The following is a 57,671-nucleotide window of genomic DNA, read 5'->3' as shown; positions in this document are numbered from 1 at the left end:
TCGATCCCGCTCTGCGGCTGGGCGAGGAGGGGCTCCAGCACGGGCAGGTGCTGGAGCTGGGCGGCCTGGAGCTGCGCATTGTGGGCACGCCTGGACACACCTCCGACTCGCTGTGCTTCCAGCTGCCCGCCGACGGGGCCGTGCTGACCGGTGACACGGTGCTGGGTCGCGGCACGACGGTGGTGGCGCACCCGGACGGGCGGCTCGGCGACTACCTGGACTCGCTGCGGCGGCTGCGTTCCCTCGCGGCGGAGCACGGGGTGCGGACGGTGCTGCCGGGACACGGTCCGGTGCTGGCCGACGCGCTGGACACGGTCGAGTTCTACCTGGCCCACCGGGCGTCCAGGCTGGCGCAGGTGGAGACCGCGGTCGAGGCCGGCTGCCGGACGCCCGAGCAGGTGGTCGCCCGGGTGTACGCGGACGTCGACCGGGCGCTGTGGCCTGCGGCGGAGTGGTCGGTGCGGGCGCAGCTGGAGTACCTGCGCGAACACGGGTTGATCTGACAGTAGGACGAGGTCGCACGAACGGGTGAGGGGGTACGGCCGGACGGCCGTACCCCCTCACCGGTTGATCAGGCGAGTCGACTGGTCGACTCGTCGACGCTCTGACCAGGTCGGGTCAGCGCGAGCGGCGTGCCAGCCGCTCGACGTCCAGCAGGATCACGGCGCGAGCCTCCAGACGCAGCCAGCCGCGTCCGGCGAAGTCGGCCAGTGCCTTGTTGACCGTCTCCCGCGAGGCGCCGACGAGCTGCGCCAGTTCCTCCTGGGTGAGGTCGTGGACGACGTGGATGCCCTCGTCGGACTGCACGCCGAAGCGGCGCGACAGGTCGAGCAGCGCCTTGGCGACACGGCCGGGGACGTCCGAGAAGACCAGGTCCGACATGACGTCGTTGGTACGACGCAGGCGGCGGGCGATGGCCCGGAGCAGCGAGATGGCGACCTCGGGGCGGGTCGTCAGCCAGGGCTGCAGGTCGCCGTGGCCCAGCCCGAGCAGCTTGACCTCGGTCAGCGCCGAGGCGGTGGCGGTGCGCGGGCCCGGGTCGAACAGCGACAGCTCGCCGATCATCTCGCTCGGGCCGACCACGGCCAGCATGTTCTCGCGCCCGTCCGCCGATGTCCGGTGCAGCTTCACCTTGCCCTCGACGATGACGTAGAGCCGGTCGCCGGGGTCGCCCTCGTGAAACAGGGACTCGCCGCGCGCGAGCGTGGTCTCCGTCATGGAGGCGCGCAGCTCGGCAGCCTGCTCGTCGTCCAGAGCAGTGAAGAGCGGGGCGCGCCGCAGAACGTCGTCCACTCGGTCCTCCTTGTCGGCCGTGCAGGCTTGAGGTGCGATCCCCATCATGCCCGACCGGGAAACAGTGCGATCAATCACAACAAGTGTGGCTCATCGGAACGGGAGCTTTGCACAGGGGTGCTTGCCGAAGCACTCACAACGGTGCTTTCAGCCATGATCGGGCATCGTGGCTCGAAGAGGTGGGTCTTTCCGGGACTCGTTTCGGGGCCGTCCGCCCCAAGGGGCGGACGGATCAGGATTTGCCGGGGAGCTTGAGCCTGCCGTGGGGTGGGGCCCATCTGGGGACGGGTGAAGGCGACGGGGGCGTCGGCGTCGGTGGTGGCACGGGGGCGGTGGGTGCGGGCGGGCCACCGGCGCAGTACGTCGGCGAGCGGCGGTGGTGGCAGGGGGTCGGAGTGACCACCGGGCTCGGCGAGGGACGGGCGCCGGGAGGGGTCGGCGTCGGTGCCGGAATCGGGGTGGGCGACGGCGTCGGCCGGGGCGTCGGGGTGGGCATCGGCGTGGGCGGCGGCGACGGTGTCGGCGTGGGCGTGGGTGTGGGTGTGGGTGTGGGCGACGGGGTGGGTGTCGGCGTCGGTGTCGGCGTGGGAATCGCTGAGAGCGCCCGCTGGTAGACCGCGCTGGCCTGCGGATTCTCCGGGCAGGACCAGATCCCGTGCGGGCAGTAGTCCGTGATCGTCTGGTACAGGGTGTCGTGGGTCTGGATCCAGCCGAGCATGCGCCGCACGTAGTCGGGATCGTCCCCGAAGCGGAACATCCCCCACTCGGGGTAGGACACCGGCTTGTGGTGCGCCGCGGCGAAGGTGACCTGCTGCTGCAGCCCGTACGGCTGGCTCACGAAGTCGTCGAAGGTTCGGCCGGGATCCAGGTCGTAGCTGTCCATGCCGATCACGTCGGTGACGTCGTCACCCGGGTAGCAGTCCGTCCAGGGGTGGTCGTCTGTTCCCCGGGTCGGGTCGAAGTCGAAGCGGAACGCCTGGCCGGGGACGCTGCGCATGGTCGTCACGATCCGGCGCCAGTAGGTCTTCCAGTCGGCGGGGTCGGGGTTGCAGCGGCTGCTGTAGGTCGTGCCGTTCATCTCCCAGCCGAGGGTGATCACGGTGTCACTCGCGCCGAGTGCGACCAGTCGCCGGGCCAGCTTCAGAAAGTGGGCGTCGAAGGCGCCGGAGGCGGCCTGTACCAGGAGGTCGCGCACGGTGTAGTCGTCCAGGTTGCCCTCGTTGGCCTCCTGCATGGGGACGGCGAGGACCAGCATCCGGTCAGGAGCGGACAGCCGCCAGTGGGCCCACGGGCCGAGCAGGGAGATGCTGCCCTCGATGTCGGACCACTGGTATCCGGGCAGGTAGGTGTGGCCGACCTGGATGTCCGCCTGGTGCAGCCAGGACGAGAAGCGGGCGAGGCGGTCGTAGGACCAGTCCGAACCGAGGAAGGCCCCGAAGGGGACGGCGTGGGGAGGGAGCGCGGTCGGGTCCCCGGGGGCGCTCCGGATCGCGTCGTCGTTCGGCAGCGACGCGGTGGCCCCGTACCCGCCCGGGGCGCGCAGCGTCCCTGGCCGACCTGGCGTCCCTGGCATCCCCGGTAGGGAGAGCAGCCAGGACGTCACCGGGAGGGTGACGGCCAGCATCGCGATCGCGAGGCGGGCAACGGGTGCCAGGCAGCGCTGTGGCATAGGGAGGAGACTATATTGTGACGATTTGTCAGTATCCACGGCGCGCCGCGAGACTCCGGGTGGAACCGGCCGCATTGACGACCCGTCAGTGTCCGTCCGGCGAATCCGCGCCGACTGCGGACAGGCGCGGGCTAGGGTCCAAAGCATGGACGAGAAGGACACGCACATCTCCAGCGGCTGGGACATCGTGGACGAGTCGCACCGGGCGCTGCGCTCGGTGGTCGAGGGCGTTCGGACGGATGACTGGCTCCGTTCCACTCCCTGCGAGCAGTGGAACGTCACCCAGGTGCTGCAGCACGCCGTAGGCGACCAGCTCGCCTATGCCGCGGCGATCACCGGCGAGGGCGGCCCGACCGAGAACCCGTTCGCCCCCAGCGGACACCTGGACCAGGAACCGGCGGACTTTCTGAGCCCGCGACTCGCGCTGTCCGCCGCCGCGTGGGCGACCGTCGGCAAGGACACCGGGACCATGGCGACCCCGCTGCCGCTCGGGCCGTTGCCCAGCTGGGTGGCATCCGGCGCCGCCGCCCTCGACGCCGCCGTTCACGCGTGGGACATCGCCGTGGCCACCGGTCAGCCCTCACCGCTGACCCAGGAGCTGTCCCGGGACCTGCTGAGCGTCGCCGGCGAGATCGTGGAGCCGCTCCGGGCGTTCGCGTTCGCTCCGGCGATCGCACCGGCCGCAGCGGACGACGAGGTGACGGCGCTGCTGAAGTATCTCGGCCGCCGCGCCGACTGGACCGCCTGACCTGCTCCTGGCCACGGCAAGCGGAGGTGCCGAGCGGCGTGCGCTGACCCGAGCCCTATCGCTCCCCAGGTCGTTGGTCGCGCCGGGTCGTCCCGGGGCCGCCCGCCCGGTGGTAGATCGCCTTGGCGGTAACGGTGAGCAGGCAGTAGCCGGCCAGCACGGCGAGGAGGAGCGGGAACCAGGAGCCGGGGAGGCTGCCCAGGCCGAGCGCGGGGGCCAGCGGCGTGCGGGGGAGCAGCAGGGCCGCGCCGACCAGGGCCGTACTGGCGAGCCAGATCGGCCAGGGGGCGGTTCTGGCTCGCGGGGAGGATCCACCGCGGGAGCGGAGCAGGTGCATGGCGAGGGCCTGGGTGATCAGGTTCTCGGTGAACCAGCCCGCGCGGAAGGCCGCCTCGGAGGCGGGGTCGTGCTGGTGCGCGGTGAGGTGGCCGAGGATCGCGAAGGTGGCGAGGTCGGCGATGGCGTTGATCAGGCCGAAGCACAGCACGAAGCCGAGGATGCCGCGGCGGTCGAAGGTGCGCGGAGCCCGTTGCCGGCTCTCGTCGGGACGGTCGAAGGCGAGGGCGAGTTGGGCCAGGTCGGAGCAGAGGTTCTGCACCAGGACCTGGCCGGGCAGCATCGGCAGGAACGGCAGCAGCACGCTCGCGGCGATCATCGACAGGGCGTTGCCGAGGTTGGACGAGACTGTGATGCGCAGGTAGTTGGCGATGTTGGCGAGGGTGCGTCTGCTGGTGGACACCGCCGGGCTGAGTGCGGCCAGGTCCTTTCGGGCCAGGACCGCGTCCGCGCCGGCCCGTACGGTCGGCACGGCCTGCTCGGGGCAGACGCCGATGTCCGCGGCGGCCAGGGCGGGCAGGTCGTTGACGCTGTCGCCGAGGAAGCCGACGGTGTTGCCGGACCGGCGCAGCGCGACGACGATGCGGGCCTTCTGACGTGGTGTCATCCGGGCGAAGAGGGTCGTCCGGGCCGCGAGCACGGCCAGCTCCTCGTCGCCCAGGGCATCGACGGTCGCTCCGACCACGACGGTGCCGGGGTCGAGGCCGACGTCGCGGCAGACGCGGGCGGCGACCTGGGGGTGGTCGCCGGTGACGACCCTGACCTGGACACCCTGGGCGGCGAGCGCGGCGACAGCGGCCCGCGCGTCGGGCAGCGGCTCGTCGCGCACGCCGAGGAAGCCCAGCAGGGTGAGGCCGTCCTCGTCGGAGGCGCCGTACCTGCCCAGCCGGCCCGGACGGTCGGCCCGGGCCACGGCCAGCAGGGCGACGCCCTGTTCCCCGTGCGTGTCGACCAGTCTCCGCAGCCGGGAGCGGCGGGCGTCGTCGAGGGGCTGTTCGGTGCCTCCGTCCCGGACCCGGCTGCAGCGCGCCAGCACGTCCTCGGGGGCGCCCTTGGTCACCAGCGTGTGCGCGCCGGGGTGTCCGGGTCGCCGCAGCACCACCGTGGACCTGCGCCGAGTGGAGGTGAAGGGGAGTGCCGCGACCGCGGTCATGCCCTCGGCGTCCACGGGCAGGCCGAGGTGGCCGGCGGCGTCGAGGACCATCTCGTCGACCGGGTCGCCGGTGAGCAGGTCGGCCTGCTCCAGCGAGAGCAGGCTGTTGACAGCAGCCCAGTGCAGTACGCCGGGGTCAGGGTGACCGCTCGGGTCAAGGTGGCAGGACAGGGTGGGGCGGCCGAGGGTGAGGGTGCCGGTCTTGTCCGTGCACAGCACGTCCATCGCGCCGAGGTTGTGGACCGCGGGCAGGTGCTTCACCATGACCTGCTGCCGGGCCAGGCGTACGGAGCCTCGGGCGAGCGCGGTGCTCACCACCACCGGCAGCATTTCCGGGGTGAGACCCACCGCGACCGCCACGGCGAACGCGGCGGCCTCCAGGCCACGGCCGAGCCACAGCGCGTTGACCGCGAGTCCGGTGACGGCCGCGAGGACGGTCAGCCAGACAAGGGTGCGGGAGATGTCCGCCGTTCCACGTTCGAAGGCGGTGGGCGCTCCCCTTCGTGGCGCCCTGCTGTTGGTCGCTCCGAAGTAGGTGTCGCCGCCGGTGGCCAGGACGACAGCGGTGCCCGTTCCGGACGACACGGTGCTGCCCAGGAAGCACAGCTGGGGGCGGTCGAACAGCGGGGTCTCACCGCTCACGGCGAGGCTCCGGTCCACGGCAGGGTGCTTGTCTGCGGACGCGGACTCCCCGCTGAGCGCGGCCTGGCTTACCCGGAGCCCGTCCGAGCGGAGCAGCCGGACGTCGGCGGGCACCGGATCTCCCGGCGACAGGACGACCACGTCGCCCGGCACCAGTTGGTCGACGGGGACCTCACGGGCCACGGGAGCGGCGTCCGCGTCCGCGCGGCGCAGGACGGTGGCGGTCGCGGCGTCCGGTACGCCGCAAGCGGCCGCCGCACGGTCGGCGCGGTACTCGGCCTGGTAGCGCAGCAGGCAGCTGGCGCCGGCCAGGACCGCGATGACGGCGGCCGTCTCCAGGGAACCGATGGCGGTGGCGGCGACGGCGAGAATGACCAGGACCACGGTGAACGGGTCCCGCAGGGTGGCGAGCAGACGGGTCAGCCTGCGGCTGCGGACGGTGGGAAGAGCGTTGTCCCCGGCGGTGGCGAGACGGTCGTCGGCCTCGGCCTCCACCAGCCCGCTCGGGCTGGAGCGTAGGAGCCTGACGATCTGACGATCGGTCATGGCAGCGTATCCGCTGAGGCGCGCCTCGGCCGGGGGATCGGTCGGCACGCTGATCGGCGTGCGCTCGCCTGTGCGCTCGCTCGTGCGCTCGCCTGTGCGCTCGTCGGCTGTCGGCGGCGCGGGCAGAGGGGCCGGGTCAGGCACCCAGAGCACGCCGCGTCCCGGCATCAGGGTGCAGCGCGGCGAGATGCTCGACCATGAGGCGGACCATCGCCGCCAGGTTCGGGTCCTCCACGACGTAGACCTGGTGCCGCCCCTGGCGGCGCGCACGGACGAGTCCGGCGAGCTTGAGCTTGGCCAGGTGCTGACTCACCGTGGGCAGCGTGCCGCCGACCTGCTCGGCCAGTCCGCCGACATCGCACTCGCCCTGCGACAGGACCCATACGATGTGAAGCCGCATCGTGGACGCGAGCAGCCCGAAGGTGCCCGCGGCCTCCTGGAGGAGGTCGGGGGGCAGGCCGTCGGCGATCCCCCGTGTCCCGGTCATGTGCACCCTTCCGAGGGTCCGTGTTCTCGTGCCTGCGGTCAGCCTCCCGGATCGGGTCGGGCACGCGCAAACACGTCCCGTCGTGCGGGATGCTGTTCGGCGGCCGCCTGGTGGCATTCTCACCCAGTGGGGCCTGCGCACCACCAGTCTTACTTGCTACATTGCGCAACTGTGCAACTGTCTTCGTGCCTGCTGCGTCGTACTGCAGTGAGATTCCACGGTGTTGCGAGGGCTGTCGACGATGCGAGTGTTCGAAGGGCGTGAGGCATGACCGACTCATGGGGTCGGCCGAGCGGGGTCGACCAGGACGGGGCGGGAGCCTTCCCCGGACAGGTGCCGCGGATCGGCTACCAGCGGATCGGCAACCAGGTGGCGCAGACCCGAGGGCCGCTGTTCGCGGACGAGGTCGACGAGGTCGCGGATGGGCACGGCGAATCCACGGAGCAGCCGGCGCAGCGTGTGCCGGAGCGACCCGCGCCTGGGCCGGGCCGCGCGCAGGCCCGTCGCACCGCGTCCAGTGGAGCGGGCGGTGCGGGCGGTGCGGGTCGGTCGACTGCGGTGGGCATGCTGGTACTCATCTGCGTGCCGCTGCTGGGCGCCGTCGTGTCCGGTAGCGGTCTCGGCCTGCTGTTCACCGCCTGCGCGGCGCTGGGCGCGATCGGCGCGGCGGCCGTGGTGGCGCGACGCGCGCAGTGGTGGGTGGTGACGGCGACCCCGGCGGTGGTGCTGCTGGTCGCCCTGGCTGCTCGCTCGCTCGGTGGCCTGGGCGGCTCCTCGTCCAGCGCCGCGTTGGCGACCCACATGCTGGCGTGGACCGCGCATGCCTTCCCGGTCATGGCGATCGCCACCGGGGCGGCGCTGGCGGTCGTGGTGGTACGAGCGGCGCGCGGCGCCCGCGAGAAGGGGCAGGAACGTGGCTGACCGACGGTACGAGCCGGGCCGAGCGGTCCGCCGCAAGGGCGCGCCGCGACCTTCCAAGCTGGTGCTGCTGGGCCGCGCGGTCGCGGTCGCGGCCTCGGCCGGGGTGCTGCTGACGGCCGGCTTCTCCTGGTACACCTACCACTCGCTGACCACCGGGATGACGAGCTCCGACGCGCTGTCGGTCACGCAGAAGAACGCGCCGCCGAAGGCACTGGACAACTCGGTGAACCTGCTGCTGATCGGTCTGGACAGCCGAAAGGACATGAACGGCAACAACCTGCCCAACTGGGTGGTGCAGGACGAGTTGCATGCGGGCGGGTCCAGCGACATCGGCGGCTACAACACCAACACCCTGATCCTGCTGCACATCCCGGCCGGCGGCGGCCAGGTCCAGGCGTTCTCCATCCCCCGTGACGACTACGTGCAGACCCTGAACGGGGACGGGTCCTCACAGGGGATGCACAAGATAAAGGAGGCGTACGGGCTGGCCAAGTCCGTGGCCGAGACCAAGCTGCAGGCCCAGGGCGTCAAGGGCGCGGCGCTGGAGCAGCAGAGCCGCGAGGTGGGCCGGGAGGCCACGTTGGCGACCGTGCAGCAGTTCCTCGGCGTGCGGATCGACCACTTCGCCGAGGTGAACCTGATCGGCTTCTACGACATCGCGCAGGCGGTCCAGCCGATCACGGTCTGCCTCAAGCACGCCACCTCCGACCCGGCGATGGCCGGGCAGGGCTCCGGGGCGAACTTCCACGCGGGGTACAACACCCTCAACGCCGCGCAGGCACTGTCCTTCGTGCGCCAGCGGCACAACCTGACCAACGGCGACCTGGACCGCACGCACCGCCAGCAGGCGTTCATCTCCTCGGTGGAGTACAAGCTCAAGCAGGAGGGCCTGTTCAGCGACCTGGGGAAGATGCAGTCGCTGTTGGATGTCGTCAAGAAGGACGTCGTGCTGGACAACCAGTGGAACATCCTGGACTTCGCCCAGCAGGCCCCCAACCTCACCGGGGGCAAGGTCGTCTTCAACACCCTGCCCATCCAGGGCTTCGCGACCCGCAACCAGGAGTCGGTGAACCTGGTCGACCCGGACCAGGTCAAGCGGATCATGCAGCGGCTGATCGGCCGCGACCCCTCGCCCGCGCCCTCCGCCCCCGCAGCGGCGAGTTCCGCTGCGGCGCCGGTCAAGGCCGCCCCGGCGGTGGTGGACGTGGAGAACGGCTCCGGCGTCACCGGCGCGGCCGCGGCCGAGTCCAAGGCCCTGGTCGCCCTCGGCTACACCGCGGGCCAGGTCGGCTCGCACGCCGCGCGCAGCCACACCACCGTCCTGTACGGAGCGGGCGCGGACACCGCGGCGCAGCAGATCGCCGGCAATCTGGGCGCCGGCAGCGCGACTGCGAGCTCCGCGGTCAAGGCCGGGCACGTCGAGGTCATCCTCGGCGCCGGATTCACGCCGCCAGCAGTCTCGGGCTCGGGCGCGCAGTCCGGGTCCGGCAGCGGCGCTGTCCCCTCGGACACATCGAGCATCCCGTTCCAGGGCGCGGCGGTCCAGGCAGGCGGCATCCCCTGCGTCAACTGACCTGCCTCAACTGACCTGCCTCAACTGACCGGCGCAACTGACCCGGCTCAACTGACCCGCGCGGGGCCGATGGCGGCGGCCAGTACCGAGCTGTTGGGCAGCAGCATCGTTCCTTCGGAGGTGTGCAGCTCGACGAAGATCAGCGTCATGTCCGTGACCTCGCCCTGGAGCCGTCCACCGAGGGCGCCGGACTGGACGCTGATCTCCTCGCCGACCGTGAACGGACGGGCGACCAGCAGGACCAGTCCGGCGAAGATGTTGCCGAGCACGGGTTGAGCGGCGATGCCCAGGAACACACCGGTCAGCGCCCCGCCGAGGATCAGCCTGCTCCAGGGCACGTGCAGCAGGCTGAGCGTGCCGAGGATCACCAGTGCGTAGCCGGTCAGCAGGCAGATGACTCGCAGGGCTGCCATTCGGGCGTCGCCGAAGCCGTGGGGGAGCAGTTTGAGCAGGTCGTGGGTGGCGCCGCGCACGGCGATCAGTGCGAAGACCAGGAAGACGCACGCACCCGCCGCCGCGATCAACCGGTCGGTGAGGTGCGAGCGGGCAGCTGGGTCGCCGAGCAGACCGCCGTACTTGGTGGAGAGGACCAGGCCGGCGATCGCCAGCACGGTGGTGACGATCGCGCGGCGAGTGCGGATGGCGCCGTGCCAGCGGGCAGTAGGAGGCGTGGCTTCGGCGCCGTCGCCGGCCGCGTTGCCGGCGCTGCTTGCGTCCCCGCTTCCGTCCCCGGTTCCAGCCGCGTTGCCGGGGCTGCTTCCGGGGTCGCCTCCGGCCTCGCTTCCGGGGTCGCCGGCTGGTCCGGCGACGCGTTCCTCGTCCATGGGCTCATCGTGACAGGCGGTCGCAGGCGGCGCCGTACCGGCCCGGTCAGGATCTGCGGCGGCGCCGTCCCCGGGCCTTGCTCCAGAACCACCCGGCCGGGGGCTTGTCGCTGCGCCAGGGTTCGGGCTCCGGGGCCTCCCGCCGCCACCGGGCGCTGAGCATCCGCGCCCGGCCGGAGGGCTCGTGGACCGGGGCAGCACGGGTGAACGCCTCGTCGAGGACCACGTCGTCCCAGTCGTCACCTCGGGGCGCGGGTTCGGTCGTCATACGCAAAATCCTGGCGGTCGGTCGTCGGGGACGGGCACCCGAAGTGCCCTCGACTCCTTTGATACCCGCCGGTCCGTATGCGGGCCGTGAGGAAGATCGACATCAGTGGACGAGCGGTGTCACCAGGGCTCGCGTGCGGCCGGTCACGGTCGGCGAACGAGGCCGCTCGCGGCCCCGTCGTCTACTTCATCGGTCCGAGCGACGTCGCCCTCCCGTGGACCTGCCGGTCGTCTCCGCGAGCCGCACCGGCGATCGGAGCGCTGTCGTCGTCCGCACAGACGACCCCCGCACGACCCGTCCTGGACCTTTCGATCACCAGCTTGGAGGACCGGGTCCTCGTCTACCCCGGTCAGGGCCGATCGACATCGTCGGAGGTGGCGAAATGGCCGGGCTGACCTGGCGTCAGTTCCGGGTGCAGGCCGTGACCGCGCTCGGGATCCTCGCCGACAGCTGTCACCGGATCAGGAACGGCGCTGGGCCCAGGCCGCGATCCGGTCGGCGACCCGCCCGGCATTCGACGCCCGGCGGCCGACCCGCGAACCGCGGGGGACCCCCCGCAGCACCAGTGCCTCGGAGGGCCGGACGCTCACTTCGCCGAGTGCGCCACGGGCCACCGCGGACAGCAGGGCACTCGCGCGCACGAGTTCGGCCAGCCGCCGACGTTCGACCTCGTCCTGCTGTGCGGCCAGGACGGCCGCGTACAGCCTGTTGACCTCGGCCACCCGGGCCCGTAACCGCAGCGCCGTCTCCCGCCCCACGTGCTCCCCCTCCACAGGTACGCGTCAGTCTCCAACGTTCTTATACTTGCGCAATCTGGCAAGTGTTGGCTAGTGATCTAGGGCCGCACCCTCCTAGTGCGAAGGCTGGGCGAGCGGGATGCCGAGTCCGGCCAGAACCCGGGCACCCGGCAACTCGGCGAGCAGCCGTCCAGGGAGCCAGAGTTTGGAACCCCGGATGCCGGAACCCACCACGACCCGCGGGTTGGCGGCGACTTCGGAGTCCACCAGGATCGGCCAGTCCGCCGGGAGTCCGATCGGGGTGATCCCGCCGTATTCCATGCCGGTGGCCGCCAGTACGGCGTCCACGGGCGCGAACGACGCCTTGCGGGCGTCGAGGTGCTTCCGCACCAGGCCGTTGACGTCTGCTCTGGTCGTCGCGGTGACCATGCAGGCCGCGTAGGTGGTCGTACCACCCCGCTTCGCCGCGATGATCACGCAGTTCGCGGAGTCTTCCAGAGCCACCTCGTACCGGTCGCAGAACGCGGCGGTGTCGGCGAGGTCGGGATCGATCTCCGCGACGTCCACCTGGGCGGCGGACTGCTCGGTCCAACCGTGCAGGGCGGCGGCCACCGGGGCGGCCAGCAGGTCCGGTCGTGACAGGACAGGGCGCACAGTGAGAGTCGTGGTCATGGAAGCCATCGAAGCAGAGCGGGCTCGCAGCGCCGAGGGCGGGCGGATTCTGCCGTCCGCTGTCGGTGGTGGCCCGTAGGCTGACCCCATGGCGAAGAGTGGCGTGGTCGAGGCCGCAGGGCGACCGGTGTTCAAGAAGGCGAAGGTCCCGACGACGCACACCGGGCTGGTGCGGCAGGCGCGGAAGATCAACCGCGCGCTGGCCGAGGTGTACCCGTACGCGCATCCGGAGCTGGACTTCACCAACCCGTTCGAGCTGCTGGTGGCGACGGTGCTGTCGGCGCAGACGACGGACCTGCGGGTGAACCAGACCACGCCGGCCCTGTTCGCGAAGTACCCGACGCCGGCCGCGATGGCGGCGGCCAACCCCGAGGAGCTGGAGGAGATCATCCGGCCGACCGGGTTCTTCCGGGCCAAGGCCAAGTCGCTGCTCGGCCTCTCCGCCGCGCTGCGAGACCGGTTCGACGGTGAGGTGCCCGGTCGTCTCGAGGACCTGGTCACGCTGCCCGGGGTCGGGCGGAAGACGGCGAACGTCGTCCTGGGCAACGCGTTCGGCGTGCCCGGGATCACGGTCGACACCCACTTCGGACGGCTGGCCCGGCGCTTCGGCTGGACCGAGTCCGACGATCCGGTGAAGGTCGAGCAGGAGGTCGGCGAGCTCATCCCGAAGAGCGAGTGGACGATGCTGTCGCACCGGGTCGTCTTCCACGGCCGCCGGATCTGCCACTCCCGCCGCCCCGCCTGCGGGGCCTGCCCGATCGCCGAGCTGTGCCCCTCCTACGGTGAGGGCGAGATCGACCCGGTGAAGGCGGAGAAGCTGCTCAAGTACGAGAAGGGCGGCCAGCCCGGCCAGCGCCTGCAGCCCCCGGCCGACTATCCGGGCGCGGCGGCGGAACCACTGAACGGGAAGGGCTGAGGATGGCGGCAGCGGAGCGCGGTAAGCAGGAGTCGACCGGCGACGCGGGCACCGACACGGGCACGGGCACGGGTATCGGCTCCGGCTCCGGCGGGGAGCAGGACGGGGCTGTACCTGCGCAGACGGACTCCGCACGGATCGCTCGCGACGGCCTGCCCGACTGGCTGCTGCCGATCCGGGACGCCGCCGAGCGGCTGGAACCGCAGCAGCTCAGCCGGTTTCTGCCGCCCGCCGAGGGCGGTCGCCGCTCCGCGGTGCTCGTCCTGTTCGGCGAGACCCGCGCCGACCAGGTCGGAAACGGAGTTCCCGACCTGCTGCTGATCGAACGTGCCCGCTCGCTACGCTCCCATGCAGGACAGCCGTCCTTCCCCGGCGGTGCGCTGGACGAGGAGGACGGCGATCCACTCGGCCCCGGCCCGGTGAACGCGGCGCTGCGTGAGGCATGGGAGGAAACCGGCCTCGACCCCGCCGGGGTGCAGGTCTTCGGCGTGCTGCCCGACCTCTACATTCCCGTCAGTAACTTCGTGGTAACGCCGGTGCTGGGCTGGTGGCGGTCGCCGAGCCCGGTCGCTCCGGTCGACCAGGCGGAGGTCGCGGCGGTGTTCCGGGTGCCGCTCGCCGAGCTTGCCGACCCGGAGCGGCGGGCCCGGCTGCGGCACCCCAGCGGCTTCCGCGGCCCCGCGTTCCTGGTCGAAGGCCGTCTGGTCTGGGGTTTCACCGCCGGGCTGATCGACCGGATCCTGCACCACGGCGGCCTGGAGCAGCCCTGGGACACCAGCCGCGAGATCGAGCTCTCCGAGGACGCTGTGTTCCTCGCCACCGCCGACCGCGACCGGGCCAGGCGGCGCGACGCGACCGCGTAGCCGCGAGCGGGGAACCAAAGAGGATCGTTTGGACGTGAGAAGGAGACAAGCTCCTACGTAGGGGGCACGTGCTCGCAGCTCCCACATGGGAAGGTGGACCGTTGCTCCTCCACCCGCTCAGGAAGCTGCCTTGAACGTCCTCGACTTCCTTCTGCTTGTCGCCGCCATCGGATTCGCCATCTCCGGCTACCGGCAGGGCTTCGTGGTCGGCGTGCTCTCGCTGGTCGGCTTCCTCGGCGGCGGCCTGATCGCCGTCCAGTTGCTGCCGCTGCTGCTGACGCACTTCCCGGCGGGCACGGTGTCCTCCGTTGTCGCGGTGGTCGTCGTGATCGTCTTCGCCTCGGTCGGGCAGGCGTTCACCACCCACTGGGGCTGGAAACTGCGCGGTCCGATCGACCGCAGCCGGGCCCGGCTGGCGGACGCGGCAGGGGGCTCGGTCGTCAACGTGGTGGCGATGCTGCTGGTCGCCTGGCTGATCGGCTCGGCCCTCGCCGGGACCTCGCTGCCGACCGTCGCCCACGAGGTACGCACCTCCAAGGTGCTCGGCACGGTCCAGAAGGCGCTGCCGGCCAGCGCCCCCCAGTGGTTCTCCGACTTCACCTCGGTGCTGGCCCGCAACGGCTTCCCGCAGGTCTTCAACCCGTTCCAGAACGAGCCGATCACCGATGTCCCGCCGCCCGATCCCGCGCTGGCGAGCAGCGCCGCCGTGGTCCAGGCACACCGCAGCATCGTCAAGGTGGTGGGTACGGCGGCCAGCTGCGGCAAGGTCATCGAGGGCAGCGGGTTCGTCTTCGCGCCGCAGCGGGTGATGACCAACGCCCACGTCGTCGGCGGGGTCTCCGCGCCCACCGTGCAGCTCGGCGGCCGGATCTACGAGGCGAAGGTGGTGCTGTACGACTGGAAGCGCGACCTGGCCGTACTGGACGTGCCCGAGCTGCACGCGACCCCGCTGGGCTTCGCGGGCGAGGCGCACACCAGCGCGGACGCGATCGTCGCGGGTTTCCCGGAGAACGGCCCCTTCAACGTCCAGGCGGCCCGCGTCCGCGGTCGGCTTCAGGCCAGCGGCCCCGACATCTACCACCGGGGCACGGTCAGCCGGGACATCTACTCGCTCCGCTCGACGGTGCGCCAGGGCAACTCCGGCGGGCCGCTGCTCACTCCCAACGGGCAGGTGTACGGGGTGGTCTTCGCCAAGTCCCTGGACGACGCGCAGACGGGGTACGCGCTGACCGTGGACGAGATCCGCGCCGACGCGGACCAGGGAGCCTCGGCGACGCAGCGGGTGGACAGCGAGGCCTGCGCGCTCTGACCGCGCCGCGCTCGGATCATGCTTCGCTCGGATCGTGCCGCGCTCGGATCATGCTTCGCTCGGATCGTGCCGCGCTCGGATCATGCTTCGCTCGGATCGTGCCGCGCTCCGACGGTGCCGGGTCGCGGCTGTACCGGTGGCCGGACAGTGGTGATCGCCCGTCAGGGTGGGGTTGTCGGTCGTTGCTGGTAGCGTCTGGGGCGCTTCAGCCGAACGGATCAAGGTGCCGTCGGAACGAGGGGGAGGACGACACACCATGATGGGTCACTCGCACGCGGTGAGCGGGGCGCTGCTCTTCGCCGCCACCGCGCCGTACCTGCCACCACTGGTGATGCACCATCACCTCAGCCCGGCGGAGATCCTGATGGGGACGGTGCTGTGCGCCGGCGCGGCCCTGCTGCCCGACCTGGACCACCACGACGGGACGATCGCCAACTTCCTCGGCCCGGTGTCGAAGCTGCTGTGCCGCTTCGTCGCCTGGATCTCCGGCGGCCATCGCCATGCCACGCACTCGCTGTTCTTCGTGGCGTTCATGACGGCGGGGACCTGGGCCGGCGTCAGCTACCTCGGGCGCCCCTTCACCCTGGGCATGACGTTCTTCCTGCTGGCCCTCGCCGTACGGGCGTTGAACCTCTGCCCGCCCGGGCACGGCTTCTCCGCCTGGGGCACCATCGTGGCGATGTCGCTGATCGGCACGGGCGTCATCGCCAAGTTCATCCCCTCGGCGCCGGGCTGGCTGCCCTACGCCGTGGGTCTTGGCTGCGTGGCGCACCTGCTCGGCGACTCCATCACCAAGCAGGGTGCGCCGTGGCTGTGGCCGATCAGGAACCGCTATGAGATCGTCGTGATCAAGAGCAGCGGCAACAGGCTGGAGACGGAGATACTCGTTCCCCTGATGGGACTGGGGACCGTCGCCCTGCTCTGGTTCACCGCGCTCTCGCCGCACGCGCTCTGACAGCGCCCCTGCGCTTATTTGCCGCGCTTCTCAGCGCTGCCGCAGCCGGGAGGTGACCCAGCGCGCGCGGCGCGTGATGATGCGGGGTATGCCAACGTGTCCTGCTTCGAGGAGCACCACAAATCTGGCGGATCCTTCGGGGGCGGCTCCGGGGGAGCTGCCGAGCGAGCTCATGGCCGCTGTCTGCTGAGGCGAGCGGCGACGGGAACGGGGCGCGAGGGCGCGGTCGTGCATCCAGCTCATAGCTAGAGCAGTGCCCGCACGGGAGGCGCGGTAATCCCGTGCGGGCAGCCCAATTGGCTAACTGTGCTCCTCTTTAACGTCTTTGCCCGCTCAACGCAGGCACACATGACCGGATCCGCTGCCGAACGGCCGTTCTGAGGGTGGTTGGCAGATATGCGGCGGCCAGGCGTGCGTCCGGCGCCCAGGCGTGCGTCCGGCGGCCCGGCGCCCAGGCGGGCCCGGCGTACGTCGCGCGGGCGTGCGCCCGGCGCCGGGGCGTCAGCGGTCGGGCTCCGGGTCGCGCAGCCAGTTGATCAGCTCTCGGGAGAACCCGTCCGGGTCCTCCTCCTGCGGGTAGTGTCCGATCCCATCCAGCAGCCGCCAGCGGTACGGCGCCTCCACGTACTCGCCCGAACCCGCCGCGGTGCGGGTCAGCAGCACCGGGTCCGCAGCGCCGTGCAGGTGCAGCGTGGGCACCTTCACGGTTCGGCGCATCCGGCGCGCGAACTGCAGGCCGTCGGGACGGCCCATGGAGCGCATCAGCCAGCGGTACGGCTCGATGGAGCTGTGCCTGGTGTTGGACAGCTGCATGGCCTGACGGTAGACCAGCAGGGTCTTCTCGTCGGGGTGGTGGCCCGGAGCGGTCCATTCGGTCAGATAGTCGCCGACCACTCGCGCGTCGTCGGCGACGAGTTGCCGTTCCGGCACCCACGGCCGCTGCAACCCCAGCAGGTGGTCGGCGGCGGCGATCTGGCGGCGGTCGCTCATCAGCGCGCGCCGCAGCCTGCGGGGGTGCGCGCTGGAGACCACGGCGAGGCGGCGTACCAGCGCGGGGCGCATCACCGCCGCCGTCCAGGCCAGGAAACCGCCCCAGTCGTGGCCGACCAGTGCCGCGTCGGAGGCGCCCAGGGAGCGGATGATCCCGGTGAGGTCCAGGGCCATGTTGGAGGGGTCGTAGCCGCGCGGGGTGCGGTCGCTGCCGCCGACGCCGCGCAGGTCCACGGCGACGGCGCGGAAACCGCCCTCGGCGAGTGCGGTGAGCTGGTCCCGCCAGGTCCACCAGAACTGCGGCCAGCCGTGCACCAGCAGGACCAGAGGTCCCTCGCCGTGTTCGGCGATGTGGAAGCGCCCGCCGTTGGCGGACACGTCGCGGTGGGTCCACGGTCCGTCGATCCGCGGATCGAAGGTTTCGGCGGAGCTCTGGGATCCACCGGGGGTGTAGTCAGACGACATGTGGAGAGCGTGTCACATTCACGGCAAGGTCGTTTTCAGAGGCTCTCGGGCATCGGGCCGCGTGACTACCTGGTGAGTGCCTTGGTGGCGTCCGCCGGGTGCGGTTTTGCGCCCTTCAGCATGTCCATGGTGGCCTTGGAGGAGGCGATGGTGCGCTCCGGCGCGGAGACCTTCTTGAAGAAGCGGGACGCCAGGAGTCCGGCCAGCGCTGCGATCAACACGAACGCTCCGCCGGTGATCAGGAAGCACCAGACCAGGCCGAGGCCGGTCGAGTGGATGCCGTAGGCGGCCGCGAAGCTGAACATGGGGATCGAGGCCAGGGCGATCACCGCGGCGATGGCGCCGGCGATGCCACCGAACGCCCCCCGCTTGACGTCCTTCATGATCTCGGCCCTGGCGAGCGCGATCTCGTCGTGCACCAGCGCGGACAGGTCGGCGGTGGCGGAGGCGAACAGCTGGCCCACCGTGCGTTCGGCTCCAGCGGCCTCGGACCTGTCAGCAGCTGACATCGGGCGTCTCCTCCGGTCGTCCTGTCACGGCGTCTTGTCGTGTCGTCATGTCACTGTCTCAGATCATGCCTCCTGTCTGCGGCAGCGCACCACCCGGCCTGCGCTCTACGCGGCAACGGCCTGCTCTGCGTCCTCCTCCTCGCACAGCAGCCGGTAGCTGCGGTTGCGCAGCCGCAGCAGCACGGTGGCGATCACGGCGCAGATCAGCGAGCCGACCAGGACGGCCGCCTTGTTGTGCGCGGCGAGGGCCGGGTCGTGCGCGAAGGCCAGCTCGGAGATCAGCAGGGAGACGGTGAAGCCGATGCCGGCGAGCACCGAGACCGCGAAGAGGTCGCGCCATTCGAGGTCAGGGTTGAGCTCCGCTCTGGTGAAGCGAGCGGCGAGCCAGGCTCCGCCGAAGATGCCGACGGTCTTGCCGACCAGCAGGCCCAGCACCACGCCCAGCGGCGAGGCCTGGGTGAACACCGCCGCTACGGCGCCGGGGTTGACCGACACCCCAGCTGCGAACAGGGCGAATACCGGGACGCAGAACCCGGCGGAGAACGGCCGCACCAGGTGTTCGATGTGCTCCGCCGGGGAGTGCTCCTCGCCCGGATCCCGGGTACAGCGCAGCATCAGGCCCATGGCGACGCCCGCCACCGTCGGGTGGATGCCGCTCTCGTGCATGAGCGCCCAGATCACGAACGCCAGCGGGACATAGAGGTACCAGCCGTGCACCCGCATCCGGTGCAGCACGTAGAAGAGGACCAGGCCGAGTACGGCCAGTCCCAGCGCCCAGAGCTTGATGCCGTGGCTGTAGAAGATCGCGATGATCAGGATCGCGATCAGGTCGTCGACGACCGCCAGGGTCAGCAGGAAGGCCCGCAGCGCGGAGGGCAGGTGCGTGGCGACGATGGCGAGGATGCCCAGGGCGAAGGCGATGTCGGTGGCGGTCGGGATGGCCCAGCCCGAAGGGTGCCCGCCCGGGCCGCTGTTGACGACCGTGTACACGATCGCGGGCAGGACCACGCCGCAGACGGCGGCGACCACGGGCAGCACGGCGGCCTTGGGATCACGCAGCTCGCCCGCCACGAGCTCGCGCTTGAGCTCGATCCCGGCGACGAAGAAGAAGACCGCGAGCAGGCCGTCGTTGGCCCAGGTCTCGAGCGTGAGGTCCAGGTGCAGCGGTCCGTGCGGACCGACGGTGTGGTTGAGGACGCTCTGGTAGGCAGCAGGCCAGGAGTTGGCCCAGATGAGTGCGATCACGGCGGCGACGAGCAGCAGGATGCCGCCGACCGTTTCGGCGCGCAGAGCGTCGGCGAGGAAGGCGCGCTCAGGGAGGGGCAGCCGCCCGAGGAACTGGCGTCGGGGCGTGGGGCCGTCACTCACGCGCGGGCTCCTCCGGGGGCAGATGGATCGTATGTAACTTTTGTCCGATGTTATCGGTGCCTCGAACCGGAGGGCATGGTGAGTACGCCGAAGGCGGCCCCCGCTGGACGCGGGAGCCGCCTTCGGCGTTGAGCGGGAGGCTGTCGACCGAGCTTGTCGACCGAGCCGTCGACCGAGCTGTCGACCGAGAGGCCTCAGTCCTCGCTGGCGGCGCTCGGCAGCCTGGTCTGGATCAGGTCCATGACCGTCGAGTCGGCCAGCGTGGTGACGTCGCCCACCGCGCGGTTCTCAGCGACGTCGCGGAGCAGGCGGCGCATGATCTTGCCGGAGCGGGTCTTCGGCAGCTCGCTGACCGTCAGGATCCGCTTGGGCTTGGCGATCGGGCCGAGCACCTTGGAGACGTGGTCCCGCAGCTCGCCGACCAGGCTGTCGCTGTCGTGCGCCGTGCCGCGCAGGATCACGAAGGCGACGATGGCCTGCCCGGTGGTGGCGTCGGTCGCGCCCACCACGGCCGCCTCGGCGACCTTGGGGTGCGACACCAGGGCCGACTCGACCTCGGTGGTCGAGATGTTGTGGCCAGACACCAGCATCACGTCGTCGACCCGGCCGAGCAGCCACAGGTCGCCGTCGTCGTCCTTCTTCGCCCCGTCGCCGGCGAAGTACTTGCCCTCGAAACGGGACCAGTAGGTGTCGAGGTAGCGCTGGTCGTCCCCCCAGATGGTCCGCAGCATCGACGGCCACGGCTCGGTCAGGACGAGGTAGCCGCCGCCGCCGTTGGGCACCTCGTGTGCCTCGTCGTCCACCACGGTGGCGGAGATACCAGGCAGCGGGGTCTGCGCCGAGCCCGGCTTGGTGTGGGTGACGCCGGGCAGCGGGCTGATCATCATGGCGCCGGTCTCGGTCTGCCACCAGGTGTCGACGATCGGCGTCCGGCCGGAGCCGATGTGCTCGCGGTACCAGATCCACGCCTCGGGGTTGATCGGCTCGCCGACGCTGCCCAGGATCCGCAGCGACGACAGGTCGAACTTGGCGGGGATGTCGTCGCCCCACTTCATGAAGGTGCGGATGGCGGTGGGCGCGGTGTAGAGGATGGTGACGCCGTACTTCTGGATGATCTCCCAGAAGCGGCCCTGGTGCGGGGTGTCCGGGGTGCCCTCGTACATGACCACGGTGGCGCCGTTGGCCAGCGGCCCGTAGACGATGTAGGAGTGGCCGGTGACCCAGCCGATGTCGGCGGTGCACCAGTAGACGTCGGTCTCCGGCTTGAGGTCGAAGACCGCGTGGTGGGTGTAGGCGGCCTGGGTGAGGTAGCCGCCGGTGGTGTGCAGGATGCCCTTGGGCTTACCGGTCGTCCCGCTGGTGTAGAGGATGAACAGCGGGTGCTCGGCGTTGTGCGGCTCCGGGGTGTGCTCGGTGGACTGACGGGAAAGGATCTCGTCCCACCACACGTCGCGGCCCTCGGTCCAGGCCGTGTCCTGGCCCGTGCGGCGCACCACGAGGACGTGCTCGACCTGGGGGCAGCTGAGCACGGCCTCGTCGATGGCGGGCTTGAGCGCGGCGGGCTTGCCCCGACGGTAGCCGCCGTCCGCGGTGATGATCAGCTTGGCGTCGGCGTCCTGCACGCGGGAGGCGACGGCCTCGGCGGAGAAGCCGCCGAAGACCACCGAGTGGGCGGCGCCGATGCGGGCGCAGGCGAGCATCGCCACGGCCGCCTCCGGGATCATCGGCATGTAGATGGCGACCCGGTCGCCCTTGACCACGCCCAGCTCGGTCAGGGCGTTGGCGGCCTTGGAGACCTCGTCCTTGAGCTCGGCGTAGGTGATGGCGCGGCTGTCGCCCGGCTCGCCCTCGAACTGGATCGCGACCCGGTCGCCGTTGCCGGCCTCGACGTGGCGATCGACGCAGTTGTAGGCGACGTTCAGCTCGCCGTCGGCGAACCACTTGGCGAACGGCGGGTTGGACCAATCGAGGGTCTCGGTGGGCTCCTTGGCCCAGCTCAGTCGGCGGGCCTGGGTCGCCCAGAACGCGAGCCGGTCGGTCTTGGCTTCGGTGTAGGCGGCTGCGGTGACATTGGCGGCGGCGGCGAGCTCAGCAGGCGGGGCGAATCGACGCTCTTCCTTGAGCAGGTTGGCCAGGCTCTCATTGCTGCTCACTGCGCACTCCTCGGAGTTTTGACCTAGTGGTTCTGAGGGGGGCGCGAGCGTCCCGTTCTGCCCCGCCGACCCAGAGATGTCGTGGACCTAGCTCACCAGTATGCGAGCGCGCTGACAAGAGCACTCGGCAAATTGGTGTAGACCTTTGTCCGTTTTCCCTTTCGGCGAACATTCTCCCGGTGCAGGCCAGGTCAGTGCACGTCAGGCCACGGACTCCAGGCGCGGCCGAACGGGGCTGAAGGTACGTCCGTTGCGGGCGAGCAGGTACGCCTGTGCTGTGGCGAAGTCGAAGTAGAGTCCGGCGAGTCGCAGGGTTCCGGCCGCGAGGGCGCGGCGTACGGAGGGGTGCGAGCGCAGGTTGTCGAGCTGCTGCACGACGTTCGTCAGACACAGCCGCTCCAGCGGGTCGGCCGACGGCGCCGCGCCGCGGACCCGTGCGGGGGAATGGCGCACGCGTTGCAGCGAGTCCTGGCCGTGCCGCAGCCAGCGGGTGAGCGGCGTGCGGGCCAGGCCGTCGCGGCGGTGCGCGCCGCGAAGCAGCGACTGCATCGCGCCGCAGCCCGAGTGTCCGCACACAGTGATCGTGCGGACCTGCAGGATCTCCACCGCGTACTCGATGGCGGCGGCGACCGAATCGTCCGGCGGCGGGACGAGATTGCCGATGTTGCGGACGGTGAACAGGTCGCCGGGGCCGCTGCTGGTGATCACATTGGGGACCAGCCGCGAGTCGGCGCAGGTGATGAACAGTTGGGAGGGGGACTGCCCTTCGCGGGCGAGGCGGGCCAGTTCGGGCTGCAGTCCGGGGGCGGTGTGCTGCTGGAACTCCCGGACCCCGCCGAGGAGCGTGTGTGCTTTGTAGGACATGCCGGTGCTCTGCATGGGTCGCGTCTCCTGGGAAGGCGGCGGACATGAGCGCGGCGGGGGTGTGCCACGGGTAACCAAGGATCGGTAAATGAAGAGTAATGAATCCTTTACCTTTTTGGAGGCCGTGGCCTCTGAAGTTCACCCGGGTGGGCGGTCTGACGTCGGGTGCGGGGCTGGACGTCGCGGGGCGGACGGCCGGACGTCGGTGCGCCGGCCGGACGTCGGTGTGCCGGCGTCAGAGGGCGAGGGCGGTGTCCCGTGCCTCCGCCGGAGCAAGGTCGTCCTCGCGAAGGACGAAGTCCGGGTCGATCTGGCCGGCGAGGTCGGTCCCGGTCTTGGCGTTGCCCCAGCTCTCGGCGTTGCGCAGATGGAAGCGCACCATCTGCTGGGTGTAGCGGACCCAGTTCCGTTGCAGGTAGGAGGCGTCCACGGCCTCGTGCATGGTCTGCAGCACGCCGTGGTTCTTCGGCTCCAGCTCGCGGAGCCGGGGGGCCCGCCCCTGCTCGGAGCGCCGCACCCACTCCGACTGGCCGAAGACGGCGAGCAGGTCGTCACCCACGGCTTCCCGGAGGTAGGCCACGTCGTCCTCGTGCTGCACCTTGTTGCCGATGACCCGGAGGTTCACGTCGAAGTCGGCGGCGTAGTCCCGGTACTGGCGGTACACCGAGACGCCCTTGCGGGTGGGCTCGGCGACCAGGAAGGTCATGTCGAAGCGGGTGAACAAGCCGGAGGCGAAGGAGTCCGAACCCGCCGTCATGTCCACCACCAGGTACTCGCCCGGGCCATCCGTCAGATGGTTCAGGCACAGCTCGACCGCGCCGACCTTGGAGTGGTAGCAGGCCACGCCGAGGTCCTCCTCGGTGAACGCCCCGGTGGCCATCAGCCGCAGGACCGCCCCGTCGACGGTGAACTCGCGGGCGCACAGCGCGAACACCGGGTTGTCCTCGGTGATCCTGAGCAGGCGTGAGCCGCTACCGGGCGGAGTCGTCTTGATCATTGACGCCGCGTCAGCGATCCGCGGATTTCCGCCGCGCAGGTACTCCTTGATCTGCGGTAGGTGTGCACCCATGGACGGCAGTGCCGCCGCCTGCTCGTCCGACAGGCCGACCGCGGTGCCAAGGTGCTGGTTGATGTCGGCGTCCACCGCGATCACCGGCGCCCCGGCGGTGGCGAGGTGGCGGGCGAAGAGGGAGGAGAGAGTGGTCTTGCCGCTGCCGCCCTTGCCGACGAAGGCGATCTTCATAGGGAACTCCGGGTGGTTCGGGGCCGCAGTGGCTTGAGGAGTGACGTGTCGGGGAACGCTTATTGGGAATAGTTATCGTCTCCGATAGTGGACATGGTAGCGACTGGCGGGGCACGAGTGATCGGCTTTGGTGGAGTGTTGACTCTTTCGGGTGAGAGCGCCGCGGAGCCCGAGCCGACGGCCCCGCGCTGGGTGCCGACGGCCCCGCGCTGAGTGCTGTCTGTCGGCTGCTTCGCCCAGCCGTCTCGGCGCGCCGCACTTCGAGCGACCCGAGCGGCGGGTCCCGGGGCCCGTTACGTACGCTCGGTGCCGTGAGCACTCCATCGACGGCGCCGCCGTCCGACGATCCCCTGGCCGCCCTCGCGCAGCTGCCGGGCGTGACCGAGGCCGTCGCCGACACCCGCCGCGCCGTCGACCGCCTGTACGGGCATCGGGTCATGCGTCGCCGCGCCGCCGAGGTCACCTCCGAGTCCGCCCTGCGCGGCGCGCGCGCTTCGGCGGCGCTCGACGGTGCGGACTGGCCGCTGGAAGAGGTCCGCCGGCGCAGCGACTTCGGATCCGATCCGGAGGCCCGTACGGTCGGCGGCGCGCTGCGCGTCAATGCCGAGGCGGGCCAGCTCCTCGGCACGTGGCGGCACTCGCCGCTGCAGGTACTCGCTCGACTGCACCTGCTGGCCTCGGGTGACTCGGCTGATTCGGGTGACTCGGGTGATTCGGGCGACTCCGGCGAGGCGGGTGGGACGGGTGAGGCGCGTGTGTTCGCGGGTCGGCCACGCCAGGCCGGCGAGCCCGTCCCGGAGCGCTTCGGCAAGCCGCTGCCGGTCGCCGAGGAGGTCGGCGGCGCGGAGGCCGCGGCCACCCCGTCGTTCGAACTGCCGCCTCCGCCGGGCTCCGAGGAGGTCGCCGCCCGGCTCGACGGGCTTGCCCGGCTGCTGGTCTCGCGCGGCGGCAAGAAGCATCCCAACGCGCTGACCGCCCCGGCCCTCGTCGTGGCTGCCGTCGTGCACGGTGAACTGATGACCCTGCAGCCGTTCGGTGCTCACAACGGACTGGTCGCCCGGGCCGCCCAGCGCATCGTCCTGATCGCCGAGGGGCTGGACCCGCAGGCGATCTGCCCGATCGAGGTCGGCTTGGTGGAACTGGGCACGGATGCCTATCGCAACGCGCTCGGCGGCTACGCCTCGGGCACGGCGGAGGGCATGGCCGTATGGATCGCGCACTGCGGTGCGGCGCTGCGACTGGGAGTCCGGGAGAGCACGGCGGTGTGCGAGGCGATGCAGCGCGGAATGGTCTGACCGTGGGCAATTGAGTGGTGCACAGACAAATTGAGCGTGCGCCCGAGCCGGTGGGCCTCAGTGGTGCGCATGCCTGAGTCGTGCGCCCAAGGGTCATGAGTCCCGCGCACAAGGGTGCGGCGGCACCAGTCGGTGCCGCCGCTGGCACAGGTTCCAAGTGACCATGCGTGCGCCATTCTTTGCCCATCCGGCTGGAACTCATGTCCGTTGGCCGGCTGCGGCGGCCCGATCGCGGGTCGGCTGCACGTGGGTGCTCGGTCGCTGTGCTCGGTCCGTGGGGCCTGACACTCTGATGGTCCCTGACTGCGGTTCCATCTGGTCTCGCGGGCCGTCTACCTCCTTTGTACTGCGGTTGTCGCAGAAGCGGAACCCGGGAACGTATTTCTTTACCTTCTGCCCCGGTTTCGGGCCCTGCGAACATGACCGTCCTTGAGCTGTTCCCGCAGGTCAGACGGCTGGATCGAGGCCTCGGGCGGCTGGGCGGCGGCTAGGCGGCCGCTAGGCGGAGGTGTTCCTGCGTCTCGCCGCGTACCAGACGAGTCCCGCTGCGGTGGCAGCCGCACCGACTGCGGCGGCCGCCAGGACCGGGCGGCTGCTGACCCTCAGTGAGGAACTCCGCTGCTTCAGCTGCACGGGTCGGTCGAAGACCAGAACCGGCCACTCGCGGGCCTGGGCCTCGCGGCGCAGTGCCCGGTCCGGGTTGACCGCGTAGGGACGCCCCACCGCCTCCAGCAGCGGCAGGTCCGTGGCGGAGTCGCTGTAGGCGTAGCTCTGCTCCAGGTCGTAGCCCTCGATCTCGGCGAGTGCCCGGATCGCGACGGCCTTGTTCCCGGCGTACGCATAGAAGTCGATCTCGCCGGTGTAGCACCCGTCGACCTCGGCCATCCGGGTCGCGATCACGTGGTCGGCGCCGAGCATCTCGCCGATGGGCTCGACGAGTTCGGAGCCCGAGCTGCTGACGATGACCACGTCGCGGCCCGCCGCGTGGTGCTCCTCGATCAGCGAGGCCGCCTCGTCGTAGATCAGCGGGTCGATCAGGTCGTAGAGCGTTTCGGCGACGATCTCGCGGACCAGTTGGACGTTCCAGCCGCGGCAGAGGGAGGAGAGGTACTCGCGCATCTTCTCCATCTGGTCGTGGTCGGCGCCTCCGGCCAGGAACACGAACTGGGCGTAGGCGCTCTTGAGCACGGCTCGACGATTGATCAGGCCGCCCCGGTAGAGAGGTCGGCTGAAGGCGAGCGCGCTGGACTTGGCGATCACTGTCTTGTCGAGATCGAAGAATGCGGCTGCTCGGGGCGGCCGGGGCGACGGGAAGGAGGGCGCTGAGGAGGGCTGGCGCTGGTTGTCCACGAGGACGAGGATATGCGCCCACCATTCGGCCCAAGAGGGAGGCGCGTGGGTTTGCTTGAGAAGGGGCTCGGGTACACCATGGAAGTCACGGATCGTTCGCGACCGTGCTGCCCCGGTCTGGCTCCTCCCCCCCGAGTCGGACTGTGGAGGACGACCCCCGCTCTCCCCCCCGGCGGGGGTCGTCGCATGTCCGGGGGCATGTCCGCGGCTTTTCTCCCGGAGCCCTGCCGGCGATCGCTCGGAGACCGGCGGAGATCGGCGGAGATCGGTAGAGACTGGTGCGGAGGTCCACTGAGATCGGTCGGAGCACCCGCGATCCGCGTCCGTCGTACGCCACGTGCCTTTGAGGGCAGTGTCGCGTCAACCTGACGACGCATAAGTCATTCCTTGGTGTGGCGGCGTTTTCCACACCCCCCGGTTTATCCACAGATTGCGATTCGCTGCGCCGACCCGCTCTCGAATAGCGGCACGGTTGGGGCACGCCGCAGCACAGCACTGTGGATAGTGAAACGGGGAGGCAGTCATGACTGGGACGTCATCCACGGAACCACCCGCAGGGAACGCCGGCCGGGCGAGGGTCGCCAGGGCGGAGATCGGCACAGCCGAGTCCGGCACCGCTGGGACCGGGCTGGCGGTCGGTGCTGTCGGGCCGCTGCTGGTCACCGAGGACGAGCAGCTCATCGAGAACCTTTTGCGGATCTGCGCAGCCGCCGGCGCTGATCCACAGGTGGTCTGCGGAGCACCGCCGCTCCGTCAGGTGTGGGAGGCGGCGCCCCTGGTGGTGGTCGGCGACGATGTCGCGGACCGGATGGTCGGACTCACCCGACGGCCCAACGTGCTGTTGGTCGGGAGTGATCTCGACGACGTCGAGGTGTGGCGGCGGGCCGTTGTCCTCGGGGCGCGCCATGTGATCTTCCTGCCTGACGCGGAGTCCTGGCTGCTCGACCGGATCGCCGACGCGGCGGAGGGCGTCGGGGCGCAGGCGCTCACCGTCGCCGTCCTGGGCGGTCGCGGCGGCGCGGGGGCGTCCACCCTGGCCTGCGCACTCGCGATCACTGCAGCCCGGGAGGGCCGGCGCGCGATGCTCATCGACGGCGATCCGCTCGGTGGCGGGCTGGACGTGCTGCTGGGCGGGGAGGATGCGGCGGGGCTGCGCTGGCCGGACCTGGCGGGCTCCCGAGGCCGGGTCAACGCGGTGGAGCTGGAGCGGTCGCTGCCGCGTCTGCACGCGCTGACGGCGCTCAGTTGGGACCGTGGCGACGCCCTCACCATCCCCGCGGCGGCCATGCGCACGGTGCTCGGTGCGGCACGCCGAAGGGGCGGAGTGGTCGTCCTCGACCTTCCCCGAAGGATCGACGAGGCCGCCGCTGAGGCGCTGGACCAGACCGACCTGGGGCTGCTGGTGATCCCCGCCGAGCTGCGTGCGATGACGGCCTCCGGCCGGGTCGCCTCGGCGGTCCGGATGCGGCTGACGGACCTTCGGGCGGTCGTGCGCGGCCCCGCGCCCAGCGGTATGGCCGGTGAGGAGATCGCCCGAGGGCTCATGCTGCCGTTGGCCGGTGAGCTTGCCGCGGAACCGGGCCTCGTCGCCGACCTGGAGTGCGGCAGACCGCCCGGGCTACGGCCCAAGGGACCGCTTGGTCGCTTCTGCTCCGCCTTCCTGACGGAGGCGCTGGCCGGGTCGGGGATGGCCGCATGAGCACGAGTCGTGAGGCCGCCAGGGCAGGCGGGGCCGGCGGGGTCGGCGGGACGAGTGGTGCTGTCCGATCGGGTGGTGCGAGTGGTTCTGGTGGTGCGGGCGGCCTCCGTGTGGCCGCCCAGCGAGCGGCGCTGCTCGACTCGGTACGGCTACGGCTCGCGGAGGCCGGAGCGGAGCCCAGCACGACGCGGGTGGCCGCGGCGTTGCGAGCCCAGGGCCGTCCCTACGGCGACGCCGAGGTACTGGAGCTGGTCCGGCAGTTGCGGTCCGACATGGTCGGCGCGGGTCCGCTGGACGAGCTGCTCGCCGACCCGCAGGTCACCGACGTGCTGGTGAACGGCCCCGCCGAGGTCTGGGTGGACCGAGGCGTCGGCCTGGAGCGGGTGACGCGCATCCGGTTCCCGGACCGGCAAGCGGTGCGAACGCTCGCTCAGCGCATGGCGACCGCCGCGGGGCGGCGCCTCGACGACGCCCGCCCCTGGACGGACGCCCGCCTCCCCGGCGGTACCCGGCTGCACGCCGTGCTCCCGCCGATCGCCGTCGGATGCACGCACATCTCGCTGCGGACCAGCAGGGCCCGGGCATTCACCCTGCCGGAGCTGGTCCGGGCCGGGTCCGTACCGCAGCAGGGGGCGATGCTGCTGGGCGCGATGGTCAAGGCCCGGCTGTCGTACCTGGTCAGCGGCGGCACCGGCAGCGGGAAGACCACACTGCTTGCCTCCCTGCTCGGACTGGCCGACCCGACCGAGCGCCTGGTCATCGTCGAGGACTCGGCCGAGCTCAGGCCCGATCACCCCCATGTGGTGCGCCTGGAGGGCCGGTTGCCCAACCAGGAGGGAGCGGGCAGCGTCGACCTGCGCGATCTCGTCCGGCAGGCGCTGCGGATGCGCCCGGACCGGCTGGTCGTCGGGGAGGTGCGGGGCGCGGAGGTTCTGGACCTGCTGGCCGCACTCAACACCGGGCACGAAGGCGGCTGCGGCACGGTGCATGCCAACGCAGCGGGCGATGTGCCGGCCCGGCTCGAAGCGCTCGCGGCAGCGGCCGGGCTGGACCGCGCGGCCCTGCACAGCCAGATGGGCGCGGCGCTGGACGCGGTCGTGCATATGGCTCGTGAACCCGACGGGCGGCGGCGGATCGCCGAGATCCGGGTCCTGGAACGGGGAGCGGACGGGCTGGTCGGCACAGAGGCAGCAGTCAGCTTCGGGCCGGACGGCCGGATGGCGAGCGGGCCCGGATGGGAGCGGCTGACTCGGATGTGCGGCAACGCCGGTGACTGCACTGAGGAGGAGCGGTGACGACGGGAGCAGGTCTGATGGGACGGATGGCACTCATGGTGCTGGGAATGCCCGACCAGGTGGTGCGGGCGACGGTTACGGGGGCGGTGCTCTGCCTGCTGGGCTGGGCGGCCTGGTGGCTTTCGAGCAGGGACGCGGCCATGCGGCGACAGGAGGGGCTCTTTCCGCGGCCTCAGCCTCAGCCTCGACCTCAACCCCAGCCCCAACCCCAACACCAACCTCAACCTCCACCCCAGGCCCGGCGCCATCCGCTGCTGCGGCCGAAGCACTGGCCCCGGAGCAGGGCGACCGGCGGACGTGCCGGGCGGGGAGGGCGTGGTGGCGGCGGCGATCGTGGTGGGCACGGCGCTCGTGGTGGCCGCTGGCCATTCGGGGTGCCGAGGGGAACGCCACCTCCCGAGCTACTGCTGCTGCCGTTGGGACTGCTGGCGGCCTGGCCGACGCGCTCCCCGCTGGTGGCGGTCGCCGCAGCGTGCGCGGTCGTCCCGGCGATACGGCTGCGCCGGCGGAGACAGGCGGTGCGGCTCAGGGAGCAGCGGCGGACCGTTGTGGTTGCCCTGTGCGCGGCGCTCGCAGGAGAGTTGCGGACCGGGGCGACACCGCACCAGGCGGTCGAAATGGTCGCCGGGGAGAACCTGGCCCCGTCCGGTCCGGAGCCGGGAACGACCGTGCTGGACTGCACCGTCCTGTTGGCCGCCGTGCGCTTCGGTGGGGCCGTACCGGAGGCGTTCCGGGTGCTCGCGGAACTGCCCGGAGCAGAAGGCGCCGCAGGGATCGCGGCCTGCTGGCAGGTGGCCTCGTCCAGCGGGGCAGGGCTCGCAGCCGGGCTCGACCGGGTCGCTGAGGGGCTGCGGGCCGAGCGGGCCCTTCAGGAGAGTGTGCGTGCCGAACTCGCCGGGCCGAGATCGACGGCGGGGCTCCTGGCCGTGCTGCCGCTGTTCGGCTTGCTGCTGGGTGCAGGTCTCGGCGCCGATCCGTTGCGCATGCTGCTGCACACGCCGAGTGGACTGGTCTGCCTGGGGCTCGGCGCCCTGCTGGAGTGGGCGGGGCTCATCTGGACGGCACGGATCGCCCGAGGCGCGGAGGCGGTGGCGTAGATGGCCGGGAACGAACGGGAGGTCCGGAAATGAATTCATGGGTGGCGGGCGCCGCACTGGTGAGCGGGGTGACGGCCGCACTGCTCGGCAGTGCCAGGGTCTGTGTCGGACGCCGGCTCAGGGCCCGTGCGCGAGCAGCCGGAATGCCGGTGGAGGGGCAGCCGGGGCGTAGGCGGATGCGGCTGCGGGTACCCGGGCCGCTGCCTCCGCGGGTGCTCAGGGGAGGGACGTCGCTGCTGCTCGGCGTCGGACTGGCTGTCTCCGTGACGGACCTGCGCGGACTGCTGCTCGGGATCCTGGCGGGCGCCGTCGGCTATCGCTATCTGCCCGATCCGCCGTCGCCCGAGGACCGTCGACGGCGACGCGAGAGCGCGGCCCTCCGCGACCAACTTCCGCTCGCCGCAGATCTGCTGGCGGGATGCCTGTCCTCGTGGTGCGCCCCGGCCATGGCGGCCGAGGCGGTCGCCGAGGCACTGGGTGATCCGATGGCGAGCAGGCTGGCGAGGGTGGCGGCGGAGATCCGGACCGGAGCGGACGAGGAGGAGACCTGGGGCCGCTTCGGTGCGGAACCGGTCCTGGCCCCGCTCGGGCGTTGCCTGGTGCGGGCCGGCGCCAGCGGGGCGCCGCCGGCGGCGGGTCTCGCCCGTCTCGCCGAGGGCTGCCGGGCAGCGGCGGCCAGGGCGGCGCAGGGCCGGGTACGACGGGCCGGAGTCCTCGCGGCCGCGCCGCTGGGGCTGTGCTTCCTCCCTGCGTTCGTCCTGATCGGCGTGGTTCCGGTGGTTACCGGCCTGGCCGGGAGCTTCCTCGTACAGATCTGACCCGTCTGATCCGACCCATCAGATCAGATCAGATCTGAGCAGTCATCACCATCCTGACCATCCTGAGGAGAAGGCATCATGAGCGACACTACGGTCCGCACACAGTTCGACATCCGGTTCGACAGGGTGAAGCCGACCGCCGCCCTGGGTGGACTGTTCGCGCGCCGAACCAGGGCGGTGCTGCCCCTCCTCGTCGCGGTGGCCCAGGCCTGGATGCTGCACGGCCTGCACCTGGTCCGGTGTCGACTGGCCCGCCGCCGGCCCGACGCGGGGATGACCACGGCCGAATACGCGGTCGGGACCGTCGCGGCCTGCGGTTTTGCCGCCCTTCTCTACAAAGTGGTCACGAGCGGAGCCGTATCCTCCGCTCTCTCCGCGCTGATCAGCCGGGCGCTCGGGGCGATCTGAGATGGGGCGACCCGCGATGCGATTCGGGCGGTCGGCCGGGCGGCGGGCCGTAGCCGACGCTGGCTACGTCACAGCGGAGACGGCGGTGGCGCTGCCGGTTCTGGTACTGCTCACCGGGGTGCTGGTCTGGGGAGTGCTGGTGGGGGCAGCGCAGGTCCGGTGCGTGGACGCAGCACGGGAGGCGGCGCGGGCGGCAGCGCGGGGCGATCCGCAGGGGCAGGTCCTCGCCATCGCTCGCGCCAACGCACCGCAGGGTGCGGCGGTTGCCGTCAGCGGTCAGGACGACACGGTCACGGTGGCTGTCTCCGCGCTCTCGCGGGCTCCCGGCGGCCTGGGCGGTGTCCTGTCGCTACGGGTCGCGTCGACGGCCACGGCGGCCCGTGAGCCGGGCCAGGTGGGCACCTCTGGGGAGTTGGGGGCGTCCCGATGACGACGGCGACGAAGACGGCGACGAATACGTCGACGATGACGAGGACGAGGACGCTTGCTCGGCGGATCGCCCGGCGGCGCGGGAGGGATGCGGAGCCCGATGCCGGGTCGGCGGCGATCTGGCTGGTCGCCCTGCTGATGCTGGGCTGCTGTGCCTTCGTGGGCGCCCTCGGGCTGGGCGCAGCGGTCACGGCGCGGCACCGTGCGGCCTCGGCCGCGGATCTGTCCGCACTCGCGGCGGCGGGTCGGCTGCTCTGGGAGCCGGAAACCGCCTGCGGCGAGGCCACCAGGATCGCCGAGGCGCAGCGAGCCCGGGTGGTGTCCTGCGTGCTCGAAAGCGGACCGGGCGCGGGTGCGGTCGAGGTCTCGGTGGAGGTGCCTGTGACGGGTGAGCTGTTCGTCGGGCTGCTGCCCGCGCGGGGCCGGGCGCGGGCGGGGCCGCTCTACGCCGAGGGGGCGGTCGGTGCGGCTGCGGCTACGCCGGTGTCGGCCAGCAGCAGGCGCAGCAGCCTGATCGAGCCTGCCTTGTCCAGTGGATCGTTGCCGTTGCCGCATTTGGGCGACTGGATACAGGAGGGGCAGCCCCGCTCGCACTCGCAGGCGGTGATGGCGTCGAGGGTCGCGCCGAGCCACTCCCTGGCCCGCTGGTATCCGCGCTCGGCGAAGCCCGCGCCGCCGGGGTGGCCGTCGTAGACGAAGACGGTCGGCAGCCCGGTGTCGGGGTGGAGCGGCGTGGAGACACCGCCGATGTCCCAGCGGTCGCAGGTGGCGAACAACGGGAGCAGGCCGATCGAGGCGTGTTCGGCGGCGTGTGCGGCCCCGGGGAGCTCCTCGGGGAGCAGGCCGGCGGCGTCGAGCTGCTCGTCCGTGACGCACCACCACACGGCGCGGGTGCGCAGGGTGCGCGGCGGCAGGTCGAGTCTGGTCTCGCCGAGCACCTCGCCGGTGATCAGTCGGCGGCGCAGGAACGAGACGACCTGGTTGGTGACCTCGACCGAGCCGAAGCAAAGTCTGGCCTCGCCCCATTTCACCTCGCTGTCGGTGCTCAGCACGGTGATCGCCGTGGTGTCCCTGGCGACGGTGCTGTAGGGCGGGTCGGCCTCCTCGACCAGGGCGACGGCGGCTTCGAGGTCCAGTTCCCGAACGAGGTAGGTCTTGCCCTGGTGCAGGTGGACGGCTCCGGTGTGTACCGAGGTGTGTGCCGAGGCGGTGTCGACGGTACCCAGCAGGCGCCCGGTGTCGGCCTCCACGATACGAATCGGGGGGCCTCCGGAGCCGCGGATGTCGATGGCGTCAGCGGCTCGCTCCCGTCGCGTCCAGAAGTATCCGCCGGCCCGCTTCCTGAGCATCCCGCGGCTTTCCAGCTGTGGCAGCAGCAGCGCCGTGGAGGGGCCGAACAGGTCCAGGTCCGGGTCGGTGAGCGGGAGTTCCGCGGCCGCCGCACACAGGTGGGGCGCCAGCACATGGGGATTGTCGGGGTCGAGCACCGTGGACTCGACCGGTTGGCGGAACAGCGAGTCGGGGTGGTGCACCAGGTACGTGTCCAGGGGGTCGTCGCGGGCGATCAGGATGGCCAGCGCGCCCTGGCCCGACCGACCGGCGCGTCCTGCCTGCTGCCACAGGGAGGCGCGGGTGCCGGGGTATCCGGCGAGCAGGACCGCGTCCAGCCCGGCGACGTCGACGCCCAGCTCCAGGGCGCTGGTGGCGGCCAGTCCGAGCAGTTGGCCCGAGTGCAGGGCGCGTTCCAGCGCTCGGCGCTCCTCGGGCAGGTAGCCGCCCCGATAGGCGGCGACTCTGCGGGCGGTCGCGGGTCCCGCCGCCTCAGCCAGTCGCTCCTGGGCGATCACCGACACCAGTTCGGCCCCGCGCCGTGAGCGGACGAACGCGACGGTGCGGGTGCGGTCGAGCACCAGGTCGGCCAGCAGGTCGGCGGCCTCTGCCGTCGCGGACCGGCGTACGGGGGCGCCCTGCTCGCCGTGGAGCTCGGTGAGCGGCGGCTCCCACAGGGCGAACACGGTCTCGCCGCGCGGGGAGCCGTCCTCGGTGACCTCGGTGACGGGAAGGCCGGTGAGACGGCCGGCGGAGCGACCGGGGTCGGCGGAGGTGGCCGAGGCGAGCAGGAAGACCGGCTCGCTGCCGTAGCGGGCACACAGCCTGCGCAGCCTGCGCAGGACCTGGGCGACGTGGGAGCCGAAGACGCCCCGGTACGTGTGGCACTCGTCGATCACCACGAAGCGCAGCGCGCGCAGGAAGGAGGCCCAGCGGGTGTGGGCAGGCAGGATGCCCCGGTGCAGCATGTCCGGGTTGGTGAGGACCAGGGAGGCGTACTGGCGGACCCACTCCCGCTCCTGGAACGGTGTGTCGCCGTCGTAGGCGGCCGGACGCACCCGGTCGAGGGTGCCTCCGCCCGCGCGGCGCAGCTCGCCCAGGCGGCGGATCTGGTCGGCGGCCAGGGCCTTGGTCGGGGAGAGGTAGAGGCAGGTCGCGCCGCGTCCGTTCGGCGCCTCGGTGCCGTCGAGCAGAGCGCTGAGTACGGGTGCGAGGTACGCGAGCGACTTGCCCGAGGCGGTTCCCGTGGCGATTACCACGTTTTGTCCGTTAAGAGCCAGGCTCGCCGCTTCTGCCTGATGTGTCCATGGCTGGGCGATTCCGGTAACCTCGATAGCGGAGACCACTTCCGGCCTAAGATCTCCCGGCCAGTTCGCATAGCGGGCGGGGCGGGCGGGCAGATGCTCCGAATGAGTGAGCCGATCTTGCCGTCCTCGGGCTTCCGTCAGCCTGTCGAGAACGGTCGCGGGCGGGTCCGGAGGGGGCTTCATCGGCAGTAAGTCTGTCATCAGACCGGTGGAGATTCCCCTCAAGGCGTCGTGCTGCCCTGGTCGTAAGTGGTTGAATGCCATCGCGGCCGTGCATCGGGGCAGCTGCCCCGCCATCGGCCAAGATTCGCAACGATGCCATCGCTGCTGTGCGTCCCCCGTCCCGGCGGGACGTGGTGCAGCGAGAGCAAGGTGCTGGAGGTTCCGTGGACCTGTCCCTGTCGACCCGTACCGTTGGCGACCGAACGGTCGTCGAGGTGGGGGGCGAGATCGATGTGTACACCGCCCCGAAGCTGCGCGAGCAGCTTGTCGAGCTCGTCAACGAGGGTCACTACCACCTGATCGTGGACATGGAAGGCGTGGACTTCCTGGACTCGACCGGACTGGGAGTTCTCGTCGGAGGGCTCAAGCGGGTACGCGCTCATGAGGGTTCGCTCCGTCTGGTTTGCAACCAGGAGCGCATCCTCAAGATTTTCCGTATCACCGGGCTTACCAAGGTGTTCCCCATCCACAGTTCTGTGGACGAGGCCGTCGCCGCGACCGACTGACCCTGCCGGTACCAACCGGTAGAGCCAGCCGTCGCGACATCCCGGGGTCCCTCAGCGGACCCCGGGCCGGCCCGGACTGGGCTGGAGACACGATCCTTCGAGGGGGAGCCATGGCCACCGTCGAACTCCGATTCAGCGCGCTCCCGGAGCACGTACGGACCGCGCGGCTCGTCGCCGCCGCCGTCGCCCGCCGGGCAGGAGTAGACGAATCCGTCCTCGACGAGGTCCGCCTCGCCGTGGGCGAAGCATGTTCACGCGCGGTGGGACTGCATCGTCGTAGCGGTATCGACGGCGCCGTCCGAGTGAAACTTGTGGAACAGGAGAAGCGGTTCCTCATCGAGGTCGGTGACGGAGTCGGCAGCAAACAGGACGTTGACGTGCACTCGACCGACGGGGCGGGGGGCGAGGACGCCGCCGAAGCCGCGATGGGCCTCGCTGTGATCAGCGGCCTGGTCGACGACCTGGACATCAGCAACGACGAGGACGGCGGTGTCGTCCGGATGAGTTGGCCGGTCGCCGTGCATCCCGTGCTGCCCTGACTCACGGATCCACTGACCCACGAGTCCACTGAGCCACGAACCCACTGATCCACGAACCCACTGATCCACGAACCCACTGATCCACGAACCCACTGATCCATGAACCCACTGAACTTACCGGGCCGCTGACCCACCGGCTCGCTGACTCGAACATGAACCCGCCACCAACCACTGGACAGCCATGACCGCATTCAGTCATGGCTGTCCACGTTCGTACGCCCGCAAACGTCCACTTCGGGATCGTCTGCACCAGCTTCCGATGATCAGTCAGAGATCAAGGAAATCTGGATGATTCATGGGCTAATCCCTGCGCATACCCTGTTTTGATCAGGCCGTGATTCCTAGAATCGCGGCCTGCCGTGTTACTGGAACAGGATGAGACACGGCCCCAACTCGCCCGCGCAGCCGAGTGGTCCGAACCGCCTGCCCCGCCCGGCGCACGAGCCAGACGTCAAGGAGGACGAATGGCCGGGCTCATCTTCTCCGGTGCTCCATCGAGCGCACCATCCGCCGCATCGGCGGTGCTCACCGACAGCGGCCGGACGGTGGTCGTCATCGTCGCCGTCATCGCACTCGCCGCCCTGGGCGTGGCCTGGCTGCTGGTCCGTCAGGTCCTCGCCGCGGACCAGGGCACCGAGTCCATGAAGCGCATCGCCACCGCCATCCAGGAGGGCGCAAACGCCTACCTGGCACGACAGTTCCGGACCCTCGGGGTCTTCGCCGGAGCAGTGGTCTTCCTGCTGCTGCTCCTGCCCGCCGACAACTGGTCCCAGCGCATCGGCCGTTCCGTGTTCTTCCTGGTCGGCGCGGGCTTCTCGGCCCTCACCGGCTACATCGGGATGCGGCTCGCCGTACGCAGCAACGTCCGCGTCGCAGCCGCCGCCCGCGCGGCGACCCCGGACTCCGCCTCCCCCGACACGGGCGAGGCGCCGGACATCCGTGGCGTCTCCCATCGCGCCATGCGGATCGCCTTCCGTACCGGGGGCGTTGTCGGCATGATCACCGTCGGCCTCGGCCTGCTCGGTGCCTCCGCCGTGGTGCTGATCTACAAGGAGAACGCCGCCAAGGTCCTGGAGGGCTTCGGCTTCGGAGCCGCCCTGCTCGCGATGTTCATGCGCGTGGGCGGCGGCATCTTCACCAAGGCGGCCGACGTCGGCGCCGACCTGGTCGGCAAGGTGGAGCAGGGCATCCCCGAGGACGACCCCCGCAACGCCGCCACCATCGCCGACAACGTGGGCGACAACGTCGGCGACTGCGCGGGTATGGCCGCCGACCTGTTCGAGTCCTACGCGGTCACCCTGGTGGCCGCGCTGATCCTCGGCAAGGCCGCCTTCGGGGACGACGGACTGGCCTTCCCGCTGCTCGTCCCCGCCATCGGCGTGATCACCGCCGTCCTCGGCATCTTCGCCGTGTCCCCCCGCACCCGGGACCGCAGCGGCATGACGGCCATCAACCGCGGCTTCTTCATCTCCGCCGCGTTCTCCCTGGTCCTGGTCGTCGCCGCGGTCTTCGCCTTCCTGCCGGGACGCTTCGCCGACCTCAAGGGTGTACCGCAGCAGATCGCCCAGCACAGCGGCAACCCACGGGTCTTCGCCCTCGCCGCCGTCGCCATCGGCATCGTGCTGGCCGCCGTGATCCAGCAGCTCACCGGCTACTTCACCGAGACCAACCGACGACCCGTCATGGACGTCGGCAAGAGTTCCCTGACCGGGCCCGCCACCGTCGTCCTGTCCGGGATCTCGCTCGGCCTGGAGTCCGCCGTCTACTCGGCCGTCGTCATCGGCGCGGCCGTGTACGGGGCGTATCTGCTCGGCGGCGGTTCGCTGATGCTGGCCCTCTTCGCCGTCGCCCTCGCCGGAACCGGCCTGCTCACCACAGTCGGCGTGATCGTCGCCATGGACACCTTCGGCCCGGTCTCCGACAACGCCCAGGGCATCGCCGAGATGTCCGGCGACGTGACCGGAGCCGGCGCGCAGGTGCTCACCGAGCTGGACGCGGTCGGCAACACCACCAAGGCGATCACCAAGGGCATCGCCATCGCCACCGCCGTCCTGGCGGCGACCGCGCTGTTCGGCTCCTACACCGACGCCATCGCCACGGCTGAGGCCCAGGTCGGCTCCGCCGCCCACGGGTTGAGCCTCAGCCTGGACATCTCCCAGCCCAACAACCTGGTCGGGCTGTTGCTGGGCGCGGCCGTGGTGTTCCTCTTCTCCGGTCTCGCCATCAACGCGGTGTCCCGCTCCGCCGGGTCCGTGGTGTTCGAGGTACGCGAGCAGTTCCGCACCAAGCCGGGGATCATGGAGGGCACCGAACTCCCGGACTACGGGCGGGTCGTGGACATCTGCACCCGCGACGCCCTGCGCGAGCTGGCAACGCCCGGCCTGCTCGCCGTACTCGCCCCGATCGCCGTCGGCTTCCTGCTCGGCGTCGGCTCCCTCGGCTCGTACCTGGCCGGGGCGATCGGTACCGGGACACTGATGGCGATCTTCCTCGCCAACTCGGGCGGAGCCTGGGACAACGCCAAGAAGCTGGTGGAGGAGGGCAACCACGGCGGCAAGGGCAGCAGCGCCCACGAGGCGACGATCATCGGTGACACGGTCGGCGACCCGTTCAAGGACACCGCCGGCCCGGCCATCAACCCGCTGCTCAAGGTGATGAACCTGGTGTCGCTGCTGGTGGCTCCGGCGATCGTGAAGTTCAGTTTCGGCGTGGATGCCAACGTGGGGCTGCGGGTCGGCATCGCGGTGCTGTGCATCGCCGTGATCGTCACTGCGGTGTCGATCTCCAAGCGGCGCAGCATCGCCGTCGCGGCGGAGCCCGCCGGCCGCGCCGGCACTCCGGGCGAATCCGGCGGCACGTCCACCGGCGATTCCGGCGGCGCGCCGGAAGGGGCGCTGCCGGACGGCGCCCTGCCGGACGGTGCGGAGGTGCCGAGGCAAGGTTCGCCCAGCACCTCCTCCAGTTCCCCCGTCGCCTGAGATGTCGCCTGAGGTGAAGTCAGTTCGCTGATGCCGCGTTGCCGCTGATGGCCGAAGCCAGCTCCGGCCACAGCGGCTCGGGAAGGTCGTGCCCCATGCCCGGGACGAGTAGCAGTCCCGCGCCGGGCACGGCCTTCGCCGTGGCCTCGCCGCCGCTCCGGTCGACCAGCGGATCGGCCTCGCCGTGCACCACCAGGGTCGGCACCGTCACCTCGCGCAGGCCGGGCGTCCGGTCGGGGGACGCGACGATCGCTGCGAGCTGCCGTACGAATCCGTCGGCCCGGTTGGAGCGGTCGTAGGCCTCCGCGATGTAGGCGCGCAGTGTGGTCTCGTCCTCCGGGTAGTCGGGCGAGCCGATGACCCGCCAGACCTGCACCCCGCCGTCGATCGCGGCCTCGCGGCTGGCCGGACGTGGGCGCATCAGCATGGCGTTCGCCTCGGGCGTCGAGTTGCCGCTCGTGCCGTCCCCGGGCCGGGACATGATCGAGCACAGGCTGAGCACCCGGCCTGGGTGGTCGATCGCCAGCTGCTGGACGATCATCCCGCCCATCGACGCCCCGACGATGTGCGCCCGCTCGACTCCGAGCTCGTCCAGCACCGAGACGGCGTCCTGGGCCATGTCCCCGAGCAGGTACGGAGCGGTGGAGAAGTCGCCGTGCAGCACCGCGCCGAGGTCCGGCTGCGGACCGGCGTCCAGGTAGGTCGACAGTCCGGCGTCCCGGTTGTCGAAGCGGACGACGTGGAAGCCCTGGGCGGCCAGGAGCTCGCAGAAGCCTGTCCGCCAACCGATCATCTGCGATCCGAGGCCCATGACCATCAGCAGCGTCGGGTCCTCGGGGTCGCCGAAGGTGTCGTACTCGAGCTCGATCCCGTGCGCGTTCGCCTGGGTACGGGGCATGCTGCGGCCTCCTGAATGGCTTGGAGTTGCTGGGTCTACCGAACCTGCCGGGCCTACCGACTAGTCGGTACGGTAGCGGGCGGCTCGTACGGGCGACAGCCCGCCCAGGGGTTCCACGTCGAGCACCCGTACGCGGCGTGTAGGTTCCCAAGCCGGAGCTGGTGCATGCCGGGTCCGTGCGAGGAGAGGAACCCGTGGTGACGAAGAAGTGGCTGAGGCTCGCGGCTCCGGCCGCCCTGCTGGCCTTTGGGGCGACCGCCTGCGGCAGCGGGAGCGGGCCGCAGCTCGACGGCTGGGCCAAGTCCCTGTGCGAGGGCGTGCAGAGCCCCGTTCAGCAGTCCAACGTCGCTCTCGCCGACACCGGTGCGCTCAAGCCCGGGGAGACCCCGCAGGCGCTGCAGACCCGTCTCGCCGCCGACCTCGGTGCGCTGGCCGCCGCCAACACGCAGATCGCACAGGCGGTCCAGAAGGCTGGCGCGCCGAACGTCACCAACGGCGCGCAGACCCAGGCGGATGCCGTCACCGAGCTGAACCAGGCGGCCGGCGGCTACACCACGGTGCAGCACGCGGTCCAGGTGCTGGTGGTCTCCGACCAGGCCAAGTTCGCGGCCAGCCTGAAGGGTGTGGGCGATCAGGTGCAGCGGCTCGCCGAGCAGTCCACCTCGGCCCTGCAGACGCTGCAGACCGGCGACCTGGGTACGGCGTTGGCGAAGCAGCCCGGGTGCAAGAGCGTGAACGGGGCGGGGACGGCGACCGGCAGCGGGTCGGCGTCGCCGTCCGCGAGCGGCCCTGCCGCCACCGTCGCCCCGAGCGCCTCATCCTCCACCTCCGCCGGGGCCTCCGCTTCCGGGACTGCTGCCGGGACTGCTGCCGGGACCGGCTCGAAGGCCGCCTCGAAGTCCGCGAGCGCGTCCGCGTCCGCTCACTAGGCCGGGTCCGGGGGGACAATGGCCCGGTGACGATCAGCACTGTGCCAAAAGCCGCCCCCGCGCCCTTCCGTCCGGTCCTCGACGCCGAGCTCGCCGCCCGGCTCCGGGTTGCGTTTGTCGCCGCGGACTTCACCGCAGACGGCTGCCTGGAGCTCCTCGGCGCTGCCGCGTACGCGGCGCTCGGCCGCAGCGAGACGGTGCCCGCACTGCGGGCGACCGGAGGCGGCAGCCCGCGGGAGACCCTGCTGCGGCTCTTCCTGCTGCAGCGCCCGGTCCCGTACGCGGTGGCGGAGGCGGCTCTGCCGGTGGAGGACTGCCTGGCGGGCGGCTGGCTGCTGCGTGATGGGGACCAGGTGCGCGCAACGGTGGACGTCCGCCCGTACGCCAACGACATTGGCGGCGACTCGGCGGCCGGGGACGCCTGGATCGTGTCGGACCTGGGCTGCGCGGTCGGCGGAGCGGGCGGGATCGGCGCGGGGGCCGACGGCGGGGACGGGACCGCCGCGGTGCCGCGCTCGGAACTCGTGCTCGGCGTCGGCGGTGCCTCGACGACGCTGGCGAACATCACCGTCCGACGGCCGGTGCGCCGGGTGCTCGACCTCGGCACCGGCTCCGGCGTGCAGGCCCTGTACTCGGCGCGCCACAGCGCGCAGGTCGTCGCCACGGACGTCAATCCGCGCGCGCTGCACTTCACCGGGCTGACGCTGGCGCTCTCCGGGCTCGACAACGTCGAGACCCGGCAGGGAAGCCTGTTCGAGCCGGTGGGCGACGAGACCTTCGACCTGATCGTGTCCAACCCGCCGTTCGTGATCTCGCCTGGAGGCCGCTTCACCTACCGGGACGGCGGCATGGCGGGCGACGACCTGTGCCGGACGCTGGTGGCCGGTGCCGGGCGGCACCTGGAGCCCGGCGGTTACTGCCAGCTCCTCGCCAACTGGCAGCACGTACGCGGCGAGGACTGGCGCGAGCGGGTCTCCGGCTGGATCGCCGGTACGGGCTGTGACGCCTGGGTGGTGCAGCGCGAGGTCCAGGACGTGACCCAGTACGTGGAGTTGTGGCTGCGGGACGGCGGTGACCATCGCGAGGCGCGGGAGTCGTACGACGCGCGCTACGCGGAGTGGCTCGACGCCTTCGAGGCGGCCAAGGTCGAGGGCGTCGGCTTCGGTTGGATCACCTTGCGGAAGCCCCTGGCGGGGCGGCAGCCGGTGGTACGGGTGGAGGAGTGGCCGCACCCGGTCGAGCAGCCGCTCGGTCCGCAGATCGAACGCTGGTTCGCGCGCCAGGAGTTCCTGCAGGCGCACGACGACGCCGGACTGCTGGCGGCCCGCTACCGGCTGGCCGACGAGGTCGTCCAGGAGCAGGTGGGCGCGCCCGGAGCGGACGACCCCGAGCATGTGATCCTCCGTCAGAACCGGGGCATGCGACGGGCGACCAAGGTCGACACGGTCGGCGCCGGCTTCGCCGGGGTCTGCGACGGTGAGCTCGCGGCCGGGCAGATCCTGGACGCCATCGCCGCGCTCATCGACGAGGACCCGGTGCGGCTGCGCGACCGTACGCCGGAGCAGATCAGGATGCTGGTGGAACAGGGTTTCCTGGAGCCGGTGGGCTGATCCGCGCCCCCGTTCATCTTCACGTCGCCGGAGTGACGCCGGACGTACGCCGGGCGTGCGCCCGGCGTTGCGTCCGCGCTGACAGTCTGACCGTCGTACTTGTCATGGCTTTGTAGCGACTGGGGCGGGCGGGCGTGGGTACTCCACTGAGCATGTTCACCGGAGCGTGGTTCGCCCTGTTCGGGGGTGGGGTGCTGTGGTGGTGCGCCGCCGAGGTCCGCACCCGGCGTGAGCTTCGTCGCAGCGGCGTGTCCTGTATGGCGAGAGTCCTGCCCGATCCCGACATCACCGCCGACCACGCCGACACCTCGCCGGTGCTCGGCTTCCAGGTCGAGGGCCACGGCGAGGTCGTCACCCGCCCGCGCGGCTGGACCTCGATCCGCCGCACTCCTGCGCTGGCGGTGGACAGCCTGGTCGCCGTCTCGTACGACCCGGCCCGGCCGACACTGGTGGCGGTCGACGGCGTGGGCCAGGGGCGCAGCGACCTCTTCTGGGCGGCGCTCGGTCTCGCCTTCGCCGCCTGCGGCGTGCTGTTGCTGGCAGGCGCGTTCTAGCGCGGCGCGTTCCAGCCAGGCATGCTCCTCGACCGGTGCACGCCCGGCCCGGCCGGGGGACGCGGTAGCGCCGGTCGGTGTAGCAGATTCCGCAGGTCGAGTGCAGCCGGATGGGCGCAGAACACGCCGAGGGTGCCGGCCTGTGCAACGTTCCCGAACGTGACAGTCCTATCATCCGGCTTGTCCGTTCCGTCCTCGTCCGGTCATGCGTCCGTGGTTGCCTGGAAAGCGCCGTCACCCCCTTCGGATCAGCCGTTGGCGGCGATCTGTACGGCGGGAACACCCGCCGTCGGGTTACCGTTCGAGGGTCGCCGGTCGTTTCCGAAAGTCAACAAGTCGGTATTCGTCCGTTTGACAAGGGGGACCTGAGTGCGGTCACACTCCGCTCTCAGGGCTTCGTGACTTTGGACAAGAAGCGGCGCGAGCGGCCCCACCACCCCCCACTCGACCGGGAGAGAAGAGCGAAGGTGTCCCCGACCAGCAAGACCACACGCGAAGGTCAGCGACTCGTCATCGTTGAGTCGCCGGCCAAGGCGAAGACGATCAAGGGCTATCTCGGCCCCGGATATGTGGTCGAGGCGAGTGTCGGGCATATCCGCGACCTCCCCGGCACGGCCGCCGAGGTGCCGGACGGCTACACCGGCGAGGTCCGCCGCCTCGGCATCGACGTCGAGCACGACTTCGAACCGATCTACGTCGTCAACGCGGACAAGAAGACCCAGGTGGCGAAGCTCAAGTCGCTGCTGAAGGATGCCGACGAACTCTTCCTCGCCACCGATGAGGACCGCGAGGGGGAGGCGATCGCCTGGCACCTCCTGGAGGTGCTGCGCCCCAAGGTGCCGGTCCACCGGATGGTCTTCCACGAGATCACCAAGGACGCCATCGAGGCCGCGGTCAATAACCCGCGCGAGCTGAACAAGCGCCTGGTCGACGCCCAGGAGACGCGCCGGATCCTCGACCGCCTGTACGGCTACGAGGTCTCGCCGGTGCTGTGGAAGAAGGTCATGCCGAAGCTCTCGGCGGGCCGGGTCCAGTCCGTCGCGACCCGTCTGGTGGTGGAGCGTGAGCGCGAGCGGATGGCGTTCCGCTCCGCCTCGTACTGGGACCTCACCGCGGTCTTCGCGAGCGGGAAGGGCGAGGCCGGCGATCCCGGCACCTTCGGCGCCCGGCTCTCATCGGTGGACGGCCGCCGGGTGGCGTCCGGCCGGGACTTCGACTCGCTGGGACAGCTGAAGAGCGCGTCCGCGCAGGTCCTGCACCTGGACGAGGAGGCCGCCCGCACCCTGGCCGCAGGTCTCGCCGACGCCGCCTTCCGGGTCCGCAGCGTCGAGTCGAAGCCGTACCGTCGTTCGCCCTACGCGCCGTTCCGCACCACCACCATGCAGCAGGAGGCCGGGCGCAAGCTGGGCTTCGGCGCCAAGCGGGCCATGGACGTGGCGCAGAAGCTGTACGAGAACGGCTTCATCACCTATATGCGTACCGACTCGACCACACTGTCGGATACGGCGATCACCGCCGCCCGCGCCCAGGTCGAGCAGCTCTACGGCCGCGAGTACCTGCCGGACGTGCCGCGCGTCTACACCGGCAAGGTCAAGAACGCCCAGGAGGCGCACGAGGCGATCCGCCCCTCCGGCGAGCGCTTCCGCACCCCCGCCGAGACCGGCCTGCGCGGCGACGAGTTCCGCCTCTACGAGCTGATCTGGATGCGCACCGTCGCGTCCCAGATGAAGGACGCCGTCGGCCAGTCCGTCACGGTCAAGGTCGCGGGCACGTCGAGCGACGGCAGGGACGCCGAGTTCAGCGCCACCGGCAAGATCATCACCTTCCACGGCTTCCTCAAGGCCTATGTCGAGGGCCGTGACGACCCGGACGCCGAACTGGACGACCGCGAGCGCCGACTGCCGCCCGTCGCCGAGGGCGACACCCTGGGCGCGGAGGCGGTCACTCCCGACGGCCACGCGACCAAGCCCCCGGCCCGCTTCACCGAAGCTTCGCTGATCAAGGAGCTGGAGGACCGCGAGATCGGCCGCCCCTCCACCTACGCCGCGATCATCGACACCATCGTGGCCCGGCGCTACGTCTTCAAGAAGGGCACGGCCCTGGTGCCGTCCTTCCTGGCACTGGCCGTGGTCCGGCTGCTGGAGGAGCACTTCGGCCGCCTGGTCGACTACGACTTCACCGCCCGGATGGAGAACGACCTCGACGGCATCGCCCGCGGCGAGGCCGAGTCCGTGCCGTGGCTGCGCCGCTTCTACTACGGAGAGGGCGCCGAGGGCAGCCACCAGGGCGCATCGGCGTCCGCCGCCGACGCCGGCAACGGCGACGGCGACCACCTCGGCGGGCTCAAGGAGCTCGTCACCGACCTCGGGGCCATCGACGCCCGCGAGATCAGCTCCTTCCCGATCGAGGACAGCGGCATCGTGCTCCGCGTCGGCCGCTACGGCCCGTACGTGGAGCGCGGCGAGCAGCGCGCCGACATCCCCGACGAGCTGGCCCCCGACGAGCTGACGGTCGAGCTCGCCGAGGAGCTGCTGGCCAGGCCGAGCGGCGTCCGCGAACTCGGCAAGGATCCCGTCAGCGGCAACGAGATCGTCGCCAAGGACGGCCGCTACGGCCCGTACTTCACCGAGGTGCTGCCCGAGGGCACCCCGAAGACCGGCAAAAAGGCCGTCAAGCCGCGCACCCAGTCGCTGCTCTCGACGATGTCGCTGGACGAGGTGACGCTGGACGACGCGCTCAAGGTCTTCGGCCTGCCGCGGGTCGTCGGCACCGACGCCGACGGCGTGGAGATCACCGCGCAGAACGGCCGCTACGGTCCCTACCTGAAGAAGGGCACCGACTCGCGCTCGCTCACCAGCGAGGAGCAGATGTTCACGGTGACCCTGGAAGAAGCGCTGGAGATCTACGCCCAGCCCAAGGCACGTGGACGTGCCGCCGCCAAGCCGCCGCTGAAGGAGCTGGGTACCGACCCGGTCAGCGAGCGTCCGGTGGTCGTCAAGGAGGGCCGCTTCGGCGCGTACGTCACGGACGGCGAGACCAACGCCACACTGCGCCGGGACGACAGCGTCGAGGAGATCACCCCCGAGCGCGGCTACGAACTGCTGGCGGAGAAGCGCGCCAAGGGGCCGGTGAAGAAGACCGCCAAGAAGGCCCCGGCGAAGAAGGCTCCGGCGAAGACCACCGCGACCAAGACCGCCGCCAAGAAGACGGCGGCGAAGAAGACGGTCGCCAAGAAGACGACGACGGCGGCGAAGAAGGCCCCGGCGAAGAAGGTCGCCGCGAAGAAGACGACGGCCCCCGCCGACTAGCGGGAGTTGCGGGTGGTTCGGGGTGGTCCTGTCCGGCTCAACGGGACGGGACCACCCGGCTGCGGAGTCCGCAGCGGACCTGACAGGGTCACAGATTTGTCATGACCCACGGCTGTTCGGTCGGACGGCGGTCTGGTGTCCGACCCTCCGGTTAGGCTGACAGGTATGACGAGTGCGGAGCAGCCCGGACCCGACCAGCAATCTGACGTACAGCCGACAACCCCGACCGGGGGCACGCAGCAGGACGTCCAGCCGACCGCCGAGCCGCCCGCTCCGGCGGCCGTCCAGACGGTCGTCCCGGGCGGCAGCGACGCTGAACGTGCCCGGGCGCTGCTTCGCGTGCGCCCGTACCGGAAGCTCTGGCGTGCGCAGCTCTTCGGCGGGGTCGGCGACCGGCTCGGACTGCTGGTGCTGCTCGTGCTGGTGGTCCCGGCCACGACCGCCAGCGGCGCCCTGGGTGACGGCGGCTACCGGCCGATCATGCTCGGCATCGCCGCCGTCTTCGCTGTCCGGCTGCTCGCGACGGTGCTCTTCGGCGTCCTGCTGCTCGTCCCGCTGGCCCGGCTGGTGCGGCGGATCGACTCCCGCTGGACCCTGCTCGGCACGGACGTGCTGCGCGTCGCAGTGCTCGGAGTCGCCCCGTTCTGGATCGTCTGGTCCCGGCCGACCGCGCTGGCCTGGATCCTGGCCACCGTCTTCGTGACCGCCGCCGCCGAGCGGGTGTGGACGGTCACCAGGGAGTCGTTCGCGGACTCCCTGCTCCCCACCGTCGCGCCAGGGTTGCGCCCGGTCGACCAGCGGCCGGTGCTGCGCCACGTCGACCGGTGGACGGGCTACGCGGCCGTTCCGCTGGCCGCCGCCGTGCTGGTGCTGCTGACGCTGGTCGAGGACGGGCTGGCCTCCTCGGTCGACTGGCTGGGCAACCACTCCGGCACTGTCGCCGCGTTCGGCGCGGCCGGATTCTTCGTCACCTCGGCGGTGCTGCTGTTCCAGCAGGAGCTGCCGTCCGCGTCCGGTGACACGGAGCCGCGCTCTCCGCTGACGGGCCTGCGGGCACCCACCGACGCAGTGGTCGGCACGTCCGGCGCGCCCGGCCCGAAGCCGCCGCGCGGCCGTACCGGCAGCTCCGTGGTGTTCAGCTTCGCGGTCGCCGGGGCGGTGGCCGCGCTCGCGGCTGTCGTCGCGCTGGCCCGACCGCATGCGCAGGACCTGGGGGCCGGTGTCGTCGGCTTCGGGCTGCTGGTGCTCGCCGCGACGGCGGCTCCGCTGCTCGGCATCCGCGTCGCGCCCTCGGTCCTGCCCACCCTGAGCCGCCGCCGGCTGCTGCCGCTCGGGCTGGGCACCGCGGCCGTCGCACTGATCCTCAGCGGCCTGGTCCACGACTACGTCCTCGCGCTGGTCCTGGTCGGCGTCGCCGGGTTCGCCGCCGGGGTGTCGATCAGCACCGGACGGGTGCTGCTGGACCTGGAGACCGAGGCGGCCCGCAGGCCCCTGGTCGCCGAGCACCTGCACGCCATGCTCCGGGCCGCCACCGGCACCGCGCTGGTGGTCGCGCCGCTGCTGGCCGCGGCCTTCGGCGCGCAGTTCGTCGACACTGCCGCGCTCCAGTTCGACCACGGCGGCGCGGGCCTGGCCATCGCCGTCGCGGGTCTGCTGCTGCTGATCCTCGCCGTCGTGGTGTTCGTCCGCGCCGACGACCGGCGCGGCGCCGCCTCGTTCAGCCGGGACGTCTGGGACGCGCTGCGAGGCGGCACCCGTCCCGTCCCGCACCGGGCCGGGCACGGTTACTTCATCGCCATCGAGGGCGGCGACGGCGCGGGCAAGTCCACCCAGGCCCAGGCGCTCGCCGAGTGGATCCGCAGCAAGGGCCACGAAGTCGTGGTCACCCGCGAGCCCGGCGGCAGCGCCGTCGGGCAGCGCTTGCGCGCCATGCTGCTCGATGTCGGCAACACCGGCATCTCGCACCGGGCCGAGGCTCTCCTGTACGCGGCGGACCGCGCCGAGCACGTCGACACGGTCATCCGCCCCGCCCTGGAGCGCGGAGCAGTCGTCATCACCGACCGCTACACGGACTCGTCCGTCGCCTACCAGGGGGCGGGCCGTGACCTCGCGGGCAGCGAGGTGGCCCGGATCTCCCGCTGGGCCACCGACGGCCTGGTCCCGGACCTGACGGTGCTTCTGGACGTCGCCCCCGAGGCCGCCCGCGAGCGCTTCACCGAGGCGCTGGACCGGCTGGAGTCCGAACCGCAGGAGTTCCACGCCCGGGTGCGTTCCGGCTTCCTGGCGCTGGCCGCCGTAGACCCGGTCCGGTACCTGGTCGTGGACGGCGCGCAGCCCCCCGCCGCCGTCACCACGGCGATCCGGCACCGGCTCGACCGGGAGCTGCCGCTCTCCGAGCAGGAGCGGGTCGCCCGCGCCGAGCAGGAGCGCCACGCCCGCGAGGCCGAGGAGCGCCGGCTCGCGGAGGAGGCCAGGGCCAAGGCCGAGGCCGAGAAGGCTGAGCGGGAGAAGCAGGCGCTGATCGAGCGGTTGCGCCTGGAGGCCGAGGAGCAGGCACAGGCACAGCAGGCGGAGGAGGACCGCCGCGCTGCTGAGGCTGCACGCCTCGCGGCGGAGGAGGCGCGGAAGCAGGCCGAGGCCGAGGCCGCGCGCCGTGCGGCCGAGGAGCAGGAACGCCGCGAGGCCGAGGCGACGGAGCGCCGCCGGGTCGAGTCGGAGGCGGCGCGCCTGGCCGAGCTGGAGCGGCAGCGCAACGAGAAGCGTGCGGACGAGCGGCGCCGTGCGGAGGAAGCGCTGCGCCGCGCGGAGACGGCCCGGCTCGCGGCCGCGGAGGCTGCTGCCACGGCGGCTACGGCTGCTGCAACGGCTGCGGTGACCTCGGACGAGACCGATGCCCCGACGCGGGAGATGCCGACGGCGAAGCCCGGTGCGTCGAGTGACGGCGAGGCGGCGACTGAGGCGCCTACCGAGGTGATCTCCCTGGTGCACAGCGCGGAGGAAGGCGAAGCGGAGAAGGGACGCGCTTCGGCGGCGGAGGAGACGACGGTCCTGCCGCAGGTAGCCGCGTCCGCCGTCAGGTCCGAGCCAGAGCCGGAGGCGCAGGAAGCAGCGGAGCAGGAGACCCGAGTGCTCCCGACTGTCACACCCGCCACGCCTCCCCTCCCCGCCACACCTCCGCCCCCCGCTCCCGCTGCGCCCCCCGCTCCGGCCGCGGACCCGGCGCCCGAGCGGCGCGGCAGGGCCGACGCCGACGACCGGACAGCGGTGCTGCCGAAGGTTCCGGCTCCGCCGACCAACCCCCCGCCGAACCCGCCGCCGACGCCGCCCACGAACCCGCCCGTGCCGCCGTCCGTGCCCCCGGCCGGCGCTGCTCCAGCCGCTCCGGCCGCAGCTGCCCCCGCCGGCGCTGATCCCGCCGCGGCCGGTCCAGCCGCAGCCGCTCCCGCCGCGGCCGGGGACGACAGCCGACGCCTGCCCAAGTCCTGGCGGGTCGCCAAGCCCCGTAGCGACGAGAGCGTGCAGGACCGCGTCCCCGACTGGCTGTTCCGCCCCGAGGACGGAGGGCAGAGCCCGCAGGCGCCCGGCGTTTCGCCGGTGGAGCGCACTCGGGAGATGCCGATCATCGATCCCGCCGCCCCCTCGTCCCAGCAGCGTGGCCGCTACGACTGGGCCGAGGAGACCCCGCTGGACGACCTGCCCAGCCTCACCGACGAGCTTCTGGGCTCCCGCGACGAGTGGTCGCAGTGGCACGACGGCGGCGGACCCGAGGAACCTGAAGGCCCCGCCAAGGGCCGTTCCAAGCGCTGACGGTCCGGGCCACGCCCGGCGTGTCGGTGGCGGCCGTTAGGCTCGACCTGACGGAGCGAGGAACCGGAGACATCGTGAGCGTGTGGGACGACCTGGTCGGCCAGGACCAGGTGGTGGAGCAGCTCGTCGCCGCCGCCCGGTCGGCGCGCGTCGTCCTGGCGGGCGGTCGGACCAGCGGGGAGGCCGAGCAGGCCGCGCCCGCCGGGGCCGGCACAACCGGGATGACGCATGCCTGGCTGTTCACCGGCCCTCCCGGATCGGGCCGGTCGACGGCGGCGCGGGCCTTCGCCGCCGCGCTCCAGTGCACCTCGCCGGACCTGGAACTCGGCGGGGTTCCGGGCTGCGGTTTCTGTGAGGGATGCCACACCGCGCTGATCGGCAGTCACGCGGATGTGGAGACGGTCCGCACCGATGTGCTGAGCATCGGTGTGAAAGAGACCCGCGAGCTGGTCCGCAGCGCGTCGATGTCCCCGGCCGGTGGCCGCTGGCAGGTGATCATCATTGAGGACTCCGACCGGTTGACCGAGGGTGCCGCGAACGTGCTGCTCAAGGCCATTGAGGAGCCTGCGCAGCGCACGGTCTGGCTGCTCTGCGCGCCGTCCGTCGAGGACGCCCTGCCGACGATCCGCTCCCGCTGCCGGCTGCTGGTGCTCCGCACGCCGCCGGTCGCGGCGGTTGCCGACGTCCTGGTGCGCAGGGACGGCATCGACCCGGAGATGGCGGCCTTCGCCGCACGCGCGGCACAGGGGCATATCGGCCGCGCCCGTCGCCTGGCGACCGATGCCGCCGCGCGGGAGCGTCGCGCCGAGGTGCTGAAACTGCCGCTGCGGGTGGCCGACCTGGGGGCCTGCCTGGCCGGTGCGCAGAGCCTCGTCGATGCCGCGGCGGCGGACGCCAAGACCGTGGCCGAGGAGGTCGACAGCAAGGAGACCGAGGATCTGCGGACGGCGCTGGGCGCTGCGGCCGGATTGGGCGGGCGCATGCCGCGCGGCACGGCGGGGGCGATGAAAGAGCTGGAGGACCGGCAGAAGCGCCGGGCGACCCGGACTCAACGCGACACCCTGGACCGTGCCCTGATCGACCTGTCGTCCTTCTACCGCGACGTTCTCGCCGTGCAGTTCGGCGCGCCCGGCGAGCTCTGCAACGAGGAGATGCGGGCCGCCGTGGAGCGGGTGGCGGGGGAGTCCACCCCGGAGCGGACCCTGCGGCGGATCGAGGCCGTGCTCGGATGCCGTACCGCGCTGGAGCGCAACGTCGCGCCGCTGCTCGCGGTGGAGGCGATGACGGTGGCGCTGCGGGCGGGGTGATCCCTTCCGGTCCCCTCGTCTGCCGTCACAGCCTGCTGCCCACCGCCCGCTAGCTCGTTCGGGTGACAGTCGCGTCCCTCGGTGGGGCGAGTGCCGGTGCCGGGGGATGGCACCGGGGTGATCTTGTGGTGGGTGGTTCTCGCGGTGACGGGTGCGGCGGCGGCAGTCTGGCTCACGGGCGGCGCGCTGGCGTCGTGGCGTGAACAGCGAGCGGGGCTGGTCTATGAACTGACGCCCCGCTACCGGGGCGTCGCAGTCCGGTCAGGCGCGGCCGTCGCGGCCCTCGGCTGCGTCCTCGCCGGCGGTGCGGGACTGGCTCTCGCCCCCGTCGACACCATCACCCGCACCCGAAGCTCGGGCCCGATCCCTCCGGCCCTCTCCCCCGTCCCGGCCTCTGACGCTACGGTCACCGCGTCGTCCGCGCCCTCCTCCGCTGGCGGAGCAATGCTGACGGTCGGTCACCCCTCTGGCGGCGCACTGCTGGAGGGGCCGCTTCCCGGCGTGCCGGGCCGGGTGCGGGTGTGGCTGCCGCAGCAGTACGCCAAGGCGTCGACCCCGCTGCCGGTCATGGTGGTGCGGGCGGACGACGCCGAACTGGGCGACGTCTTCGAGGGGCTCTCGGGAGCGGTCGATTCGGGACGCTCCAAAGCCTTCGTGGCCGTCGTGCCGACCCCGCCGTGCAACCCAGCCGGTGCGGACGTCGCAGCGGCAGGCGATCTCCTCCGTCACGCCGTCGCGGCGCGGTTTCACGTGGCGCCGGACGCCCGTGGATGGGGCCTGCTCGGCCTGGACGCGGGGGCGCCCTGCGCGGTGGAGGCAGAACTGGCCCGGCCGGGGTCGTTCATTGCCGCAGCAGGTCTCGGCGGACGCTATGACGACCTCGTCCGGCTGATGTCACACCGCACACCGCACCTGCCGCCGCACCTGCCGCCGCACCCGGCAGCCCACCCCACCACGCTGCCGCCCGCCACCCGACTGCTGCTCGCCGACTCCCACCGGGACACGGCCGGGCAGGACTCCGCCGCCCGTCTGCGCAGCGCCCTCGCCCGGCTGCCACGCGCCGACGTGCGACTCTCCTCGGTGGTGCGGGACTTCTCCGTCCAGCGCGAGCGCTTGCGTCTGGTCCGGCTGGCCGCCGGATATCTCACCGAACAACTCGCGGCCGGGCGGTGACCGTCGGCGCTGACGGATACGCTCTGAACTGCAGAGAGAGCTGAGGGACAGATGAAGGTATTGCGGCGGGTCGTGACAGCGTCGGTGGTGCTCGCGGGTCTGACGTTGAGCGGGTGCTCCGCGCCCGCGCCGTCGTCCCCCGGGGCGAGCCAATCCTCGGCGCCCGGCGCGGGCGGGCAGGGGGCGACCTCAGGGGCGTCCTCGTCCACCGACGCCGCCTCCGCGGCACCGGTGCTTCAGCCGCTTCCTGCGGCGATTCCGGCGGAGCTGCAGCACTACTACGCGCAGACGCTGAGCTGGGCCGGCTGCGACAGCGGGTTCCAGTGCGCCACGATGAAGGTCCCGCTGGACTACGCGCACCCGGCCGACGGCGACATCTCGCTGTCCGTCGTCCGCCGGCCGGCGACCGGACAGGGCTTCAAGCGGTTGGGATCGCTGCTGGTCAACCCCGGCGGTCCGGGCGGTTCGGCGGTCGACTACGCCGAGTACGCGGCGTCCAGCTACCCCTCCCCGGTACGCGCCTCCTACGACATCGTCGGGGTGGACCCGCGCGGCGTCGCCCGCAGCAGCCCGATCAGCTGTCTGACGGACAAGCAGATGGACGCCTACACGGCGACGGACACCACCCCGCAGACCCAGGCCCAGATCGACGCGCTCGTCGCGGCCGACAAGTCCTTCGCGCAGAGCTGCGCCCAGCGCTCCGGCAAGCTGCTCTCCCACGTCAGCACGGTGGATTCGGCGCGGGACATGGACGTCCTCCGCGGACTCCTCGGCGACGCCAAGCTCAACTACCTCGGCAAGTCGTACGGGACGTTCCTCGGCGCGACCTACGCGGGGCTGTTCCCGACCCGGGTGGGGAACATGGTGCTGGACGGCGCGATCGACCCCACCCTCGGGCCGCTCCCGCTGAACAGCGAGCAGGCAGGCGGCTTCGAGACGGCCTTCGGCGCCTTCGCCAACGACTGCGCGCACCGCAGCGGGTGTCCGCTCGGCGGCACGCAAGCGCAGGCCGGAGCGAAGATCGACGAGCTGTTCACCGCGTGGAACACCCATCCGCTGAGCACCGGGACGTCCCGTCCGCTGGACGAAGCCCTCGGCATGACCGGGGTGATCGCCGCGATGTACGACCAGGGGCAGTGGCCGCAGCTGCGCCTGGCGCTGACCCAGGCCGAGCGCGGTGACGGCTCGGGCCTGCTGGCCCTCTCCGACCAGTACTACGAGCGGGACCCCTCGGGGCACTACAGCAATCTGATGTACGCCAACGCGGCGGTGAACTGCCTCGACCTGCCGGCCGCGGCGAGCGACCCGCAGCAGGTCGAGCAGCAGCTCGCGATGTACCAGAAGGCGTCGCCGCACTTCGGTACGTCCCTGGCCTGGTCCGGTCTGACCTGCGCGTACTGGCCGGTGAAGCCGACCGGCGAGGCGCACACCATCCCGGCGCACGGCGCGGGCCCGATCCTGGTCGTCGGCACGACCCGTGATCCAGCCACGCCCTATGCCTGGGCCCAGGCCCTGGCCGGGCAGCTGGACTCGGGCGTGCTGCTGTCCTACGACGGCGACGGCCACACGGCGTACGCCAGGGGCAGCGACTGCGTGGACACGGCAGTCAACCTGTACCTGCTCTCCGGGCGGGTCCCCGCCAAGGGAACGGTCTGTAAGTAAGGAGCCAGGTAGTGTCACAATCCTTTCATCGCATCAACGAGTGGTGCGATGAAAGGATGAGGCTGGCATGTTCGGGGTCACTCACTACGGCACCTATGTGCTGGGCGCGCTGCTGATCGTTCTGCTCCCCGGCCCCAACTCCATGTACGTGCTCTCCGTCGCCGCCCGCAAGGGCGTCCGAACCGGCTTCCGCGCGGCGTCCGGGGTCTTCGTCGGCGACACCACGCTCATCCTGCTGACCTCACTGGGGGCGGCCTCGCTGCTGAAGGCGACCCCGCTGGTCTTCGACGGAGTGAAGCTGGTCGGCGCGGCATACCTGCTCTACATCGGCTACGGCATGCTCAAGTCGGCGCGCCAACTGTGGCGCGACCGGCACAGCGACCCCGCAGCCGAGGAGTCCGACCAGCCCGAGGTCCAGGACGAGCGCGAGCGCCCCTTCCGCCGGGCCCTGGTAATCAGCCTGCTCAACCCGAAGGCGATCCTCTTCCTGCTGTCCTTCTTCGTGCAGTTCGTGGACCCGGTTTACGGCCAGCCCGAGGTCTCCTTCGCGATACTCGGAGCCACCCTCCAGGTCTTCAGCGTGCTCTACCTCACCACGCTGATCCTCGCGGGCACCTACCTTGCCAACGCGTTCCGCCGCCGCCGTCGCCTCTCCGCCGGCCTCACCACCGGCGTTGCCGCGCTCTTCATCGGCTTCGCCGCAAAGCTCGCCACCGCCTCCGCCGGCTGACCCGCCTCCGGCCTCCCAAAAGGCCGTAAGGATCACCCCTGGGGACTGTGTAGACTATCCCCCGTTGCCGGTCGCCGACCGTCGACGGCGCCGCCTTAGCTCAGTTGGCCAGAGCAACGCACTCGTAATGCGTAGGTCTCGGGTTCGAATCCCGAAGGCGGCTCTCAGAAGCCCAGGACTCACTCGCCGTGACCTGGGCTTTTGTGCTTCTCGGGACCTTGTGATGCGGCCCTGCAAGGGCTGCCGTACAGCCCGGAGAGCCTGGGGTGGCCAAGGGGTGGCCATCGGGACATCAGCAGCGCAGAGGGGGTGGCCGAGTGCGCCGCGAACTCACACCGGAGGAGTCATGGGGAGTGGCTGCGACTGTTGACTTGGTTGGGCTCGGCTTTGTCGGAAGCGGACATCGAACGGCTGCTTGTCGAAGCCGAGACCATGGCTTGAGCGGTTTGCTGAAATGCTCGAGTCGATCGCGCGTACTGATTCGCATGACGGCTCTTGTGGCGCCGGTCGTCGGCGATATGGGTTCCTCGCATCTGGGCTCAACGAACTTGTCCGTGCTTCCCGCTTGTTCGGGTTGTGAGTTGTCCGCGTGAGCGTCGTGTCGTGGCGCAGCGGGCGCGAAGCCGCTGGTTGGCGGGGTTGCGGCAACCGTAGGCGGTCCGGGCGTCGGTCTTGATCGCCCGGTTGGTTCCCTCGGAGCCAGCGTTGCTCACTCCCGAGACGATCGCGGCTTCGATCTCGGGCCACCAGTTCTGCACCGTTGTGGCGAGGCGTTCCAGCTCCGGCAGGTGCGAGTTGGCGCAGGCGGCGTAGAACCGGAATAGCCGGTGCGCGATCGTCGTCCGCGCCGGGTTGGTGTGCATCAGGGCCAGGAGGTCTATCAGGTCTTCCTTGGCGTTCCACGCGGCCAAGATTGGGACGCCTATCTTCGCGGGAAGGGCATTGAGGTCGTCGACCATCGGGTCCAGGTGATCGGCGTGGACCTTCGCCGCGGAGCGCGTCATCCTGTTTCTCAGTTCCCATTCCCGGTTGCCATTGCGGCCGCGTCGTCCGCGCTGCTGCACGGTGACGCGGCGGCGGACCTCGGTGAGCGCGGTGTTGGCGAGTTGCGCGATGTGGAACCGGTCGACGACCAGAATCGCGTGCGGCAGGCTGGCCCGGACCGCGGACTTGAAGATGGTGCACATGTCGATGACGACGAACCGCACCCCGGCCCGCCAGGACTCCGATTGGGCGTCGATCCAGTCGGACACTGTCTTGGCGGTGCGGCCCTCGACCTGTCCGAGCAGCCCAGCGCCGCCGCGGAGGTCGACGAAACCGACATGCCATCGGTCCGCGGTCACCTCCCAGGCGTCGCCGGTCGCGGCCAGCCGGAACTTCGCCTTCCCGCGGCGGATCTCGTCGATCCCGAGCCGCTCGACCGGCGGCGTGACGGCGGGCAACGCCTCCTTGGCGTGCGCGGCGAACGCGGCCTGCGCGATCGGCCAGGAGATCTCATGGTCGCGGGCGGACTGGATAACGGTGCGCCCCAGGTCGGCCACCGCCGCACCGGCCGATTCCCGCAGCCGGCCGGTCAGCCTGGCCCGGGCCGGTATCTGTAGCAGCGCCTCGGTGAACGTCTTGCGCGGACAGGCCGCCTGGCGGCAGCGCCACCGGCGCTTGTTCCACGTCCGCTCGGTCCGCCGACCGGCCACCGGAAGATCACGCGGCCGGGTGGTCACCCAGGAGTGAGGGCGCTCCGAGCGGACGCCGCACCCCGGGCAGCATCGGGCCTGCTCATCCGTGGTGACCAGGGCCAGCATCGGGTTCCCGTCCCCGCCGGTGGTCACCGAGGCGACGGCCACCCCGACGAGACCGAACAGGCGCGTCGCATCGTTGGTCAAGCCCGTGACTTTCTCTCGGCCATCGCTGTGTCGGCGACTCGGAACAGGGTCCAGTTCGACCGGCCTCGGCGATGGGCGAGGCCCCGTGGCCGAGGAAGCGCCCACGGATCGCTCCGACTGGTTGCGAGGACCCGCGGGCAGGCCGGCAGCGTCACTCCAGGAGCCGGGCGGCAAGTTCCCGCCACTGCCCGATCGGCGGGGTCGCGGGCTCGGCCGTGAGGACGTAGAGGCTCACGTGGTCGGCACCGGCGGCGAAGTGTGCTGCGACGCGGTGGGCGATGTCGTCTGCGGTCCCGCGGCTAATCAGCGCGTCGACGAGCGCGTCGTCCAGGGCGTCCGCGTCGTGGAATCCCAGGACTTGCAGCAGCTTTCGCCGGTTGGGCAGCGCTGCGGCGGCGTAGGCACGGGCCAGTTCGGAGGAGTGAGCCCCGGCCGCATCCAGGATGACGAACTGGGTGACCGCCAACAGCGCGTCGGATCCGAGTTCGGCTCTGGAGTCGCGGAGCGACTGGGGGTGGCCAAGGGGTGGCCGGACGCCTTTGGACTGTGCATCACGAGGCGTCACGGCCCAACCAGGCGCATGTGCTCTGATCAGGCACGACAGCATTCGGTTGCGTCCAGGGAAGTGGTGTACGGGTTCCACCCGTTCCGGGGGTTTCGTCCCGGTAGTGGGTGTCGCCTGAGAACGTGAGACGGCCATCGGCTGATTCTTCGAGAACGACCAAGCTCTTGAAGGAGATCCGCACGATGACCGCACCTGACAGTGTGCCCTTTGCCGCTCTGCTGGAGGAGAACCTCGCCTCGGCGAGTCCCGACCTGTTGCGGGCGATGGTGAAGACCTTCGCTGAGGCGATGATGTCGGCCGACGTGGACCATGCCTGCGGAGGGGAGTACGGACGCCCCAGCGAAGACCGTGTCAACTCCCGCAACGGATACCGCCACCGGGACTGGGACACCCGCGCGGGAACGATCGACCTGGCCATCCCGAAGATCCGCTCCGGCTCCTACTTCCCCGCCTGGCTGCTGGAACGGCG

46 protein-coding genes, 1 tRNA gene and 2 pseudogenes (1 of these 49 running past the window's edge) are annotated in these 57,671 nt (G+C 71.3%); 30 read left to right on the top strand and 19 right to left on the bottom strand.

Annotation, left to right across the window (positions count from 1 at the left end):
• Positions 1–503, top strand: the 3' portion of a protein-coding gene (locus tag ABIA33_RS30870) for an MBL fold metallo-hydrolase (RefSeq protein WP_370085982.1). Its footprint begins 292 nt before the window's first position; only the last 503 of its 795 coding nucleotides appear in the window; the start codon falls outside the window, past its left edge; its stop codon occupies positions 501–503.
• 115 nt (positions 504–618) lie between these two features.
• Here ABIA33_RS30870 and ABIA33_RS30865 read toward each other — a convergent pair whose 3' ends face one another.
• The gene (locus ABIA33_RS30865) at positions 619–1,293 is read right to left on the bottom strand and encodes a Crp/Fnr family transcriptional regulator (RefSeq protein WP_030253884.1); all 675 of its coding nucleotides are present in this window, start codon (positions 1,291–1,293) and stop codon (positions 619–621) included.
• 232 nt (positions 1,294–1,525) lie between these two features.
• Positions 1,526–2,962, bottom strand: a complete 1,437-nt coding sequence (locus ABIA33_RS30860) for a glycoside hydrolase family 26 protein (protein WP_370085981.1) — start codon at positions 2,960–2,962, stop codon at positions 1,526–1,528.
• A gap of 145 nt (positions 2,963–3,107) precedes the next feature.
• On the opposite strand from ABIA33_RS30860, the gene ABIA33_RS30855 reads away from it, so the two are divergent.
• Positions 3,108–3,710: a TIGR03086 family metal-binding protein gene (locus tag ABIA33_RS30855; RefSeq protein ID WP_370085980.1), complete on the top strand. Its 603-nt coding sequence runs from the start codon at positions 3,108–3,110 to the stop codon at positions 3,708–3,710.
• Between the two features lie 55 nt (positions 3,711–3,765).
• Here ABIA33_RS30855 and mgtA read toward each other — a convergent pair whose 3' ends face one another.
• Both mgtA and ABIA33_RS30845 read right to left on the bottom strand, forming a co-directional pair.
• On the bottom strand, positions 3,766–6,387 hold the full coding sequence (gene mgtA, locus ABIA33_RS30850; RefSeq protein ID WP_370085979.1) for a magnesium-translocating P-type ATPase: 2,622 nt from the start codon (positions 6,385–6,387) through the stop codon (positions 3,766–3,768).
• 136 nt (positions 6,388–6,523) lie between these two features.
• The gene (locus ABIA33_RS30845; protein ID WP_370085978.1) at positions 6,524–6,874 is read right to left on the bottom strand and encodes an ArsR/SmtB family transcription factor; all 351 of its coding nucleotides are present in this window, start codon (positions 6,872–6,874) and stop codon (positions 6,524–6,526) included.
• Positions 6,875–7,141: 267 nt separating this feature from the next.
• Between ABIA33_RS30845 and ABIA33_RS30840 the strand changes: the two genes are divergently transcribed.
• Positions 7,142–7,795, top strand: a complete 654-nt coding sequence (locus ABIA33_RS30840; protein ID WP_370085977.1) for a DUF6542 domain-containing protein — start codon at positions 7,142–7,144, stop codon at positions 7,793–7,795.
• Complete coding sequence (locus tag ABIA33_RS30835) at positions 7,788–9,368, top strand: LCP family protein (RefSeq protein WP_370085976.1); 1,581 nt, start codon at positions 7,788–7,790, stop codon at positions 9,366–9,368. The genes ABIA33_RS30840 and ABIA33_RS30835 overlap by 8 nt, the downstream gene beginning before the upstream one ends.
• A 47-nt stretch (positions 9,369–9,415) precedes the next feature.
• Here ABIA33_RS30835 and ABIA33_RS30830 read toward each other — a convergent pair whose 3' ends face one another.
• From ABIA33_RS30830 to ABIA33_RS30815, 4 genes are all read right to left on the bottom strand, one after another.
• Positions 9,416–10,192 carry a mechanosensitive ion channel domain-containing protein gene (locus ABIA33_RS30830; protein ID WP_370085975.1) on the bottom strand — a complete coding sequence of 259 codons (777 nt, stop codon included), beginning with the start codon at positions 10,190–10,192 and terminating at the stop codon, positions 9,416–9,418.
• 46 nt (positions 10,193–10,238) lie between these two features.
• Positions 10,239–10,460: a hypothetical protein gene (locus ABIA33_RS30825; RefSeq protein ID WP_370085974.1), complete on the bottom strand. Its 222-nt coding sequence runs from the start codon at positions 10,458–10,460 to the stop codon at positions 10,239–10,241.
• Positions 10,461–10,921: 461 nt separating this feature from the next.
• The gene (locus ABIA33_RS30820; RefSeq protein WP_370085973.1) at positions 10,922–11,218 is read right to left on the bottom strand and encodes a hypothetical protein; all 297 of its coding nucleotides are present in this window, start codon (positions 11,216–11,218) and stop codon (positions 10,922–10,924) included.
• Between the two features lie 93 nt (positions 11,219–11,311).
• Positions 11,312–11,869 carry a YbaK/EbsC family protein gene (locus ABIA33_RS30815; protein WP_370085972.1) on the bottom strand — a complete coding sequence of 186 codons (558 nt, stop codon included), beginning with the start codon at positions 11,867–11,869 and terminating at the stop codon, positions 11,312–11,314.
• A gap of 88 nt (positions 11,870–11,957) precedes the next feature.
• Between ABIA33_RS30815 and nth the strand changes: the two genes are divergently transcribed.
• The 4 genes from nth to ABIA33_RS30795 all read left to right on the top strand — a co-directional run bounded on the left by nth (position 11,958) and on the right by ABIA33_RS30795 (position 15,912).
• A complete protein-coding gene (gene nth / locus ABIA33_RS30810; RefSeq protein ID WP_370085971.1) occupies positions 11,958–12,785 on the top strand; it encodes an endonuclease III in 828 nt (275 codons plus the stop codon).
• A gap of 2 nt (positions 12,786–12,787) precedes the next feature.
• The gene (locus ABIA33_RS30805; protein ID WP_370085970.1) at positions 12,788–13,648 is read left to right on the top strand and encodes a CoA pyrophosphatase; all 861 of its coding nucleotides are present in this window, start codon (positions 12,788–12,790) and stop codon (positions 13,646–13,648) included.
• Positions 13,649–13,778: 130 nt separating this feature from the next.
• Positions 13,779–14,957, top strand: coding sequence for a MarP family serine protease (locus tag ABIA33_RS30800; protein WP_370085969.1), 1,179 nt, complete (start codon positions 13,779–13,781; stop codon positions 14,955–14,957).
• Between the two features lie 256 nt (positions 14,958–15,213).
• Positions 15,214–15,912 carry a metal-dependent hydrolase gene (locus ABIA33_RS30795; RefSeq protein ID WP_370085968.1) on the top strand — a complete coding sequence of 233 codons (699 nt, stop codon included), beginning with the start codon at positions 15,214–15,216 and terminating at the stop codon, positions 15,910–15,912.
• Positions 15,913–16,413: 501 nt separating this feature from the next.
• On the opposite strand, the gene ABIA33_RS30790 is transcribed toward ABIA33_RS30795, so the two are convergent.
• The 6 genes and pseudogenes from ABIA33_RS30790 to ABIA33_RS30765 form a co-directional block, all read right to left on the bottom strand.
• Entirely contained in the window at positions 16,414–17,367 is a 954-nt protein-coding gene (locus ABIA33_RS30790) for an alpha/beta fold hydrolase (RefSeq protein WP_370085967.1), read from the bottom strand.
• Positions 17,368–17,432: 65 nt separating this feature from the next.
• Positions 17,433–17,876, bottom strand: a complete 444-nt coding sequence (locus tag ABIA33_RS30785) for a phage holin family protein (protein WP_370085966.1) — start codon at positions 17,874–17,876, stop codon at positions 17,433–17,435.
• Between the two features lie 105 nt (positions 17,877–17,981).
• Entirely contained in the window at positions 17,982–19,244 is a 1,263-nt protein-coding gene (nhaA, locus tag ABIA33_RS30780; RefSeq protein WP_370085965.1) for a Na+/H+ antiporter NhaA, read from the bottom strand.
• 194 nt (positions 19,245–19,438) lie between these two features.
• Positions 19,439–21,397: an acetate--CoA ligase gene (acs, locus tag ABIA33_RS30775; protein WP_370085964.1), complete on the bottom strand. Its 1,959-nt coding sequence runs from the start codon at positions 21,395–21,397 to the stop codon at positions 19,439–19,441.
• 201 nt (positions 21,398–21,598) lie between these two features.
• Positions 21,599–22,246, bottom strand: a pseudogene (locus ABIA33_RS30770) (carbonic anhydrase); the annotation flags it as partial.
• A 250-nt stretch (positions 22,247–22,496) separates the two neighbouring features.
• Complete coding sequence (locus tag ABIA33_RS30765) at positions 22,497–23,504, bottom strand: AAA family ATPase (RefSeq protein WP_370085963.1); 1,008 nt, start codon at positions 23,502–23,504, stop codon at positions 22,497–22,499.
• A 311-nt stretch (positions 23,505–23,815) separates the two neighbouring features.
• Here ABIA33_RS30765 and ABIA33_RS30760 point away from each other — a divergent pair, with 311 nt between their 5' ends.
• On the top strand, positions 23,816–24,799 hold the full coding sequence (locus tag ABIA33_RS30760) for an oxidoreductase (protein WP_370085962.1): 984 nt from the start codon (positions 23,816–23,818) through the stop codon (positions 24,797–24,799).
• Positions 24,800–25,297: 498 nt separating this feature from the next.
• On the opposite strand, the gene ABIA33_RS30755 is transcribed toward ABIA33_RS30760, so the two are convergent.
• Positions 25,298–26,149: an HAD family hydrolase gene (locus ABIA33_RS30755; protein WP_370085961.1), complete on the bottom strand. Its 852-nt coding sequence runs from the start codon at positions 26,147–26,149 to the stop codon at positions 25,298–25,300.
• Positions 26,150–26,672: 523 nt separating this feature from the next.
• On the opposite strand from ABIA33_RS30755, the gene ssd reads away from it, so the two are divergent.
• The 7 genes and pseudogenes from ssd to ABIA33_RS30720 all read left to right on the top strand — a co-directional run.
• On the top strand, positions 26,673–27,848 hold the full coding sequence (gene ssd, locus ABIA33_RS30750) for a septum site-determining protein Ssd (RefSeq protein ID WP_370085960.1): 1,176 nt from the start codon (positions 26,673–26,675) through the stop codon (positions 27,846–27,848).
• Positions 27,845–29,143 carry a TadA family conjugal transfer-associated ATPase gene (locus tag ABIA33_RS30745; protein WP_370085959.1) on the top strand — a complete coding sequence of 433 codons (1,299 nt, stop codon included), beginning with the start codon at positions 27,845–27,847 and terminating at the stop codon, positions 29,141–29,143. Before ssd ends, ABIA33_RS30745 begins: the two co-directional genes overlap by 4 nt.
• 374 nt (positions 29,144–29,517) lie before the next feature.
• A complete protein-coding gene (locus tag ABIA33_RS30740) occupies positions 29,518–30,240 on the top strand; it encodes a type II secretion system F family protein (RefSeq protein ID WP_370085958.1) in 723 nt (240 codons plus the stop codon).
• A gap of 29 nt (positions 30,241–30,269) precedes the next feature.
• Positions 30,270–31,058 carry a type II secretion system F family protein gene (locus ABIA33_RS30735; protein WP_370085957.1) on the top strand — a complete coding sequence of 263 codons (789 nt, stop codon included), beginning with the start codon at positions 30,270–30,272 and terminating at the stop codon, positions 31,056–31,058.
• Between the two features lie 78 nt (positions 31,059–31,136).
• The gene (locus tag ABIA33_RS30730; protein WP_370085956.1) at positions 31,137–31,466 is read left to right on the top strand and encodes a DUF4244 domain-containing protein; all 330 of its coding nucleotides are present in this window, start codon (positions 31,137–31,139) and stop codon (positions 31,464–31,466) included.
• Between the two features lie 85 nt (positions 31,467–31,551).
• Complete coding sequence (locus tag ABIA33_RS30725) at positions 31,552–31,896, top strand: TadE family type IV pilus minor pilin (RefSeq protein ID WP_370085955.1); 345 nt, start codon at positions 31,552–31,554, stop codon at positions 31,894–31,896.
• Positions 31,893–32,276: pseudogene (locus tag ABIA33_RS30720) on the top strand (Rv3654c family TadE-like protein); the annotation flags it as partial. The gene ABIA33_RS30725 and the pseudogene ABIA33_RS30720, both read left to right, overlap by 4 nt.
• A gap of 62 nt (positions 32,277–32,338) precedes the next feature.
• Here ABIA33_RS30720 and ABIA33_RS30715 read toward each other — a convergent pair.
• On the bottom strand, positions 32,339–34,795 hold the full coding sequence (locus ABIA33_RS30715; RefSeq protein WP_370085954.1) for a DEAD/DEAH box helicase: 2,457 nt from the start codon (positions 34,793–34,795) through the stop codon (positions 32,339–32,341).
• Positions 34,796–34,917: 122 nt separating this feature from the next.
• Here ABIA33_RS30715 and bldG point away from each other — a divergent pair, with 122 nt between their 5' ends.
• The 3 genes from bldG to ABIA33_RS30700 all read left to right on the top strand — a co-directional run bounded on the left by bldG (position 34,918) and on the right by ABIA33_RS30700 (position 38,776).
• Positions 34,918–35,259 (top strand): anti-sigma factor antagonist BldG, encoded by a 342-nt coding sequence (gene bldG, locus ABIA33_RS30710; RefSeq protein WP_030253930.1) that lies wholly within the window; start codon positions 34,918–34,920, stop codon positions 35,257–35,259.
• A gap of 110 nt (positions 35,260–35,369) precedes the next feature.
• Positions 35,370–35,798: an ATP-binding protein gene (locus ABIA33_RS30705; protein ID WP_370085953.1), complete on the top strand. Its 429-nt coding sequence runs from the start codon at positions 35,370–35,372 to the stop codon at positions 35,796–35,798.
• A gap of 464 nt (positions 35,799–36,262) precedes the next feature.
• Positions 36,263–38,776 carry a sodium-translocating pyrophosphatase gene (locus tag ABIA33_RS30700; protein ID WP_370085952.1) on the top strand — a complete coding sequence of 838 codons (2,514 nt, stop codon included), beginning with the start codon at positions 36,263–36,265 and terminating at the stop codon, positions 38,774–38,776.
• A 19-nt stretch (positions 38,777–38,795) separates the two neighbouring features.
• On the opposite strand, the gene ABIA33_RS30695 is transcribed toward ABIA33_RS30700, so the two are convergent.
• On the bottom strand, positions 38,796–39,674 hold the full coding sequence (locus ABIA33_RS30695; protein ID WP_370085951.1) for an alpha/beta fold hydrolase: 879 nt from the start codon (positions 39,672–39,674) through the stop codon (positions 38,796–38,798).
• Between the two features lie 194 nt (positions 39,675–39,868).
• On the opposite strand from ABIA33_RS30695, the gene ABIA33_RS30690 reads away from it, so the two are divergent.
• From ABIA33_RS30690 to ABIA33_RS30645, 10 genes are all read left to right on the top strand, one after another.
• Positions 39,869–40,603 (top strand): small secreted protein, encoded by a 735-nt coding sequence (locus tag ABIA33_RS30690; RefSeq protein WP_370085950.1) that lies wholly within the window; start codon positions 39,869–39,871, stop codon positions 40,601–40,603.
• Between the two features lie 41 nt (positions 40,604–40,644).
• Entirely contained in the window at positions 40,645–42,213 is a 1,569-nt protein-coding gene (locus ABIA33_RS30685; RefSeq protein ID WP_370086013.1) for a methyltransferase, read from the top strand.
• Between the two features lie 152 nt (positions 42,214–42,365).
• Positions 42,366–42,767, top strand: coding sequence for a DUF3592 domain-containing protein (locus ABIA33_RS30680; RefSeq protein WP_370085949.1), 402 nt, complete (start codon positions 42,366–42,368; stop codon positions 42,765–42,767).
• A gap of 467 nt (positions 42,768–43,234) precedes the next feature.
• On the top strand, positions 43,235–46,075 hold the full coding sequence (topA, locus tag ABIA33_RS30675) for a type I DNA topoisomerase (protein ID WP_370085948.1): 2,841 nt from the start codon (positions 43,235–43,237) through the stop codon (positions 46,073–46,075).
• 165 nt (positions 46,076–46,240) lie between these two features.
• Entirely contained in the window at positions 46,241–49,882 is a 3,642-nt protein-coding gene (tmk, locus tag ABIA33_RS30670) for a dTMP kinase (protein ID WP_370085947.1), read from the top strand.
• 74 nt (positions 49,883–49,956) lie between these two features.
• Complete coding sequence (locus ABIA33_RS30665) at positions 49,957–51,189, top strand: DNA polymerase III subunit delta' (RefSeq protein ID WP_370085946.1); 1,233 nt, start codon at positions 49,957–49,959, stop codon at positions 51,187–51,189.
• Between the two features lie 117 nt (positions 51,190–51,306).
• On the top strand, positions 51,307–52,362 hold the full coding sequence (locus ABIA33_RS30660) for a hypothetical protein (RefSeq protein ID WP_370085945.1): 1,056 nt from the start codon (positions 51,307–51,309) through the stop codon (positions 52,360–52,362).
• A gap of 51 nt (positions 52,363–52,413) precedes the next feature.
• Positions 52,414–54,024, top strand: coding sequence for an alpha/beta hydrolase (locus tag ABIA33_RS30655; RefSeq protein WP_370085944.1), 1,611 nt, complete (start codon positions 52,414–52,416; stop codon positions 54,022–54,024).
• A gap of 67 nt (positions 54,025–54,091) precedes the next feature.
• A complete protein-coding gene (gene leuE / locus ABIA33_RS30650) occupies positions 54,092–54,754 on the top strand; it encodes a leucine efflux protein LeuE (protein ID WP_370085943.1) in 663 nt (220 codons plus the stop codon).
• Between the two features lie 89 nt (positions 54,755–54,843).
• Positions 54,844–54,917: transfer RNA gene (locus ABIA33_RS30645), tRNA-Thr, on the top strand.
• Positions 54,918–55,293: 376 nt separating this feature from the next.
• Here ABIA33_RS30645 and ABIA33_RS30640 read toward each other — a convergent pair.
• Both ABIA33_RS30640 and ABIA33_RS30635 read right to left on the bottom strand, forming a co-directional pair.
• A complete protein-coding gene (locus tag ABIA33_RS30640) occupies positions 55,294–56,637 on the bottom strand; it encodes an ISL3 family transposase (RefSeq protein ID WP_370085942.1) in 1,344 nt (447 codons plus the stop codon).
• Positions 56,638–56,788: 151 nt separating this feature from the next.
• Positions 56,789–57,202 (bottom strand): hypothetical protein, encoded by a 414-nt coding sequence (locus tag ABIA33_RS30635; RefSeq protein ID WP_370085941.1) that lies wholly within the window; start codon positions 57,200–57,202, stop codon positions 56,789–56,791.
• 182 nt (positions 57,203–57,384) lie between these two features.
• Between ABIA33_RS30635 and ABIA33_RS30630 the strand changes: the two genes are divergently transcribed.
• On the top strand, positions 57,385–57,671 hold a 287-nt coding region (locus tag ABIA33_RS30630), incomplete at its 3' end, for a transposase (RefSeq protein ID WP_370085940.1).

The sequence above is a fragment of the Streptacidiphilus sp. MAP12-16 genome (assembly GCF_041262165.1).
In the GTDB taxonomy this organism is placed as follows: domain Bacteria; phylum Actinomycetota; class Actinomycetes; order Streptomycetales; family Streptomycetaceae; genus Streptacidiphilus.
The sequence above is the reverse complement of the archived record's forward strand: the minus strand, read 5'-3'. Positions and strand labels throughout refer to the sequence as shown.

Coding starts and splice junctions, on each gene's coding strand:
- ABIA33_RS30855 (WP_370085980.1), top strand. CDS start 3,108: ATGGACGAGAAGGACACGCACATCTCCAGCGGCTGGGACATCGTGGAC.
- ABIA33_RS30815 (WP_370085972.1), bottom strand. CDS start 11,869: ATGACCACGACTCTCACTGTGCGCCCTGTCCTGTCACGACCGGACCTG.
- ABIA33_RS30705 (WP_370085953.1), top strand. CDS start 35,370: ATGGCCACCGTCGAACTCCGATTCAGCGCGCTCCCGGAGCACGTACGG.
- ABIA33_RS30785 (WP_370085966.1), bottom strand. CDS start 17,876: ATGTCAGCTGCTGACAGGTCCGAGGCCGCTGGAGCCGAACGCACGGTG.
- ABIA33_RS30730 (WP_370085956.1), top strand. CDS start 31,137: ATGAGCGACACTACGGTCCGCACACAGTTCGACATCCGGTTCGACAGG.
- ABIA33_RS30765 (WP_370085963.1), bottom strand. CDS start 23,504: ATGAAGATCGCCTTCGTCGGCAAGGGCGGCAGCGGCAAGACCACTCTC.
- ABIA33_RS30745 (WP_370085959.1), top strand. CDS start 27,845: ATGAGCACGAGTCGTGAGGCCGCCAGGGCAGGCGGGGCCGGCGGGGTC.
- tmk (WP_370085947.1), top strand. CDS start 46,241: ATGACGAGTGCGGAGCAGCCCGGACCCGACCAGCAATCTGACGTACAG.
- ABIA33_RS30825 (WP_370085974.1), bottom strand. CDS start 10,460: ATGACGACCGAACCCGCGCCCCGAGGTGACGACTGGGACGACGTGGTC.
- ABIA33_RS30860 (WP_370085981.1), bottom strand. CDS start 2,962: ATGCCACAGCGCTGCCTGGCACCCGTTGCCCGCCTCGCGATCGCGATG.
- ABIA33_RS30700 (WP_370085952.1), top strand. CDS start 36,263: ATGGCCGGGCTCATCTTCTCCGGTGCTCCATCGAGCGCACCATCCGCC.
- ABIA33_RS30845 (WP_370085978.1), bottom strand. CDS start 6,874: ATGACCGGGACACGGGGGATCGCCGACGGCCTGCCCCCCGACCTCCTC.
- ABIA33_RS30655 (WP_370085944.1), top strand. CDS start 52,414: ATGAAGGTATTGCGGCGGGTCGTGACAGCGTCGGTGGTGCTCGCGGGT.
- ssd (WP_370085960.1), top strand. CDS start 26,673: ATGACTGGGACGTCATCCACGGAACCACCCGCAGGGAACGCCGGCCGG.
- ABIA33_RS30715 (WP_370085954.1), bottom strand. CDS start 34,795: ATGGCATTCAACCACTTACGACCAGGGCAGCACGACGCCTTGAGGGGA.
- mgtA (WP_370085979.1), bottom strand. CDS start 6,387: ATGACCGATCGTCAGATCGTCAGGCTCCTACGCTCCAGCCCGAGCGGG.
- leuE (WP_370085943.1), top strand. CDS start 54,092: ATGTTCGGGGTCACTCACTACGGCACCTATGTGCTGGGCGCGCTGCTG.
- ABIA33_RS30790 (WP_370085967.1), bottom strand. CDS start 17,367: ATGTCGTCTGACTACACCCCCGGTGGATCCCAGAGCTCCGCCGAAACC.
- ABIA33_RS30695 (WP_370085951.1), bottom strand. CDS start 39,674: ATGCCCCGTACCCAGGCGAACGCGCACGGGATCGAGCTCGAGTACGAC.
- nth (WP_370085971.1), top strand. CDS start 11,958: ATGGCGAAGAGTGGCGTGGTCGAGGCCGCAGGGCGACCGGTGTTCAAG.
- ABIA33_RS30830 (WP_370085975.1), bottom strand. CDS start 10,192: ATGGACGAGGAACGCGTCGCCGGACCAGCCGGCGACCCCGGAAGCGAG.
- ABIA33_RS30680 (WP_370085949.1), top strand. CDS start 42,366: ATGTTCACCGGAGCGTGGTTCGCCCTGTTCGGGGGTGGGGTGCTGTGG.
- ABIA33_RS30735 (WP_370085957.1), top strand. CDS start 30,270: ATGAATTCATGGGTGGCGGGCGCCGCACTGGTGAGCGGGGTGACGGCC.
- ABIA33_RS30840 (WP_370085977.1), top strand. CDS start 7,142: ATGACCGACTCATGGGGTCGGCCGAGCGGGGTCGACCAGGACGGGGCG.
- ABIA33_RS30795 (WP_370085968.1), top strand. CDS start 15,214: ATGATGGGTCACTCGCACGCGGTGAGCGGGGCGCTGCTCTTCGCCGCC.
- ABIA33_RS30805 (WP_370085970.1), top strand. CDS start 12,788: ATGGCGGCAGCGGAGCGCGGTAAGCAGGAGTCGACCGGCGACGCGGGC.